This is a genomic window from Mycobacterium sp. URHD0025 (assembly GCF_000426065.1).
Lineage (GTDB): Bacteria > Actinomycetota > Actinomycetes > Mycobacteriales > Mycobacteriaceae > Mycobacterium.
The window spans coordinates 570,156-627,550 of record NZ_KE384491.1 but is presented as its reverse complement, the minus strand read 5'-3'; the positions used below and the strand labels follow the sequence as shown (position 1 = coordinate 627,550).

The following is a 57,395-nucleotide window of genomic DNA, read 5'->3' as shown; positions in this document are numbered from 1 at the left end:
TTCTGGAGCGGTTCCCGGTCCCGGTGCTGGCGATCGCCGAAGACGGAGCGATCCTCTTCGCCAACACCGCATTCGGCGAGATGGTGGGTCGCGGTACCGATGCGGTCAAGAACATGCAATTTGCCGAGATGTTCCACTCGCTGCCGGCCGACGGGTCGGCGGTCTCGGTGATGCGGGCCAACGCGGGCTTGCTGGTGGAACTCGTTCACCACGACGGTTCGATCGTGAGGGCTCGCATGAGCAAGTCGGCGCTGCTGCGCGGCGACGATCCGGTGGCGCTGGCGATATTCCAGGACCTCACCGAGCGGCTGTGGGCCGAGGAGCTGTAGGGCCGGCTGGTCAGCCGGCGGCCTGCGCCCGGCGCAACGATTCGCGGGCCAGGAACTCGCGGAAGTAGTCCAGCGATTCCGCGCTGGCGATCGCGGGGAGCAGTAGATCCCACGTACGGGCCACCCGTTCGCGTAGGTCTGTTCCGTTCGCGTTCGCGCGCGAGAGGGCCTCGGCGCCCAGCATGGACCCCAGGATCACCTCGGCGGTGCCTGCGACGTCCAGCTTTTCTCCCAGATCGCCTTCATCGGCCGCCTGGATCAACTGCTCGGTGAGCTCGTCGAGCCAGCTCGCATACACCCTCGTGGCGGCGGCATTGATACCGCTGAACGTCCGCAGCAGTTGCATACCGATCTGTGCGACCTTGTCCGAGCGGGTGAAGTCGGCCACCACGAACAATCCGTGGATGGTGTTTTCCAAAGCCGGTGCAGAGGATCCGGCGACGGTTCGGAACACGGTCAGCATCGCGGTACCACCATCGGCGATGATCGCCTCGGCCAGTGATTCCTTCGAATCGAAGTGGTAGTAGAGCGCGCCCTTGGTCATCTCGGCGCGCGCGATGATGTCGCCCAATCCGGTCGCGGGATAGCCGTGCTCGCTGAACAAGTCCACGGCGGCGGCGATGATCTTCTTCCGGGTCAACTCCGATCGGGCCTGGCGTGCCATCTCAGGTTCGCCCGGCCGCTGCGTCGTGCGCGCCGTCCGGGAAGTGGGGACGCAGGGCAACCACCTTCTTGACGCCCACCGCGGTGCGACGCCGGATGAACTGCGTGAGGTAACCGAGCCGCTCCGGTTGGACGAACCCGGGTAGCGCCAGCCGCCAGCTGTGCTCGAGGTCGGTGAGAAAGCGCGGAGGATCGTCGAGGTCACTCGTCTGGCGTACGCCGAGGTAGATCGACACCAGCAGCCGGGCGATCGCTTCCGGGTCGCTGTCGGCGGTGAAATCACCCTCGCCGATGGCGCGTTTGGCGATGCCGGCGAAGCCCTGCACCCATTGCGTGAGGACGCGAGGTCCGAGGTCATCGGTCCGGCCGATGGATTCGACCAGGTTAAGGCAGGCCCGGGCCATCGGGTCACCGATGTCTTCGGCGGCCACCAGGCATGAGAGGTCGATCAACGTCTCGGCGCCGGACAGGTTGCGGGCCAGAACGTCCTCGACGGCCTTGTCGGCCCGCGCCGTGCGGTGCTCGACGATCGAGACGGCCAGCGCGTGCTTGGACCGGAAATGGAAGTACAGCGCACCCTTCGTGACGGCGGTATCGGCCAGGATGTCGTCGAGGCTGACCAGGCTGTAGGGCGTGTGGGCGAACTGTCGCGCCGCCGCCTGCAGGATCTGGAGACGGGTCAGCTCTGCTCGTCGGTCGAGCTGCTCAGTCACCTCGGGGCCTTCCTGACTCTGAACGGCCGGCGTCGTGTCCTGATTTCGCAGTCACCACCAGCAGACTCAAAGTCTTCGCCGTACGTGCAGAACATTCTAAAGGTATGTATCGTGCTTAGCGTGATAACTCTTGGTTCGTCGCGGGTTGCCCGCCCGGCGGTCCGCGCCGCCGTGGGCGCGGGCACTGTGGCGAGCGCCACCATTTCTCGGTCGGTGGTTGCCAAGCGCTATCGTGGAAACGTTGCCATGGCCTGCACCGGCAATCCCCCTCGAATCCCGGTGCGGGCCGTGGCAACCCAAAATTTTCTTTGCCACCAAGTTGATTCGATCTTGATGAGGAACCCGTCGGTGCACCCGGAGTGTCGCTAGCCGATGTGGGATGACGAAGTCGACGTCGTTTGCTGTGGCTCGGGCTTCGGGTCGCTTGCCGCGGCTGTCGCGGCAGCGGATGCCGGGCTCGACGTGCACATCGCCCGCCCGGGCACTGCGACCACCGGCTCAGTGACTCCCGGCCCGGAGACACCATGGTTGGGCAGCGGTATCTCCGATCCCGACACCCGCGACTACCTCGACGCCTTGTCGGCCGACCTGGAACCGGTCGCTGACGCCGAACATGACAGCGTTCTGGCGGTCCGGCCGGTCAGTGACTGGACCCCGGTTTCCGGACGCGGCCGGATCGCCCCGTTCTACGGCGCCCGGCTTCAAGAGTGGGCGCAGCACTGCCTGACCTCTCCCTACGGCGTGCTCTACACCCGCTTGGCGGACCGGGGCACGACCCCGATGAAGACCCGGGCCGGCGAGGAGATCCAGGTCAAGGTGCTCGGAACGCTGGATACGAAAGGCGCGGCCGACACCGTATCGGTGGTCGGTGACTGGCTGTCGGCTCAGGTACTCGACCGGCAGATCCAGACCGTCGACAACAGCACGCTGCAGCGCATCGTGTTCGAGGAGGGCGAGGTACTCGGGGTGGTGCTCGACACCGCCGACGGTCCGCTGGCCCTGCGGGCCCGTCACGGCGTGGCTCTCTCGACCGAACCCCGGGGCGCCGCCCCGGCGGCGGACGGTCAGCCCATCGAGCCCGGTAAGCCCTTACAGGTAGGCCTGGTCGGCTATAGCGCCAGCAGGTTCGGGCGCCTCGAGCTGCTGGACCACCAGCCGGACACCGGACGATCGGATTACTGCCGAGCCGGGGGAGTGCACGACGCGCCGCGTGAGTCGTATCGATCACGTGCGCGGCGCGGCTGAGAAATGCACGGGCACCCGCCCTTTGGCCAGTAGCGCGGCCATCTCGTGGCCGAGGATCGGCTTCGACAACAAGAATCCCTGTGCGCGGTAGCAGCCGTGTCGCAGCAGCGTCAGTGCGGCGCGTTCGGTCTCCACCCCTTCGGCCACCAGTTGCAGACCGAAGGCGCCGGCCAGGGCGATCACCGCGCGCACGATCGGCAGGTCACCAGGGTCTGATCCGAGTCCGGCGACGAAGCTGCGGTCGATCTTGAGGGTGTCCACCGGAAGCGATTTCAGCAGCGACAGCGCGCTGTAGCCGGTGCCGAAGTCGTCGATGGCCACCTGCACGCCCACCTTGTGTAATCCGGTCAAGGTCGAGCGGGTGGTTTCGATGTCCTGCACGACGATGCTCTCGGTGATCTCCAGGCACACCGATCCGCGCGGCAGGCGGAATTCCTTCATGATGCCGGCCACCGACGCGACGAATCCGTCGGTCACCAGCTGTACCGGGGACACGTTGATCCTCAGCACGATGTTCCGGCCGACGCCGTTGGACCGCCATCGGGCGAACTCGGCGCACGCGGTCCGCAGCACCCAGCGGCCCAACTCGCCTGCCAGGTTTATGGATTCGGCCACGCCGATGAACGAGTCGGGAGACAACAGGCCTCGGGTCGGATGCTGCCACCGCACCAGCGCCTCGGCAGCCAGCACCTCGCCGGTCCGCATGTCGATCTCGGGCAGGTAGTGCAGCACCAGCGCGCCGCTCTCGATCACACTCTGCAGGTGCAGCTCGATGTCGTTGCGGAAATCGATGTCCATCGCCATCGCATCGGAGAACACCGTGACCCGGTTGCCCCCGGAGTTCTTCGCGGTCAGCACGGCATGGTCGGCCCGGTTGAGCAGATCGGAGGTGGAGTCGCGGCCCGGAATGCCTTGGGCCAGACCGATGCTGACGGTGCGGGTGAGCATCTCGCCATCGATCGTCACCCGTTCGCGCAGAACCGACTGGAGCCGGTAGGCCAGCGCCGTGGCTGCCTCGGCCGTCATCGGCGCCGCGGGAACCACGACGAACTCGTCGCCACCGAGACGCGCGATGAGCTTGGGTTGGTCGTCACCGCGCTGCAAACGTTCGGCCAGGATGCTGATGAAGGCGTCTCCGGCGGTATGTCCCAGATAGTCGTTGATCGCCTTGAGCCGATCCAGATCGAAGAACATCACCACGACCGGGCCGGGCTGGCCGGGAGCAAGCCGGGCTTGCAGATGGGCCATCAGTGCCCTGCGATTGTGCAGCCCGGTGAGGTGGTCGTGATCTGCGAGGTACCGCAATCGGTCCTCGGCCTCGATCCGCGCCTGCACCTGGGCGAACAACGAGGCAATCGCCTTGAGGGCGTTGAGCTCTGCAGGTAGCCACTCGCGGTCGCCGAACTTGACGAAGCCCAGGACGCCGGTGGTGACGTCTCCTGAGAGCAACGGCACGCAGGCCATCGAGGTGCTGGCGATGTGCCGTCCGGCCTCGATGGTGCGCTGGTAGTCGTCGGTCGCCGGCTCCGGGCGGAACACCGCGGGTTCCTTGAGGTGCTCGGCCATCGCGAACACCGGGTCGGCGTCGGCGAAGTGGATGACCGCGATCGGGTCGGTCTGGGTGTCCGGTGGGCGCGGCGGCCACTCGGCCACCAGCCGGGTCGCATGTGCCTCGTGATCGTTGTGACGCAGGAAGCTCACGTCCACATCGAAGAACGAGATCAACTCGGCCAGCACCTGCTGACTCACCGCGACCGACGTCGCGGCGTCCACCGCCATCAGTTGTGTGGCAACCGATGTAACGAGCAGTTCAAGGCTGCCTGGCACCAGATACCTCCGCCCATACCTCAGCAACGTGACTCAGCCGTACTGCGGCGTCGACCCCGTTCGGGGTCGGCGCCGGCTGCGTACGGCCGGACGCGGCGCGTAGGACAACCGGAGCACCAGCGCCTGTGATTCGTCGCGCTCGGTGGTGGTCAACCTGCGAAAAGCGTACTGCAGGTCGCGCAGCGCGTGGGCGTGACCGGGCGAGAGTTCGTCACGGTCCCGGTCATCGTGGGCGTAGAGGAACGCAGGCGACACAGGTTGGACGGCGAGACCGCGACGCTGGGCCTCGACCCAGACGGCCTCGACCGCCGATCCGGCCAGGGCGTAGTCGGTGAGCCGACGGCCCCGGATCGAGACGACCGCCAGGGCCGAGCTCGAGGTGACCCGTTCGTAGGTGTCCTCACCGAGTGCCGTGCCCGCGTCCCAGTCCGCCAGCTTGGCCATCACCTCGGGCCGGCGCAGGATGTCGAGTACCACCATGTCCGCCGGATCCAGCCCGAGCGTCGTCACGTCGATGCCGGTGTCGGGTTCCGGATCGCCGGGCCACCGCAGTTCCGACATCATCTCCCGGTGCAGGGTCGCGGTCAGATACCGGATCCGGTCCGCCTCGGCGAGGATGCCTGCGGCGGTTTCGATCTCGGCCCGATCGCGAAGGATCGTCAGTTCGGCGCCTTCGCTGTGAGCGGCGGCCCGCAGACCGTCGAGTACGTCGGTGGCGATCGGAGCCGACGTGCCGCGGAGTCGGTTGGTCTCCCGGGCCAGCATCGGTTCGTAGAGCTCGGCCAATTCCGGTGCGCTTCCGGTGGAGAATTCGGCGATTCCGTACAGCGGTGTTCCCTCATCTCCTCGGGACCACCGAACGTGGCCGGTGAGGCCGTGTGCGGCCGCGGCCACCCGTGCGTTGAACGCCGCAGCCCCCAGCGCCACCGCGCTGCCGCGGTACCCGACGTCCATCGCCGTGGTGTATTTCGTGGCCAACCGGAGGGTGATCCGATCGTCGCTCGCCTCGATATGCCACGGCTGGACGTTGCCGCCCGAGGGTGCGCGAGTGGCTGCGTCGGCCAGGATGTCTGCCATCCCGGCCGGTTCGGCCTGGATGTCCGCCGGGGCCGGTGCGGGTGCCGGTGCGGATGCGATGACGAGCGGATCGCCGATGCGGTCCAACGCGTCGGCGACATCGACCCGGATCCGCCCCGACGGCATCGGCTCACCCAGGCCGATGCGCCGTACGGCGTTGGCGACAACCGTCGCGCCGAGTACGACCTCGGAGGCGAGTTGGGGCCAGGTGCTCAGCGTTTTTCCGACTTCGACCAGCGACGCTGCCATCCGGGGTGAGAGCTGGTTCGCGTCGAGAATGCGCAGGACGTGTGGCACCTTGTCCTTGCTGCTGAGCCCGGCCAGTTCGCGCGCGCTGATGTCGCCGAGCAGACCGTGCAGGAGCGGCCGGGTGGGTTCCAGGTCGAACCGCTCGACGTCGAGCAGTCCACGGTCGCCGGTGGTCATCAACACCGGCAGCCGGCGGGCTCGGGCCGCCTCGCGGACAAGAACTTTCGCGTCCAGCGAGTCGCACTCCTCGACGACGACGTCGAGCCCGTGCAGGAACGACTCGATGGACTCGGGTGCCGCACCGTTGCGATCGATGTGAACCGTCATGTACGGGTCGATCTCGGCGATCCGGCGTGCGGCGACCACCGTCTTGTTCAGCCCGAGGTCGAACACCGTGCCGGGGACCCGGTTGAGGTTCGCCAATTCGAGTTCGTCGAAATCCGTGAGGCGGATCTCGCCGCACAGACCTTCGGTGGCGAGGTTGTGGGCGATGGCGTGTCCGACGCTGAGCCCGACGACACCGACCCGCAGCCGCGACAGTCGTCGCTGCTCGTCGGCGCTCACGAGGTTGCGGTTGCGATCCAGGCGTAACCGGTTGAATGCCGCCGGCCCGAGAATATGGACCAGGCACCGACGCCATGGGTAGTAAGCCCACCGGGTCGGCTCGTCGAGCATTTCCTCGCCGACGGCAGGAACCAGCGTGCGCAGTGCGGACTGCTGCTCGCGACATTCGTCGATGACACTGATGCGCGGGTCCCGGCGGAGCTCGGCGAGGGTGAATTCGTCTTCGATGAAGATGGCGCGATGCTGATCGGGGTCGTCGAGCTCTTTCAATTCGCAATTCTCGATGCTGGCATGGGTGCTTTTGTCGCTCATCGTGCCGCCGCGATCCCGGTGCCGACGTCGAAGCCGGGCACGGCCGGGTGCGGGCCGATGCGCTGCGCCTCGGCGAAGTAGCGCGACAGCTGACCCGGATCGGCGTGGTTGGCGAATGTTGTGCTATCCCACCACATCATCTTCGTCTGGTACCGCTCGTCCGGATAGGGCGTGGCCGGGATCTTCGCGGCGAGGACGCCGCCCGACGACAGCCAACGTTTGAGCACATAGGCCGCCGCCGTGGCCATGGCAAACTGAATGTTCAACAGTGTCATCGCATGTAGCGGCATGCGCGCCAGCGTATCGGTGAGTGCGCGGCTCTGTTCCGGGTCGTCGCACACCCACGCGGTCTTCATCTCGACCACTCCGAACGGTAGGCGGTCGGCGATCATCTTGCGTACCGAGTCGAGTCCGGCCTGCCCGCTCCATTCCACCAGCGCGTGGCTGTCCTCGACTCTCTGATGGGGACCCTTGGCCCGAAGTCCGCCGACGACGCGGCCGGCACTGTTGACACCGACGGTGAACAGCGCCGTATCCTCGCCTGTTCGTAAGGTATTGGGGTCCAGCGCGCACTCCACTCCGTGTTTGCGGTAGTTGGACTGGGCACCTCGGACGTATTCGTTCCACAGCTCACGCTCTGCGGCCGGTTTGGCCACGACGATCGTGCACTCGCTGTCGGGGTCCCACCAGCTAGGGCTTTGGTCCAATGTCACGGAGCGGCGGCCAGTGTCATCGAGTTGGGGAGCGGTCATCTGAATCCATTTCGTCGGTCAGCCGTGCCTTCCGACCGGACGGCTGATTTTGGGTGCGTAACACGGTTGTGCGAATACGTCTGATGAGTATTGCGCCGCGTCGCAGTGGAATTCCAGCGAGGAGAGAAATCTTGTCCAGCGGGGTGGTGAATTGCGCCGGGGCTGCCCCGATTTACTCACGGGTACATGCAATTTTGGCAAATTCGGCAAATGCTATTTATGCGTGTATATGCGCATGCTGGTCCAGCATGGCAAAAATTTTGAATTGACGACGATGTCGAATAGGTGGCTGCAACGATGCGGGGGAACCTTTTGCTGCGACAGCGCTCAGCCAGCCCACCGGAGATAGCACGCCGCAGTGAATGGCCATCGACTTCACACGGGCCCGGCGCTTTCGGGCGGGTGATGCATTGGCGGGTTGCGACTCGGCTGCGCCGCCAGGATGAGATTCTTGTGGTGATGACTCAGGAGTATCCGAAAGCAGCGGCCCTGCCGGTCCAGGATATGGGCCGGCTGCTGCTCCGCTGTGCGGACCGGCCGGGCCTGGTGGCCGCGATCAGCGGGTTCCTCACCCGGGCGGGTGCCAACATCGTCTCGCTCGATCAGCACTCCACGGAGCAGTCCGGCGGCACCTTCATCCAGCGCACGATCTTCCACCTGCCGGGCTTGGCCGCCGTCCGCGACGATCTGGAGCGCGATTTCGGGCAGCAAGTGGCCGGGCCGTTCGAGATCGACTTCCGCCTCACCGAAGCCGCCAAACCCAAGCGCGTGGCGTTGATGGCCTCCCGGGAGGACCATTGCCTGCTGGATCTGTTGTGGCGCAACCGGCGCGGTGAGCTCGACATGTCGGTGGTCATGGTCATCTCGAACCATCCCGACCTTGCCGATCAGGTGCGCGCGTTCGGCGTGCCGTTCCTCTACGTTCCCGCCACCGCCGAGAACCGGGCCGAGGCCGAGCAACGGCTGCTGGAGTTGTTGCGCGGCAACGTCGATCTGGTGGTGCTGGCCCGGTACATGCAGATTCTCACCCCCGAATTCCTCGATGCCGTGGGCTGTCCGCTGATCAACATCCATCATTCGTTCCTGCCGGCGTTCATCGGGGCGGCGCCGTACCGCAGGGCGAAGGAGCGCGGGGTCAAGTTGGTCGGTGCGACAGCGCATTACGTGACCGGAGATCTCGACGAGGGGCCGATCATCGAGCAGGACGTGGTGCGAGTGGACCACCGGCACTCGGTCGGTGATCTGGCCCGGCTGGGCGCGGACGTGGAGCGGCTGGTTTTGTCGCGCGCGGTGCTGTGGCACTGTGAGGACCGCGTAATCCGGTTCGGGAATCAGACCGTAGTCTTCTGACTACGGTTCGAGAGGAGTGAGCGTGAAAGTCTTCAACGGTCTTGACGAGTTCGTCGCGGCAAAGGGCAGCGAGCTGGGCCCGACCGAATGGATGGAGATCACCCAGGACCGGGTGAACCTGTTCGCTGATGCCACCGACGACCACCAGTGGATTCACGTCGACCCCGAGAAGGCGGCCGGCGGCCCGTTCGGCGGCACCATCGCGCACGGTCTGCTGACCCTGTCGCTTTTGCCGCATTTCACCCATCAGCTCTATCGGGTCGACAACATCGCGATGGCGATCAATTACGGCTACAACAAGGTTCGGTTCATCACCCCGGTGCGGGTCGGTTCCAAGGTGCGCGCGCGTGCGGCGATTGCCGATGTCGCCCAACTCGACGGCGCGGTGCAGGCGACCATGACGGTGACCGTCGAGATCGAAGGCTCCGACAAGCCCGCCGCTGTGGCCGAATCGATCGTCCGCTTCATCGCCTGACTTTTCCCGCCGAGCAGACACAAAACTGCCCTTCAATATCGATTTCAAGGCAGTTTTGTGTCTGCTCGCGGCATTTCTGACAGTTGTCAGAATTCATTGACGTCCGTCAAACGCCGCTGTTAGTGTTCTGCATCACAACGTGAGGGAGCACTGGATTGCAGCATTCACTGCCGCGGACCGCCATCATCGGCGCGGGCATCAGCGGGCTCACGGCGGGCAAGATGCTCAAGGACTACCGGGTGCCGTACACGACGTTCGAGACGTCGGACCGCATCGGCGGGAACTGGGCCTTCGGCAATCCGAACGGGCACAGCAGCGCCTATCGCTCCTTGCACATCGACACCAGCAAGCATCGGTTGTCGTTCAAGGACTTTCCGGTGCCCGAACACTTTCCGTCGTTCCCGCACCACTCCGATATCAAGGCCTACCTCGACGCCTATGCGAATGCCTTCGGGCTGCTGGACAACATCGAGTTCAACAACGGCGTCGTGCGTGCCGCCCGGGTCGACGGCGGCGGTTGGGAAATCGAGGATCAGGCCGGTGTCCGCCGTGAGTTCGATCTGCTCGTCGTCGCCAACGGACATCACTGGGACCCGCGGCTGCCCGATTTCCCCGGGACGTTCACCGGTGAGGAGATCCATTCGCACCACTACATCGACCCCACGGAACCGCTGGAGCTGACCGGCAAGCGGATTCTGGTGGTGGGCATCGGCAACAGCGCCGCCGACATCACCGTGGAGTTGTCGTCCAAGGCGCTGCAGAACCGAGTGACGTTGTCCACCCGCTCGAGCGCTTGGATCGTACCGAAATACATTGCGGGACAACCAGGTGACAAGTACTTCCGCACCAGCCCGTATCTGCCGCTGTCGTGGCAGCGCAAGATGGTCCAACTGATCGGGCCCATGCTCGGTACCGATCCGACGATGTACGGGCTGCCCGCACCGAATCACAAGCTCTTCGAAGCGCATCCGACGCAGTCGGTGGAGTTGCCGTTGCGGCTGGGGTCGGGCGATGTCGTCCCGAAGCCCAACGTGGCCCGCCTGGATGGTGACACCGTGCATTTCGAGGACAGAACCAGCGACGTCTTCGATGTGATCGTCTATGCCACGGGCTACAACATCACCTTCCCGTTCTTCGATCGTGATCTCGTCAGTGCCCCGGGCAACCACATCAGGCTCTACAAGCGGATGTTCAAGCCCGGGATGGACGATCTGGTGTTCATGGGTTTCGCACAGGCGATTCCGACGTTGTTCCCGTTCGTGGAATGTCAGTCGCGGTTGCTGGCGGCCTATGCGGTCGGACGCTACGCCCTGCCACCGGCGGGGGAGATGGATCGGGTGATCGATGCCGACCAGGAGCTGCACGGCGGACATTGCACGGACCGGCCCCGGCACACCCAGCAGGTGGACTACTTCTATTACGAGCACGACATCCGCACGCGGGAGCTGCCGGCCGGGGCCAGGCGGGCCGCGGAGCAGGCCGGCGTGACAGCCGGGGCGTCGGCATGACGTACACCGAACTAACGTTCTATTCGGCCGGCGACCGGTGCAGCGCTTGGCATTTCGGCGCCGTTGGTGACCAGTTCACCGGGGCGGCGGGGCGACCGGTGGTCGTGATGGCGCACGGGTTCGGCGGCACCAAGGACTCGGGCCTGCAGCCTTTCGCGGAGCGGTTCAGTGCGGCCGGCCTGGACGTGCTGGCCTTCGACTACCGGGGCTTCGGAGCTTCTGAAGGTCAACCGCGGCAGAGTGTTTCGGTCGAGCGTCAGATGGCCGATTACAGTGCGGCCATCGCGGCCGCCCAAAAACTGCCGGGGGTGGACCGCGGCCGGGTGGTGTTGTGGGGGTCGTCGTTCTCCGGTAGCCATGTCCTGCGCGTGGCCGCGCAGTGCGCCGATGTGGCGGCGGTGATCGGCATGACCCCGCTGACCAGCGGGCTGGCCGCCAGTCGCGCGGCCGTGGCGCACCGCGACGTCGCATCGGCTCTGCGCTGGACTCTGGCGGGCGTGAAGAGTCGCGTGGCGGTGGCGGCGGGTCGTGCGCCGACGTTGATGCCGCTCGCGGCCAAACCGGGGGAGGCCGGTGCGCTGGCGCTCGACGGCGCCTACGACAGTTACCGGGCCATCGCCGGGCCGACGTGGCGCAACGAAGTCGATTCGGCCATCGGGATGGAACTCGTGCAGATCCGGACAGCCGCCGCGGCCAAGGCGCTGAAATGCCCTGTCTTGATTCAGGTTGCCGACTTCGACCGGTTCGTGCCGGCGCACTCGGTGATGAAGACGGCGGTACAGGCCAGGGCTCAGGTCCATCACTATCCGTGCGATCACTTCGACGTGTGGCCGGGCCACGACCGGTTCGACACCGCCGTACAGGACCAGATGAAGTTCCTGATCCGGATGTTGGGCGCGACGGACAGCTGAGCGCCGCACGCGCCCTGTTGGGTGCGCGACATCGTGGGGCTATGCCCAGGCGATCGATTGCTCTACGATCGTACAGCATTCGTAAGTATCGCCTGACCCCAAGGAGTTTCATGCCCAGCCGATTCGCACTCGATGGCCGGGTGGCCGTCATCACAGGTGGAGGAACCGGAATCGGCCGCGGTACGGCGCTGGTCCTGGCGCAGCACGGTGCTGACGTGGTGCTGGCTGGACGTCGTCCCGATCCGCTGGAGGCGACGGCCGAAGAAGTCGCCGATCTCGGTAGACACGCGCTTGTGGTCTCGACCGATGTCACCACCTCCGATGCTTGTGATGCTTTGATCGACAAGGCGGTTGACGAGTTCGGGCGAGTCGACATTCTCATCAACTGTGCGGGCGGCGCACAGACAAGATCGATCATGAAATTCGACGAGGACGAATTCGACAAGGTTCTGGCCCTCAACTTCAAGGCCGTTTGGCACTTGTCCAAGGCTGCCGCACGCCCGATGATCGCCCAGGGCAAAGGATCGATCGTCAACATATCCTCGGGCGCAAGCCTGTTGGCGATGCCTCAGGCCGCACCTTATGGCGCCGCAAAGGCTGCGGTGAACAACCTGACCGGCTCGATGGCTGCGGCATGGGCCAAGAAGGGGCTGCGGGTCAACGCGATCGCTGTCGGTGCGGTACGGGCAGCCACTTTGACCGATGACGCGGCACGGTACGGCCTGGATCCGGAAGCGATTGCGTTGACCAACGGCTTGGGCCGGCTCGGAGAGCCTGACGAAATCGGTTATGGCGCCTTGTTCTTCGCTTCGGATGCGTCGAGCTTCTGCTCCGGTCAGACGCTCTACATGCACGGTGCGCCGGGGCCTGCCGGGATCTGAGCGCAGTGAGCGCGCTTTCTGAGTTCGCTCACGTGTCGGGGGCGTCGGGGCACTTCTGACCGAGACGATCGCCGGTGTCCGCGAACCCGTCGATCGTCTCGGTCATATCAGGAGACGACCGCCGGCATGCTGTCCCAGCCGCGTACTGTCGACGTGCGCGAACGTCGCGCTCTCGACATGTCGATGTCCCACTCGGGCCATCGTTTGAGCACCTCTTCGAGAGCGACTCGGCCTTCGAGACGGGCAAGGGGAGACCCGACGCAGAAGTGCGGGCCGCGCCCGAATGTCAGATGACCTCCGGGCTTACGGTGGATGTCGAACCTGTCCGGGTCATCGAAATGTCGTTCATCGCGGTTGGCGGAGGCCAGCATCAGGAGCAAGGGCTTGCCCCCGGGCACGGTCTGCCCCTGGAAAACGACATCATCGGTGGTGATGTACCGCGTGACATGCGGGCCGGGCGGCTCGTAGCGAAGCAGCTCTTCGATCGCCATCGGAATGAGCGCGGGGTCTTCGGCCAATTCCTTCCTCTGGTCAGGATGTTCGGCCAGTACCTTGCCCATCCAGCCGAACAGGCGGCCCGTGGTCTCCACTCCTGCTCCGGCGATGACGGCAAGGAACACGATGAGTTCCTGCTTGGCCAGTTTTCGGGTCACCCCGCTCTCATCGACGAACTCCACACTGAGCAACTCGGTGATCAAATCGTCGGAGGGGTTCTTCTCGCGCCATTCGACGTACTCGCCGAACATCTCGCCGGTGAAGTACCGGTCCTTCTGGATGGCCATCGGCTTGCCCGGCTCGTTGCGCAACACCTGGTTGGCATGTTCACGCACGGCGGGCTGCTCGGCATCCGGGATGCCGGCGAGCATGCCGATGGTGCGCATCGGGAGCTCGGCGCCCAGATCCTCCACGAAGTCGAACCGTTCAGCCCCTACCAGCGGGTCCAGGCAGGCGACGCAGAAAGCGCGAATCTTGTCTTCGATGGCACGCATCTTCTTCGGTGTGAAGGCGCGGGACACGATGGCGCGGTGGATCGTGTGCAGCGGTGGATCTTCATTGATGAAAATCCCCGGCGGCATCACCGGATCCGTCATCACGACTTCGAGAATGTCGCCTTTGGCTGAACTGAGCCGGGTGGTGTCTTTGAGGGCGGCATCCACGTCGGCGTAGCGGCTGATTCCCCAGAAGTCGTGTTTTTCGTTGTAGTAGACGGGGCATTCGTCGCGCAGCTGTCGGTAGGTGGGGTATGGATCGAGGTCGATGTCGAAGTCCCATGGGTCGTAATACAAATCGGTCAACATCAGCTCCTCGGCAAGGGTCTTCTCCCGCGTACGCCACGCGTATGCTGTACGAATGTATAGGATGTCGTGATCGTCCGGCAACCGTTACGCGAAACGGCTGTTGTGCGACCGTGGCACATGCGCTATACATATGTACAGCACGGGGTGCCGGTAAACCACAGACGAGGAGTCGTGCGAGTTGAGTCGAACAGCAGTAGTGACCGGTGGTGGGTCCGGTTTGGGTCGGGCGATCAGCCTCCAACTCGCGGCCGACGGGCATCGGGTCGTGGTGATGGATGTCAACGCGGAAGCGGCCGAGAAGGCCGCTGCCGAGATACAGGCGGGAGGCGGGACAGCCGCGGCTGTGGCCGTCGACGTATCGGATGAGGCGTCGGTGGTCGACGGATTCAACGTTGTCCGTGACAGTTTCGGCCCGGTCGAGGTTCTTGTGACCAGTGCCGCCATCGCGGGTTTCACCAGGTTCGACAAGATCACGCTCGAAGAGTGGAACCGCTATCTGGCGGTCAACCTGACCGGCACATTCCTCTGTGCCCGCGCTGCTCTACCGGGCATGGTCGCCGCCGGTTGGGGCCGCATCGTGACCATCTCCTCGGCGGCCGGTCAGCAGGGCGCACCCAGGCAGGGCCACTACTCGGCCACCAAGGGCGGCGTCATCGCCATGACCAAAACCATCGCGCTCGATTATGCGCGAAAAGGCATCACGGCCAACACTGTTCCGCCGTACGTCGTCGACTCGCCGATGTTGCGGCAACAGCAGCGGGAGGGCAGGTTGCCCCCTACCGATCGTCTCACCCAGACCATCCCGGCCGGGCGCCTCGGGGCCGGAGCCGATGTGGCCGCGGTGTGTTCCTTCTTGTGCTCAGAGGGCTCCGGTTACGTGAACGGACAAGTGATCGGCGTCAACGGCGCCGCTGTCGTGTGATGGCGAGGTATCCGTACAAAATGACCAACACCGCACCAGTCGCCGTCGTCACGGGCGCAAGTCGAGGAGCCGGCGCAGGGATAGCGCACGCGCTGGGCAGTCACGGCTGCACCGTGTATGTCACGGGCCGCACCCGTGACGGTTCTGGCGATCGACGGCCGGGGACCATCGACGAGACCTCTGCCCGGGTTACATCTGCGGGTGGCACAGGTATCGCGGTGGCGGTAGACCACGGTGACGACGATCAGGTCAAGGCGCTGTTCGAGCGGATCGCACATGAGCACGGCCGCGTCGACATCCTGGTGAACAACGCCGCGATCATTCGCGACGAGATGATGGGCCGCACCAAATTCTGGGAGGAGCCTGTCAACGTCATCGACACCTTGGACGTGGGATTGCGCAGCAGCTACGTCGCCACGGTCTTCGCTGTTCCGCTCATGATCCCGCAACGCAAAGGGCTGGTGACCTTTTCGTCGTCATCAGGCGCCGTTCACTACGCCTTCGGGCCAGCGTATGGCGTGCCGAAAGCCGCGACCGACAAGATGGCCGCAGACATGGCTTTCGATCTGCGCGAGTTCGGCGTCGCCGCGGTCTCGATCTGGATGGGTTCACTGCTGACCGACCGGGTTCGCAACATCATCGCCGCCAACCCTGAAAAGTTCGGACACATACTCGAATCCGCCGAAACTCCCGAGTTGACGGGGCATGTCATCTGGGCGCTGTACAACGATCCAGACCTGATGGAGATGAGTGGCCACACGCTGATCGGTGCGGAACTGGCGGCCAGGTACGGCATCGCCGACGAAGATGGCCGCCGACCGCCCTCCTACCGCGACATGTTCGGTGTGCACCCGCACACGCAGTACGCGCACACGATGCGTTGAGGGACCGGCGTGCGCATCGGTCCGTCACATGAGCCGGTTGTGCGCGATGTGCTCGGACTCTCCTGTGAGCGTATTGCCGAGAACACCGAAGAATACCCACGGATTGTCGCCGCACTGCCACGCGAAGAGGACGTGGACTTCACGGGAGAACACTGGTCGCTGTACAGTCGCGGCCGGGGTGGCCCATGCTGAGCATCGAGCGCCCGTTCTGGCCGCCGCCGAGGCGATCCAAACCCACCGTGACCGGACAGGGCTTGTTGCGATGAAACTCCCCTCGCTGCTCGTGGTGGTCGGCCTGTGCCTGGCGGCGTGCACGACCACACCGGCAGCGCCGACCGAATGTCGGACACCAGAAGGGACCGCCGCCATGCACATCGGCCCAGACTGCGTCGACCCTCAGTTCGCGACTGCGATCATCGACGCAGAGGAAGACCTTGATGAGCCCATCGCCCATCACCGGGTGAGTGGACACTTCGAGGGCAGCCAGGTCCGGTTCGCGGTCTATCTGCCGTCCCGCGAGCACTGGCAGGGCCGTTTCTTCCAGAATGTCTATCCGCTGGACGACGAACACATCACCGAGCGCAATCTGCGATTTGCCGCTGCCAGCGGTGGTTACGCGGTGCAGACCAACTCCAGTGCCGGATACCGTGGGGATGCGGCGGCAGCCAAGTTCTCCCGCACCATCGCCGGCAACTATTACCGGACCGATGCCCCGATCCATGGCTACATCTGGGGTGGCAGTGGTGGTTCTTACCAGACAATCGCCGCGATGGAGAACACAGAGGGCGTGTGGTCCGGAGGTGTGCCGTTCATCATCGGGACTCCGACCTCGATCCCGAACAACTTCTTCATTCGTTCCTACGCTCGGATCATGCTGCGGGACAAGGCAGAGCAGATTGCCGATGCCGTCGCACCGGGCGGCGAGGGGGATCCCTACCGCGGTCTCGATGACGTCGAACGCGCGGTGCTGCACGAGGCGACCACTCTCGGTGTGCCGCTGCGCGCATGGGAGGACAGCCGCTACGTTCTCGGCCAGGACACGTCGGACGGCCTGCTCGGCTTTGCGGCCATGATCAGACAAATGGATCCCGGGTTCAGCAACGACTTTTGGACTCAGCCCGGATACCTTGGCACGGAGGCCTCCGCGCTCGGGCAGCGGATCCGCGACGCGCGCATCGATCAGTCGGTCACGATCACCGCGGTAGAGCCCAGCGCGGACGGGACGCGCGTTTCGGTGACAGGTTTTGCCGACCACGGATATCAAGGCAGCGTCGATGTTTCGCCGGAGGGGGCTCCGGAGGAAGATGCCGTGATGGCCCAGTGGGACCCGGTTGCCCTGCGGTTCACCTTCGGCCAGAACCTCCCGGAAAGCGCGCGTGCGGCGTTGCATGTCGGAGCGCGGTTGCATCTGGACAACAGTTGGTACGTGGCGCTGGCAAGTTATTCGCGCCATCAACTGCCTGCGGCCGACGCCGGATTCGCCGCCTACGAGCAGTACCGTAATGCCGACGGCACCCCGAGATACCCGCAGCGCCCAATGTTGGCCGGGGCGAGGATCTCCCAGCAGGTCAGTGAGGGAGGCACCCACACCGGCAAGATCCACGGCAAGGTGATCGCCGTGAGCAATCTGCTGGATACCGACGCGTTTCCCTGGCACGGCGACTGGTATGCCGGTCAGGTCCGCGCTGCTCTCGGCGACCGGTACGACGAAAACTTCCGGTTGTGGTACAACGACGACGCGGACCACATCGCCCCGGCGCGCACACCGCGTTTGATCGACTACACCGGGATCCTGGAACGCGCGCTCCGCGACGTCGCGGCATGGGCCGAAGACGGCGTGACGCCTCCGGACTCGACGCGATACGTGGTGAGCGGCGGGCAAGTGCAGGTGTCCTCCGCAGCTGATCGTCGAGGCGTGCAGCCGGTGGTCGATGTCACCGTCGACGGCCGCCGACGGGTGGATGTCAAAGTCGGTGACGAGATTCGTCTCGACGGCGTTGTGATCAGCCCACCGGGTTCCGGCGCGATCACCGAGGCAACCTGGGACGTCACCGGCAGCGGGGAGTTCACCGTTGCCGATGTGCCGATCGGCGATCGAGGCATCTCCCGTCTCGCCACCTACAACCGGCCAGGGACGTACTTCCCGGCGCTGCGGATTGCGGCCCGGCGTCCGGGCGACGCGGAGTCCGACTTCGCGCTGGTTTCCGCGCTGGGGCGCATGAGAGTGGTCGTGCATCCCTAGCGACGTAGGGGCGATAGGCGAGAAGGTCTCGATCGGCCGGCCCTCGGACTGCCGCGCAGTGCGACCGCCGGCGCTCTAGCGTGCGGTCTGGGTCTTGCGGCGCCGCGGCGCAGCCTTCTTCTTCGTGGGCGACGTGCGCGGCTCCACAAGGTCGAGGTACTTTTCGAAAGCCTCGGTGACTTCGGCATGAGCCGACTTGACCCCGATACCTTCCTCGAGGTTGAGGAACTTCGGCAGGCCGGACATGAGGATCTGCAGTGCGGGCAGTGACAGGTCACCGATCGGGCTGGCGTCTTTCCCGAATTTGGCGGTCAGCGCGTCGAGTTGCATCTTGCGGACGGTCTCGGTCACCTTGGCGATCTCGGTGCGGATCGACTTCCGATGATTTCCCAGCGCCATGAATTCGGTGATCAGCGCACCGGTGGCCTCATCCCAGCTGTACTCCCATACGGCCCGCAATGGATCGTCGGTGCGGGTGGCGAGGAGTTCGGTGAGGTAGGTGATGCCACGGTCCGAGTACCGCCGAATCGCGGCGATGAAGATGTCGTCGAGGGTCGGGAAGTAATACTGCACGAGACTGGGGGTGACCTCGGCTTTCGTGGCCAGAGCCCGGTAGGTGACGCTCGCGTAGCCCTCGTTGAGCATCATCTGCTCGACGCAATCGAGCAGGGTGTCTCTGGTCTTGGACGTTTCGGCGCCCACCCGTCGCGACGATGCTGCCATGGTCTCCTCGCTCGATCGGTACAAGCATTTTGACACTCGATTACTGCTATACGATCGTATAGTGTCATTGGGAGCGCCTACGCACGTGAGGTCGTGTCGGCGGCGCGAGTTCTTTCCACCGACGAGCAGGAGTCCGATGACTGTCGACACCACCCTCACCACGCTGCAGCGCGACGTCCGGTATCTACTCGACAGGACCGAGATTCTGGACTGCATCGCCCGGCATGCGCGTGGATGCGACCGGCATGACATCGATCTGATCGCGTCGGCATATCACTCCGATGGCGTCGACGAGCACGGGCGTGCGGTCAATGCGGGCCCTGATTACGGTGAGTGGGCCAACAAGACCCATGCCGAGACGTCTCGAGTCCACACCCACAACCTCACCACGCATACCTGTGAGATCGACGGCGAAACCGCTCATGCGGAGAGCTACGTGATCGTCGTCCTGATCGGAATCGATGGCAAAAGCGCCCAATTCATCACGGGACGTTACATCGATCGGCTGGAACGCCGAGATGGTCAGTGGCGCATCGTTGTTCGCAGGTCAACTGTGGAAGGGATGTTCCTCGCGGATGCCAGAGTGCTGCAGTCGCCCTTCTTCGCCGAGCAGGGCTATCTCGTCGGTACCCGCGATCGTACCGATCTCTCCTACGACCGCCCGCTGTCGCTGGACACACCGGCACCCTCCCGCTGGTAGTCGCTACGGGTCGTACAGCGCCGCGACATCGCCCGGCCGCACCTTGAGGGCGGCGTTGCGAGGGAGCGCATCGACGACGGCGACCGCGACCGGCACGTGATGGCTCGGAAGTGCTTCGCGCACCAGGTCTTTCAATTCGTTCTCGGTAGGCGCGACGGCATCCCGGCGTAGCTCGACCGCGGCGAACGGAACCGCGCCGAGGCGAGCGTCGGGCACGCCGACGACACAGGCGTCGAGCACGCTGGGATGTGAGATCAGCACGCGCCGCACGGTTTCCGGGAGAATTTTGAAGCCGCCGCGGTTGATCGCGCCGTCGCCGCGCCCGTGCAGTGTGACGAACCCGTCCTCGTCGATGGAGGCCAGGTCGGTGGTGCGCACCCAATCCGGTCCGATGACCTCCACGCTGGCCTCGAGCAGTCCGATCGTGCCGGTGGGAACTGCGGCGTCCGTGTCGGGATCGATGATGCGGACCCGTACGCCGGGCAGGGGCCGTCCCACGCTGTCAGGCTTGTCCGCGCCGAACCGGCGGTGCAGCTCGGGAGTCCAGCTGCACACCGATCCCGCGAATTCGGTTGCCCCATATGCCCACAACAGCGGTATGCCGTAGTGATCCTCGAACTCGGCCCGCAACTCGGGCTCCAAAGGCCCGGAGCCGCCGGACAGACCTTCCAGCGACGCCAGGTCCTCGGGAGGGACGTCGGCCTGCAACAGCATCCGCAGGATCGCGGGTTGCACGCCTGCCCGGGTGATGCGGTAGGTCTTGATCGCCTGGACCCACTCGTCGACGCTGAATTTTTCGAGCAGCACCATGCGCTTGCCCGAGCACGGCGCGGCCAGCAGTTGGCAGACACCGATGCTTCCGAACGGCCAGTACACGAGCGCAGGCGGCGTGCCGGGACCCACCGCCTCGGTGCCCGCGCCGATCGTCATGCTCAGCACCGTGTGGGCAAGCACGTTGGTTGCCACCGGGATTCGCTTGGGCGGTCCCGTGGTCCCGCTGGTCAGTATGTGCAGGCCGGACTGTCCCAGCGTCGGGTCGTGTCGGCTACCGGGTCGTCGCGTCTCTGTCACGCCGACGCCCGCCAGATCTCGGGCCAGGGAGATGCCGGCCGATCCTGCCGAGACCACCGCGCCACGTAGCTCGGGTGTCCAGTCATCGGTGTCGGCGACAATTGCCGGCAACGCGAGGTTCTCGGCGTCCCGGGCGATCGCGCCGGCGGATTGGTACGAGTAGATCATCACCACCGGGCGTCGTGTCGCGATGAACCCGAGGATCGTCGCGGCATGGGCCACCCGGTTGCGTACCACGATGCCGACCGGCTCGTCAGGTTCGACGCCGGCGTCGGTCAGCGCTCCCGAGACCCGCTCGATGAACTGCGTGATCTCATTGCCCGTGTACCAGTTTCGGGCGAACTCGATGAACGGACGGTCGCCATACGCCTTCAGTCCGGCTGCCAGATCCTCGGCGAAATCCGTGCCGTTTGGGCTGGACATACCGGCCTAGAACTGGGTGGAACCCAGATCGACGGCGACTCGGCTGGCCGTGACGTACCGTGACTCGTCGCTGGCCAGCCAGATCGCCGCGTCGGCGATGTCCTCGGGTTCGGCGACGTAGTCAGGCAGGAACGGCGTCACCATCTGCATCAGGCCGGGATTGGTGTCGTTGGCCCGGGTGAGCGCGGCCAGCATGTCACCGGTGCCCATCGGCGTGTTGACCGCGCCCGGATGCAGGCTGTTGACGCGGATCTTGTGCTTGCCGAGTTCGGCCGCGAACGCCCGGGCCATACCGGCGACGGCGTGCTTGCTGGCCGTGTAGTGCACCATGAACGGCTGCATCTTGATACCGGCTGCCGAGCTGATCAGGATGATCGATCCGCCGCGGCCGCCGTCGATGATGTGCTGGGCACCTGCCATCACCGTGTTCCAGGTGCCGGTGACGTTGATGTCCATGACGTCGCGAAACGATTCGGGAGTGGTCTCGTTCCACGGTTCGGGCACCGTGATTCCCGCGTTGGCGACGATCACGTCGAGCCGGCCGAACTCGGCGACTCCCTTGCTGACGATGGTCCGCAGCGCGTCGTGATCGCGGGTGTCGGCAGCGGTGGCGATGATGCGCTTGCCGGTGGCCTCCACCAAGCGGACGGTCTCGGCCAGATCCTCGGGGGTGGCCGAGTCATAGGGAACGCTCGGCGGCAGCGGCGCGGCGATGTCGACCGCGATGATGTCGGCGCCTTCGTTGGCCATCCGGAGCGCGTGCGCGCGTCCCTGACCACGGGCAGCTCCGGTGATGAAGGCGACCTTTCCGGCGAGCCTCTGCGACATGGATTCTCCTTGGTATGTGTTGGTTGGGTGGCTTCAGAGTTGACGCTGGGCGGCCTTGACCAGCCCGCCGCCGATGATGAGTCGCTGAATCTCGCTCGTGCCTTCGTAGAGGCGTAGCAGCCGGACCTCCCGGTAGATGCGCTCGACCGGAACCTCACGCATGTATCCGGTGCCGCCATGGATCTGTACCGCGAGATCGGCGACGTTGCCGGCCATTTCGGTGCAGAACAGCTTGGCCGCGGACGGAGCGATGCGCCGGTCCTCGCCGGACACCCATTTGGCCGCCGCATCGCGAACCAGCGCCCGCCCGGCGAGCACGCCGGTCTGCTGATCGGCGATCATGGCCTGCACCAGCTGGAAGCTGCCGATCGGCTGGCCACCCTGGGTGGCAGAGGCGGCGTAGGCGACCGACTCGTCGAGCGCGCGTTGTGCGGATCCCACTGCGAGCGCAGCGATATGGACCCGGCCGCGCGCAAGGGACGTCATGGCGGCCCGGTAGCCGACGTCCTCGCTGCCGCCGACCAGTGCACTGTCGGGGACCCGCACGTCGTCGAAGGAGACATCGGCGGTCCAGGCGCCTTCCTGGCCCATCTTGGCGTCCTTCACGCCGACTTGCACACCCGCGGCATCGGCCGGCACGAGGAAAACCGCGATCCCCGGACCGGCCTCGTCCGCGGGCCGCGTGCGGGCGAACACGACGAACAGGTTCGCGGTGGGTGCGTTGGTGATGAACCGTTTCTGGCCGGAGATGATCCAGTCATCTCCATCGGGAACCGCCTTGGTGCGCAAGCCGGCCGGGTTGGATCCGGCCCCGGGCTCGGTCAGCGCGAACGAGGCGACGACATCGCCGGAGGCAATGCCCTCCAGCCACCGGGTCTTCTGCTCGTCGGTACCGAACGCCACCAGCACCTGTCCGGCGATGCCGTTGTTGGTACCGAACATCGACCGCAGGGCCAGGGACGTGTACCCGAATTCCATTGCCAGTTCGACATCTTGGGCCAGGTTCAGCCCGAGGCCGCCCCACTGCTGGGGTATCGCGTAACCGAACAGCCCCATGTCCTTGGCTTGCTGGCGCAGGTCGTCGGGCACCTGGTCGGTGGCCAGGATCTCGTTCTCGCGGGGGACCACGGCGGTGCGGATGAAGCTGCGGGTCTGCGCGAGGATCTCCGCGAAGTCCTCGTCGCTGACTTCGGTGATGGCCGCGGTGGTGGACACAGGGCAGCTCCGTTTCTTCGCATGAGATCCGTGGGGATGGCCCGCGGGAGACCCGTTGGGGCGACTGCTCGGCAATATCGTATATGAAATATGATTTGGGCCAGACAGAGCCCTCACGATCGAAAGTTAGGTGATCAGGTGTCGTTGCTGAGCGGTCGGACTGCAGTGGTGACGGGCGGTGCCCAAGGTCTCGGCCTGGCCATCGCCAGGCGCTTCATCGACGAGGGTGCCCGGGTGGTGCTCGGCGATGTCAACCTGGAGGCCACCGAGGCGGCCGCGCAGGAACTCGGCGGTCCCGAGGTTGCCGCCGCGGTCCGTTGCGATGTGACGTCGTCGGCTGAGGTCGAGGCGCTCGTGCAGGCCGCCGTCGAGCGCTTCGGTGGCCTGGACATCATGGTCAACAACGCGGGGATCACCCGTGACGCGACCCTGCGCAAGATGACCGAGGAGCAGTTCGATCAGGTCATCGCGGTGCACCTGAAGGGCACCTGGAACGGCACCAAGTCGGCCGCGGCCATCATGCGGGAGAACAAGCGCGGGGCCATCGTGAACATGTCCTCGATCTCGGGCAAGGTCGGCCTGGTCGGTCAGACCAACTACTCGGCGGCCAAAGCGGGGATCGTCGGCATGACCAAGGCGTCGGCCAAGGAACTCGCCCACCTCGGGGTGCGGGTCAACGCGATCCAGCCGGGGCTGATCCGCTCGGCGATGACAGAGGCGATGCCGCAACGCATTTGGGATGAGAAGCTGGCCGAGATCCCGATGGGCCGCGCGGGCGAGCCCGACGAGGTGGCCAAGGTGGCTCTGTTCCTGGCCAGCGACCTCTCGTCGTACATGACCGGCACGGTGCTCGAGGTGACGGGCGGTCGGCACGTATGACCCGCGATGCGGTCATCTGCGAACCGGTCCGCACCCCGATCGGCCGCTACGGCGGCATGTTCGCCTCACTGACGGCCGTCGAACTCGGCGTCGCCGCGCTCAAGGGTCTGTTGGAGCGCACCGGTGTGGCGCCGGAGCAGGTGCAGGATGTGATTCTGGGCCACTGCTACCCGAATAGTGAGGCTCCGGCCATCGGCCGGGTGGTGGCGCTCGACGCCGGTCTGCCGGTGACGGTCCCGGGCATGCAGGTCGACCGCCGGTGTGGTTCCGGGCTGCAGGCGGTGATCCAGGCCTGCCTGCAGGTGCGCAGCGGCGACAACGATCTCGTGGTCGCCGGCGGCGCCGAGAGCATGAGCAACGTCGCGTTCTACTCCACCGACATGCGGTGGGGCGGGGCCAGGGGCGGGGTGCAGATCCACGACGGGCTCGCGCGCGGACGCACGACGGCCGGGGGACAGTTCTACCCGGTCCCCGGCGGCATGCTGGAGACCGCGGAGAACCTGCGACGCGAGTACTGCATCACGCGTGCCGAGCAGGACGAGCTCGCGGTGCGGTCGCATCAAAGCGCCGTTGCCGCACAGCGATCCGGGGTCCTGGCCGAGGAGATCATTCCCGTCACCGTCACTTCTCGTAAGGGTGAGACGGTGATCGACACTGATGAACATCCGCGCGCCGACACCACGGTCGAGGCGCTGGCCAAGCTCAAACCCGTTCTCCTCAAGCAGGATCCGGACGCCACGGTGACCGCGGGCAATTCCAGCGGTCAGAATGACGCTGCCTCGATGTGCATCGTGACCACTGCCGAGAAGGCTGCCGAGTTGGGCCTGCGGCCACTGGTGCGGATGGTGTCGTGGGGCTCGGCGGGTGTCGCGCCCGACGTCATGGGTATCGGCCCGGTACCGGCCACTGAGGCGGCGCTGGCCAAGGCCGGCCTGCAACTCGGCGATATCGATCTGATCGAGCTCAACGAGGCGTTCGCCGCCCAGGCACTGGCCGTGATGAAGGAGTGGAAGTTCGGCGAGGCCGACTTCGAGCGCACCAACGTCCGGGGATCCGGTATCTCGCTGGGCCATCCCGTCGGTGCGACCGGCGGACGGATGCTCGCCACCCTCGCCCGGGAACTGGATCACCGTCAGGCCCGCTACGGGCTGGAAACCATGTGCATCGGGGGCGGTCAGGGGCTGGCCGCCGTGTTCGAAAGGGTGGCAGCGTGACCAGACTTGCGCAGACTCTGGGACTCAGCGAGTTCCAGACCGAAATCGTCTCGACCGTACGGCAATTCGTCGACAAGGAAGTCATCCCCACCGCTCAGGAACTGGAACACTCCGACACCTACCCGCAGGCCATCGTCGACCAGATGAAGGACATGGGCCTGTTCGGATTGATGATCCCCGAGGAGTACGGCGGCCTCGGAGAATCGCTGCTCACCTACGCGCTGTGTGTCGAGGAACTCGCCCGCGGCTGGATGAGCGTGTCCGGGGTGATCAACACCCACTTCATCGTGGCCTACATGATCCGTCAGCACGGAACCGACGCCCAGAAGCAGAAGTTCTTGCCGCGCATGGCCACCGGTGAAACTCGGGGCGCGTTCTCGATGTCCGAGCCCGAGCTGGGTTCGGACGTGGCGGCCATCCGGACCCGGGCCAAGAAGAACGACGACGGCACCTACACGATCGACGGCCAGAAGATGTGGCTCACCAACGGCGGCAGTTCAACCCTGGTGGCCGCGCTGGTCCGCACCGACGAGGGCGCCGACAAGCCGCACCGCAACCTGACGGCCTTCCTGGTCGAGAAGCCCACCGGCTTCGGTGAAGTCGTTCCCGGGCTGACGATCCCGGGCAAGCTGGACAAGCTCGGTTACAAGGGCATCGACACCACCGAGCTGATCTTCGACGGCTACCGCGCGAGCGCCGACGATGTCCTCGGCGGCGCCACCGGGCAGGGTTTCTTCCAGATGATGGACGGGGTGGAGGTCGGTCGCGTCAACGTCTCGGCCCGGGCCTGTGGAGTTGGGATCCGGGCCTTCGAGCTGGCGGTGCGTTACGCCCAGCAGCGGGAAACCTTCGGCAAGCCGATCGCCGAGCACCAGGCGGTGGCCTTCCAGTTGGCCGAGATGGCGACGAAAGTCGAGGCCGCTCACCTGATGATGGTCAACGCCGCCCGGCTCAAGGACTCCGGCGAACGCAACGACGTGGCAGCGGGCATGGCCAAATATCTGGCGAGCGAGTTCTGTTCGGAAGTCACCCAGCAGAGCTTCCGGATCCACGGCGGCTACGGCTATTCCAAGGAGTACGAGATCGAGCGGCTGATGCGCGACGCACCGTTCCTGCTGATCGGTGAGGGCACCAGCGAGATCCAGAAGAACATCATCAGCAAGCGGCTGCTGTCCGACTATCGGGTCTGAGCCGTGTCCATACCCGACTTCGCCGCACGGCCACAGCTGGCCGAGGATGTGGCGCGACTGATCCGCCGACGGATCTTCGACGGTACCTATCCGGCGGGCAAGTACATTCGGCTCGAACAGCTCGCGGCCGAACTGGGGATCAGCGTGACGCCGGTGCGGGAGGCGTTGTTCGGCTTGCGCGCAGAGGGCCTGCTGACCCAGCAACCCCGACGCGGTTTCCTGGTGCTGCCCGTCACCCGACGGGACATCGACGACGTCGCGGGTGTGCAGGCCCACATCGGCGGACAACTGGCCTCGCGGGCTGCCGGCCAGATCAGCGACGCTCAGCTCGATGAACTCGACCGGATCCAACGTGAGCTGGAAGAGGCGTACTCGCGCGACGATCATGAGGCCGCGGTCCGGCTCAACCACGCATTCCACCGGGGCGTCAACCGGGCGGCCGAATCGCCCAAGCTCGCCCAGCTCATGTCCCAGATCACCCGGTACGCACTGGAATCGGTCTACCCGACAGTCGAAGGCTGGCCCGAGCAGTCGACCCACGACCACCGCCGCGTTCTGGCCGCGCTCAGGGCGCGTGACGGGGATTCGGCGCGCGATGCCATGGCCGAACACCTGTGTGCGGCGTCCAAGCCGTTGACCGATCACCTCGAGCGTCTCGGCGTGCTCGAGTAGGAGCTGACTTTGACCCGCGAGCAGACGCAAACTCGCACATTTCGGCGTAAGAATGTGCGAGTTTGCGTCTGCTCGCCGAGAGAAAAGGTGGGGCAATGCCAGGAGTTCTCGACGGAATCCGGGTGCTCGACTACGGACGCTTCATCGCCGCGCCGTGGTGCAGCGCGATCCTGGCCGACATGGGCGCGGACGTGCTGCGGGTGGAGAAACGTGAAGGCGGGGAAGACCGTTGGGTGCAGGCCGTCACCGAGGGCGGTGAGGGCGGCACGTTTCTGCAGTGCAATCGGAACAAACGTTCGCTGACGCTGGACTCCACCACGGTGGAGGGCGCCGAGATCACGCGCCGACTGGTGGCGGGTGCCGACATCGTGATCGCCAACATGCCCGCGGCCGGAATGCGGTCCAGTGGGCTGGATTACGAGACGCTGAAGGCGGTCAAGCCGGACATCATCCTGGCCAGTGCCACCGCCTACGGAGAGGGCGGACCGTACAGCGACAAGATCGGTTTCGACGGGGCTGGGCAGGTGATGTCGGGGGCGGTCTATCGGCAGGGCCTGCCGGACCAACCCATCCGAACCGTGGTGCCCTATGCGGATTTCGGGACGGCGCTCACGCTGGCGATCGGTGTCATGATGGCGCTGTATCACCGCGACAAGACGGGGCAGGGCCAGCACGTCGAGGGTGCTCTGCTGCCCACCGCGCTGATGCTGTCGAACGCCTTTCTGATCGAGCGGGAACTACTGCAGACCGACAAGCCCAGGATGGGCAACAAAGGGGCCTCGGTGGCGCCGTGCGACCTCTACCGCACCGCTGACGACCAGTGGGTCCTGCTGCAGGTCGCCGGACAGCCCATGTTCAAGCGCTGGTGCCGGCTGGTGGGTCGCGAAGAACTGTTCGACGATCCACGTTTCGCCAACGACGACATCCGCTGGGTCAACGGCGACATCCTCAACGACATCATGGCCGAGTGGTGCGCAGATAAGTCCAAGGCCCAAGTGCTGGAACTGTTGGAGAAGGCGAGAATGCCCGCCGCGCCGCTACATTCCCCGCAGGACGTGCTCGACGATCCGCACGTACAGGCCATGGGCTACTTGCAGCGGGTGCCCTTTCCCGGCGCATCGCGCGACGTACCGATCATCGAGACGCCGTTCCGAATGTCCGCGACACCCGGCACGATCCGCCGGCGAGCTCCGCTGCTCGGCGAGCACACCGACGAGGTGCTCGCCGAGATCGGTTATGACGCAGGTCAGATCGCCGATCTGCGGGCACACGAGATCGTGTGATTCAGCCTTCCTCGCCGATCGACTGCAGCGCCGCGAGCTGATCACAGAAGTGCTCGGCGCTGCGGGCCTGCACGGAGCAGTTGGCGATCGTGGCACCGACGTCGCGCAACCGCCCCAGCCGTGTGCGTGCGGCATCCGGGTCGCCCAGCGGATCGAGCGCCACACCGGGGGACAGGACGATGTCGAAACCCGCGGGCAGCTGATACGACCCGAGGAACTCGGCGATGGTGTCGGGTGACAGGCCGAAAGGCATCCAGCCCGTGCCGAGTTCGACGGCACGGCGCAGCGAGCGTTTGGTGCGCCCACCGACCCAGACCGCGAGATCCGTCCTGGGTGCGTGCGGTTCGATGGCGAAGCCGTCGACCACCGGCTGCCCCCACGCGGCCCGCAGTGTGGCGATGTCGCTGTCGGCCGCGGCGCCGCGATCGGACCATTGAGCGCCGAGCAGTTCGAATTCCTCGGTGAGTGACCCCACGCCGACGCCGAGAATGACGCGTCCACCGCTGAGCCGGTCCAGGGTCCCGTAGCTCTTGGCCAGCGCCACCGGATGGTGGTAGGGGAGCACCACCACGGCGGTGGTCAACCGGATGCGTCGAGTCCGCGCGGCCAGGAAGGACAAGGTGGCCAGCGGATCCCAATAGACCGTCCCGCGGACCCCGGCGGCCGAGGCCGGTATTCCCGTGTGCTCGGCACACGTCAGATGGTGAAAGCCCAGGCTGTCTGCGGCCTCGGCGATCGACGCCAGCTCATCGGGCCCGGCGTCGGTCTCCCACGGTGAGAACTCGCCGGGGTGTTGCATCACGATGGGTGTGGATAGCCCGAGTTTCATGGCGCTGCCTCCTTGATGTGGATCCTCGCAAACCCGACGGCGGCGACGACGGCCAGGTGGTTGTCCGGCACGGCGTCATTGTCGGACGCCTTCCGCCAACATGGCTCGCAGCGCGGCGGTGTCGACTTTTCCGGTACCTCCGCGGGGGATGGCATCCTCATCGTCGAGGAGCAGCCACAGCGTGGGCACTTTGTACGAGCTGATGGCTGCCCGAGTCGCCGAGCGCAGCGCCTCCACCGAGAGTCCGTCGCTCACCACGGCCGCACCGACCCGATTGACCTGGCCGTCAGGAACATTGGCCACATGCGCAGCGCGGACCCCCGGAATGGAACTCACCGCTCGCGCCACTTCACTCGGATAGACCGTGGCTCCGCGAACCTTGAACATGTCGTCGGATCTGCCGCGGTAGAAGAGGAATCCGTCGTCGTCGAGGTAGCCCAGATCGCCGGTGGGGTAGTAGCCGTCGACGGTGAACACCTGCTCGCGGCTGCGCCGGCAGATTCCTCGCATCACGTGCGGGCCGCGAATCTCGATCGTCCCGATTTCGCCACGGGGTAGCCGAGCGCCGGTGCCGGTGTCGACGATGCGGACGTCCATGCCGTCGAACGGCTTTCCGCAGCTGCCCCACGCCGATGCGGGCATGTCGGTATCGGCCCGGTATCCGCAGTAGGGGCCGAACGATTCGGTCATCCCCAGCAGCGATGCCCGTGCCCCAGGCCGTGACCGCATGGCATCGGGCAACAGCGCCTCCAGGCTTCCCGGTTGCAATGAGCTCAAATCGGCGGTCCCGGCGTGACGGGCCAGTGCCTCGGCCTGCTCGGGCCAGCCGCGGAACAGTGTCACCTGTTCGCGCTGAAGCAGTTCCAACGTCGAGTCAGGGTTGGGTAGCGGTTCGGTCACCAGGGTCGCACCGGCGATCAGGGCCGACAGGATGCCCGCGCCGAAACCGCCCACCCAGAAGAACGGCATCGGCAGGTATAGCCGAGTGTCGGCGGAGATGCGGCGGGCGTCGAGCCCGGAGCGTACGGCGCCCAGAGCATTTCGGTGCGAGTGGACCGTTCCCTTTGGCGGACCGCTGCTGCCCGAGGTGAACATGATCACCATCGGGTCGCTCTCCCGCACCTGCGCGGACAGCGCATCCGCCACACCGCGAGGCCCGGCGAATCCCAGTGCCTGCTCGGCGGTCCACACGGTACGCAGGGCGGGCAATCGATCGGGCTCCACCGGATAACGATGTCCGCGGAACTCTTCGACCGCGACGAGGAACTGCACCGAGGCCATCCGTAGCTGCGCCGCCAGTTCGGCCGGACGCAGCAAGGTGCTCAACGGCACCAGCACAGCGCCGATCCGCATCAGCGCGAGGGCGATGCGCACCCAGTCCACCCCGTTGGGCATGACGACGCCGACACGGGAACCCTTGGTGACGCCGAAGGCGATGAAACCGGCTGCCAGCTCGGCGGTACCGCGTTCAAGTTCGGAATAGGAGACGTGGGTCAGCGGGTCGATAACCGCGGGCTTCGCGGACGACGAGTGAGCGCGCAGCAGTGCGTCGATGGTGTCAGGCTGCGGATCAGGCACAGAACAACCTCGCCAGAGCGGGCATGTCGACTTTGCCGCTGGAGAGTGTCGGCACCTCGGCGGGGCGGCACACCGCGAAGGCCCGGGGAATCTTGTAGGCGGACAGGGTGGTGCGCAGTTCGGTCCGGACCGCTTCGATGTCTACCCGGCCATCGGTGACGATGACCACGGCAACAATCTGTCCGCGCTCATCGTCGGGTAATCCCAGCGCATGCGCGGTGAATCCCAGTGCTGCCAGGGCCTTCTCGACCTCACCGGGGGTGACGTTGGCACCGGCCGTTTTGATCATCGCGCCCGCCCGGCCGAGAAAGTAGAAGTAACCGTCGTCGTCGACGCGCACGAGATCACCGGTGTGAAACCAGCCGTCGGCATCGAAGCAGTCCTCACGGTTGCGTCCGTAGTAGCCCTGCATCAGATATGGGCCGCGGACACACAATTCGCCTGACGCCGTCACTTTGGTCTCGAAGCCGGGTGCGGGCCTGCCGTAGCTGCCGCGCCGGTGCTCTGGTTGATCGCCTTCGTCGGCGTCGATCAACACCACGCTGCCGGCTTCCGTCATCCCGAGCATGTTGTGGCGAAGTTCTGGGTCGGCAGGGCGGGCGTCGGGAGCCATGATGGGGTAGAGGTTGCCCCGTCGCGCCGAGAAATGCCGGCCCGGATAGCTGGGGTGACGGGTCAGGTGGGCGATGCCGGAGACGAATCCATTGGTGACGGTGGGTTTCTCGGCCTCGATGAGGTCGAGTGTGACGCCGGCGTCGGCCGCGTTCGAACAGATCAGGGTCGCTCCGGCCGTCATCGTGGCCAGCAGCCCGAACGCGAAGCCGCCGATCCAGAAGAACGGCGAGTTGCAGAACAGCCGATCAGCGCCGCTGAGGCCGCGGATCTCGTTGAGATCGCGCTGATGCCCGATCAGCGACCCGTGAGTGTGCACGACACCTTTGGGCGAGCCGGTAGATCCTGAGGTGTAGACGATGGCCAGTGGATCGCACTCGTCCACATCGTCTTCGGCGTCGGCCAGAGTCGGGATGCCTGCTTGCGGCATGTCGAACAACACATGCTGGAGGCAGGGTGTGTCGATGTCCGCGAGGCGTTGCACGTAGTCGTGATTGCGGTAGCTGCGCGCCGACAACAGGATCGCGGTATCGCTGTCGCGAAGTTGAGTGTGCAGCTCGCCGGCGGTGAGGAAGGTGGAATACGGCACCACGACCGCACCGATGCGCGCGGCGGCCAACATGCCCACCACGAATTCGACGCCATTGGGATAGAGCAGTCCGACGTGCGTGCCCTTGCCGGCGCCCAGCGCAATCAGACCGCCCGCCACCTCGGCGGAGCGACGCTGCGCCTCCGCGTAGCTGATCCGCCCGTCATCGCAGATCAGCAGTGGGCGGTCGGTCGGCCCACGCAGCAACTCGGCAACGGTGTCAGACACGAGAGGCGAAATGATCCCGTACCGCGCCCAGATCGGCTTTCCCGGAAGGTGTTCGGGGAATCGTCTCGACGATGGCGATGTCGGTGGGGATCTCGTAGCGCGCCAGACGGTCGCCCAGGTATTCGAGCAGGGCGTCGACGGTTGTTGTGCCGTGCAGTTCCACCATGGCCACCGGCGTCTCGCCCAGTCGGTCATCGGGCAGGCCGATCACGGCCGCCCCGCGGACGGCGGTGTGGCTCTCCAGCGCGGTGCGGACATCGTCGGGCATCACCTTGAATCCGCCTCGGATGATGGCCTGGTCGGCCCGGCCGAGGATCCAGACGAATCCGTCGGCGTCGATGCGGGCCAGGTCGGTCGTTCGCAACCAATCGGCATCGGCGTCGAACTGTGCTGGTTTGACCTCAAGCAGGCCTGTCTGGTCGGGCTCCAGCGGAGTGCCGTTCTCATCGACCACCCGCAACCGGGCACCGGGGTTGGCTCGTCCGACACTGCCACGCTTGGCTTTCCAGTACTTCTGGTGATCGGCGAGCGTCCAGCCGGCAACGCCACCGCCGAACTCGGTGGCGGCGTACGACGTCAACACCGGGATACCGAACTTCTCGGTGAATGCGTCGGCATCATCGGCGGACAGGGGTGCGGTACCCGAGGTGACGGCGCGAACTCCGGCGAGGTCGTCGCGGGTGAGGTCAGAGTGCAGCACCATGCGCAGCGCAGCCGGCACCAGCGACACCGCCCTGGGCCGATGCTCGCGCACGGCAGCGGCCCAGCGCGCGAGGTCGAACTTGGGCAGCAAGACGAAAGGTCGAGCTTCGGCGATGCACAACAGCACCCGGAACACACCGCCGACATGTACCAGCGGTGAGTTGACGATCGCCACACCACGCCGCAGTTCAGTTGGTGGCGGCGCGGTTTCGGGCTCGCGGCCGATGACACTGCGGGCCAGCATGTCGTAGGTGAGGTCGACTCGTTTGGGTGGGCCGGTGGTGCCGCTGGTCAGCATCCACACCGCGACGCCGGGTCTTCCAACGTCCTGGGAACCTCGGGTGGCGGGGCTGATCTCAGGCTCGGTGTCGAGATCGTGGATCGTCACCGTCGTCGTGGTGGCGGACGGACTCGCCAGGGCGGCGATATCCTCGGCCAGGCCGACGAGTACCGGCAGGCCGAGCGCGTCGACATCGGCGCGGGTGCGCTGGTCACCGCGGGACGGATTGATCACGACGACGGTGCCGCCCGCGGCCAGTACACCCAGCAGTGCCGCCACATGCGCGGGCTGATTGCGCAGCATGATGCCGACTCGAACATCTGCCGACAGCGCGCCGATGCGCCGTGCGACCGTCGCGACCTGTGCCCAGGTCACCCACTGGTCATCGAACTCGATCGCGCGCGCAGCCGGATCCAGGTCGAGCACGTCGAGGATGCGCTGTGAAAGGGGATGAGCCATCAGCGGATCCGGGGCGCTGTCGACGGCACAGGACGCCGGGCCAGTTCGGCCTTCGCGATGGGATTACCCAGCCGGGTGTAGATGAGGCCCTGATCCATGGCGGCACGATAGGGCTTGTCCAGGGACTCCCAGATCGCCTTCACGGTTCCCTGCGTGGCAGTCGGGGGTTTCGCGGCGATGGCGGTGGCGATCTCTTGCGCGCGGTCCCACAGCTGATCCCTGGCGACCACCTCGGTCACCAGGCCGATCCGCAGGGCGGTTTCGGCGCTGACACGTTCGTCGTTGCCCATCAACGCCATTCGCAACGTATCGCCGAGCCCTATCCGGCGCATCAGGCCGACCGGCTCCAACGCCGACACCAGACCGGCGCTGACGTGAGAATCGAAGAACGTGGCGTCGGCCGAGCAGATCACCACATCGGCTTCGTTGACGAAATACAGCGCGCCGGCTGTGCACATGCCTTGCACGGCACACACCACGGGCTTCCACATCTTCTGCCACTTCGGGCTGAGCAGTTCGCCGGGATCCTCGTGGTTCCAGACGATCTCGGGCTGGCCGTAACTCGACTTCACGTCCAGGCCGGCGCTGAAGGCCCGATCGCCGGCCGCTCGTAGCACGACGGCGTTGATGCCCTCGTCGGCCTTGATCGTGTGCCACGTGTCGCGCATCTCATTGCACATCGCGCGGTTGAACGAGTTGAGCGCTTCGGGGCGGTTCAACGTGACCGTGGCGACTCGTGACTCGTGGTCGAGCTCGAGGAGCAGCGTATCCATCAGGGCCGCCTGTTCTTCGCGCAAGCGCTCATCACCGGCCGCTTGTTCTTCGCGCAAGCGCTCATTACCGCGCCCGCCAGTTGGGCTTGCGCTTCTCCACGAACGCCCGCGGCCCTTCGAGGGCATCCTCGGTGCGCACCACGCGCTCCCGGAATGTCTCGGCCAGGATCTCGGCCTCGTGCAGCGGCAGGTCCAGGGTCTTGTGGATCGCCAGCCGAGTTCCCCGGACCGCCAGCGGCGCGTTGAGACATACCGTGTCGGCGATCTCGTGTGCGCGTTCCAGCAGGCGAGAGTGTTCGACGATCTCGGTGATCAAGCCCAGCTCATAGGCGCGTTCGACGGTCATGCGTTCGTGCTTGCCCATCAACGCCATTCGCAGCGCCACCGAGCGGGGGAGGGCACGGGCCAGGCGCACCATCTCGCGGGCGGCCACCAAGCCGATGCTCACGTGGGGGTCGAAGAACGTTGCCTTGTCCGAGGCGATCACGATGTCGCCGGTGGTGACCCAGTCCAAGCCGGCGCCGCAGCAGATGCCGTTGATCGCCACCACGACAGGCTTGGCCATGGTGCGGAACGGCGGGGTGCCTTCCTGCGGTGCCTCCCATTGCTCGTAGGTGGACAGGTAGGGCCTCTCGTTGACGACCTTTCCGTCGCCGGGAATCTCCTTGACATCGGCGCCCGTACAGAACGCGCGGCCGGTGGCGGTGACGATCATCAGCCAGACGTTGTCGTCGTTCTCGGCCTCGGCGTAGGCAGCCCGCAACTCGGTGATCATGTGTGGTGACAGCGCATTGAGCGCGTCGGGCCGATTCAAGGTGATGGTGGCCTTGTGGCCGTCCACCTCGTATTTGATGGTGTCGTACGTGGCAAATGCGGTCATCTGTTCCTCGTGTTATCGGCCCTGGAAGTCCGGATCGCGCCGTTCCCGGAACGCGGCCAGGCCCTCTTTGAAATCGGCGGTCCGGCAGGAGAGTTCAAGGCTGGCCAGCTCTTGATCGAGTGCCTGCGACAGGGTGGCGTGCTGGCCGTGTGCGATGGACTGTTTCGCCAGGCCGATCGCAACGGTCGGCCCGGTGGCCAGCCTGGCCACCAGCGTGTCGACCGCCGCGTCCACTTCATCGGCGGCAACTGCATCGTGGATCAATCCCCAGTCAGCGGCTTGGGCGCCGGTGACCTTCTCGCCGAGCAGCAGCATGCGCTTGGCCCGGGCCACTCCGGCCAACCGGGGCAGCAGCCAGCTCGCCCCGGAATCGGGGGTGAAGCCCCGGCTCAAGAACGGTTCCCAGAATGTCGCTCCGGTATCGGCGACGGTGAAGTCCGCCGCCAGCGCCAGATTGCAGCCCAAGCCCACCGCCCAACCCCGCACTGCGCAGACCACCGGCAGTTGGATGGTGGCGACCAGTTCGATGACGCGGTGGGCGGTGTGCGGAATCCGCCGGACCAGATCGCCGGTGCGCGGCCGCCGGTCCGAGTCGTTGGTGGCGACCCAATCGGCTCCGGTACAGAAGTCGTCCCCGGACCCGGTGATCGCGATGGCGCGCAGCGAATCGTCGTAGGCGGCGGCGGTCAGGATGTCGACCAGATCGTCGATCATCTGATGGCTCAACGAGTTACGGCGCGACGGACGGTCGAGGCCGATGCGCAGGACGGAGTCCGCGCGGGACGTGGTCACCGAACCGTCACTCACCTGGAACCCAGCCTTTCCCAATCTATACAGTTGCCCATACAGTAGGCGATGCGGTTACTATCCTGTACAAGTTAGCAAGGAAAGGTCGTCGATGGAAGGACGCGTACGGCGTATCCGGCAGCCCCGGGTTGCCGAGATCGTCGCGTCCAAACTGCGCGACGACATCCTGTCCGGCCGGTTGCGCGAGGGCGACATCCTGCCCACCCAGGAGAGCCTGTTCCAGGAGTTCGGGGTCAGTCCGCCCGCACTGCGCGAGGCCATCCACCTGCTGGAGACCGACGGACTGATCTCCGTGCGCCGCGGAAACGTGGGCGGTGCGGTGGTGCAGATGCCTTCGGCCGAGCGCACTGCCCACATGATCGGCATGGTGCTGCAGACCCGCGCCGCCACCCCTGCCGATGTCAGTGAGGCGCTACTGCGCCTGGAGCCGATCTGTGCGGGGATGTGCGCTGCCCGCGAAGACCGGGCCACCGAGGTGGTACCGCACCTTCAGGCCGAGATCGACCTGCAGGCAGCGCAGTTCGACGACACCTCGCAGTACGTACCGAACGCCAGAAGGTTCCACGAAGCCCTGGTGTCTCGATGTGGCAATGAGCCGATGATCCTGCTGATCGGCTCGCTGGAGTTGATCTGGTCCACACACGAGTCCGGGGTGTGGACCGGGGAAGGCGAGGCGGGCATGTCGGCCAAGACCATGCGGGCGGCACTTCGCGATCACCAGCGGCTGCTGGATGCGATCGCAGACGGCAACGCGGCGCGGGCGGCCAAGCTCGCGGCCGACCATCTCACCACCGCGCGGCGCACGACGTTGGCTGCCGGCAACGACAAAACCATTGAAGCGAGGTTGATTTCGCATGACCGATGATCGGGTGCTGTTCGAGGTCGATGCGGATCACCGCATCGCCACCATCACGCTGAACAATCCCAAGCAGCGCAACTCTTACGACGCGGCGATGCGCGACGAGATCGCCCGTTGTCTCGACGTCGTGGCCGATGACGACGATCTGACCGTGGTGTTACTGCGTGGCGCCGAGGGCGTGTTCAGCACGGGCGCCGACATGAACAACGCCTACGGCTGGTATGGCGATGAGCGCTCGCCCGAAGAGCGCTCGCGCGACGCCGCACCCAAGAAGTCCCGACCCAGCCAGCGTCGCCGACTCACCGTGGACCGCAAGTCTTTTGGCTTCTATCACAACTTCATGGGGTTCCCGAAGGTCACCGTCGGCGAGATCAGCGGTTATGCGCTGGGCGGCGGATTCGAGATGGCATTGATGACCGACATCTCGGTGATCGCCCGCGACGCCATGATCGGGATGCCGGCCACCCGGTTCCTCGGACCGGCGCTGGGCAGCCTGCACATGTTCTTCCACCGGCTCGGCCCCGTGCTGGCCCGGCGGATGCTGCTCACCGGCGACATCATCGAGGCCGGTTCCATCGAGCACCTCGGCATCTTCACCGACACCTGTGATGCCGATCAGGTGGCCGCCCGGGCGCAGTACTGGGCGGCCAAGGCGGCCAAGATGCCGGCCGACGGCGTGGTGATCGCCAAGGAGGCGTTCCGGCTCGTCGAGCAGAGCCAGGCCTACCAGGGCGAGGAGGTGGCCAGCTACATCTTCCACGCCTACGGCACCAACCTGCAGTTCTCGCCTGGTGAGTTCAACTTCGTCAAGACCCGCGCGCAGCACGGCACGAAGGAAGCGTTCCGGCTCCGCGACGAACATTTCCACGTCCCAGAACCGCAGTAGAAGTTCGTCCTGATACCGTTACAGAAACACGATATAGCGTAAAGGTGAAACCATGCCAACACCCGTCATCGTGGGCGCTGCCCGCACTGCGATCGGCCGCTCCTTCAAGGGGACGCTGGTCAACACCCCGCCGGAAACTCTGATCACCACGGTCCTGCCCGAGGTCGTGCGTCGTGCCGGTATCAATCCGGAATCCATCGACGACCTGATCTTCGCCGAATCCAACTACGGCGGCGGAGATATCGCGCGCTACGCGGCCGATGCGCTGGGCTGGGCGTCGGTGCCCGGTCAGGCCGTCAACCGGCACTGCGCGGGGTCGCTCACCGCGATCGGCAACGCGTCCGCGCAGATCGGCTCCGGCATGGAGCGGGTGCTGGTGGCCGGCGGCGTGCAGTCGCTGTCCTCGTCGCCGCTGATGAAGTGGCGCGTCCCTGGATTCGGTCCCGAGATCGAGTTCATCGAGCCGTGGATGACTCCGACGCACGTCGAGACGCCGGATGCGCCGATGCGCGACATGTCGATCACGGTCGGCTGGAACACCGCTCAGGCCGCGGGTATCACCCGTGAGGACATGGACGCCTGGGCCGCGCGGTCGCACCAGCGCGCCATCGCCGCCATCGATGCGGGCAAGTTCCTCGACGAGATCGTGCCGTTGAAGGTGAACCAGCCCGACGGCTCGGTCATCGAGTTCAGTGTCGACGAGCACCCGCGGCGCGGCACCACCGCCGAGAAGCTCGCCGAGCTCAAGGTCCTGCACCCGGAGATCGAAGGATTCTCCATCACCGCGGGCAACAGCAGCGGCACCAACGACGCTGCCGCTGCTGTCGCGCTGGTCGGCGACGACTATGCGGCCGCGGAAAACCTCAGCGTGATGGCCAAGGTCAGGGCGTGGGGTGCGGTCGGTGTCGCCGCCCGCGACACCGGCCTGGGCGGCGTCGAGGTGATCGGCAAGGTTCTGGATCGCGCCGGCCTCAAGCCGTCCGACGTGGCGCTGTGGGAGATCAACGAGGCGTTCGCCTCGGTGCCGATCGCCGCGGTGCGCAAGTACGGCATCGACGAGGAACTGGTGAACTTCTCCGGCAGCGGCTGCAGCCTCGGTCACCCGATCTCGGCCTCCGGTGCGCGCATGGTCACCACGCTGATCTATGAACTGCAGCGTCGCGGTGGCGGTATCGGTGTCGCGGCGATGTGCGCCGGTGGCGGTCAGGGCGGCGGGCTGGTCATCGAGGTCTAGTTCCGAGGGGCCGAACGTTGGCTTGCGTTCGAGAATTCAGAGGTTTTCGACAACAAGCCAACGTTCTGGCTCAGCTGGCCGCGGCCTTGCGCCGGGCAGGCGTCTTCTTGGCCTTGCCCGCGCTGGTCTCGATCCGCGCCGCGGCATGGTCGAGGATGCACTCAAGGCCGTACTCGAAGTTCTTCTCGTCGGCCGCGCCGATGCGGTGCCCCTCGTTGGTGACCTGTGCCAGCAGCGGCGTGACCTCGGGGTCGATGACCATGGTCTCTTCGTAGTCGCCGGGCGCGTTGTCGTTGGCCCGGTTCTTCTCGTAGAGACGGTGCAGCACCACCGACCCGCGGACGTGCACGGACACCGCGGAATAAGTGTCGAAGGCATCCTCGACCGACAGCCCTGCCTCGACCAGCCCCGAGATGGCGGTCTCCATCTCCTGCACACCTAGGCGGGCGGCGCGCGGGCTCAGTGCCGACCGGATGAGGATGAGATCACACAGAATCGGGTTGCCCATGAAGGCTTTTCGCATGGTTCTGGCGTGGTTGGCCAGCGACTCGCGCCAATCCTTGGCCTCGACGTAGGGGGTGGCGACGACGAACTCGCGCAGCGCGCGGTCGGTCATGGCGTTGAGCAGATCGTCCTTCTTGCGGAAGTACCAGTAGATGCTGGTGACGCCCACGCCCAGATGTTTGCCCAGCAGCGGCATGCTCAGGTTGTCGATCGACACCTGCTCGGCGAGTTCGAAAGCGCCCTTGATGATGTCCTCGGGATTGATGGACCCGCGTTCGCGCCGTTGCCGTTTCTCAGCCGTCGGTTGCTTTGCCACTGCGGGCACCTCCATCGAAGTCGATACTCTTCAAGCCGTCCCTGCGCCGCGGTTCAATCGCAGGTGAATTTACCGTCGGCTGCCACCTGAACTGCGCCTATGCGCGCGTGTCGCGGGGTCTTGTCGCTGTCAACCTTACCGGTAGCCCTTCCGTGGGTGCCGTCCACCGAGCGCGTCGATGCGTCGCTCGGGCCCTGCAGGCGGGGTGCCGGCTCTGTACTGTAATCCCTATAGTAGGCTTTTCCGGGTTATCGGGCTTCGCGAGCGAAGGGGCATTTTGGTGTCGGAAGTAGTTCTGCGGGAGCGTCGGGGTCGGACGCTCGTCATCACGATCAATCGTCCGGAAGCGCGTAACGCGTTCAACCTTGCGGTGGTGCAGGGGCTCGCCGACGCCATGGACGAACTCGACGACACCCCCGAGCTGTCGGTGGCGGTCCTCACCGGCGCGGGTGGAAACTTCTGTGCCGGCATGGACCTCAAGGCATTCGCTTCCGGAGAGATTCCCTATGTTCCCGGGCGCGGTGCCGGTTTCACCGAGCGCCCGCCCCGCAAGCCGTTGATCGCCGCGGTCGAGGGGTTCGCGCTGGCCGGCGGTACCGAACTGGTGCTGGCGACCGACCTGGTGGTCGCCTCCAAGGTCGCCAAGTTCGGCATCCCCGAGGTCAAGCGGGGTCTTGTCGCCGGTGGTGGCGGCCTGTTGCGACTGCATCAGCGGATCCCGTACCAGAAGGCGATGGAACTCGCGCTCACCGGCGACAGTTTCACCGCCGAGGAAGCTGCCGCGTGGGGCTTCGTCAACAAGCTGACCGAGCCCGGTGACGCGCTCGACGGTGCGCTCGAACTTGCCGACCGGATCACGGCCAACGGTCCGCTGGCCGTGGCGGTGACCAAGGAGATCATCGCCTCGTCCTCGGAGTGGTCGGCCGACGAGATGTGGAAGAAGCAGGGCGAATTGCTCGGGCCGGTGTTCTCCTCGAACGACGCCAAGGAAGGGGCCATCGCCTTCGCCGAGAAGCGCGCCCCCAATTGGACCGGTTCCTGATGCCCGCGGGCAGAAGCGAAGCGACCGGGGAGTAGTCCGCGCGATGGATCTCGGATTCGCGGGTGCGGCCGTTGTCGTCGTGGGCGGTGGCCGCGGGATGGGCTTTGCGACGGCGCAATGTCTGGCCGAGGACGGGGCGCGGATCGCGATCGTCGGGCGGTCGCGCGATGTACTCGACGCGGCGGCAACGGAGCTGTCCCGCCTCGGATCGCCGGAGGCGGTGCCCATCGTCGCCGACACCTCTGACGTTGCCCAGGTCGAACACGCCTTCGCCGAGGTGGCCGAGCGCTGGGGTGAGCTCAACGCCTTGATCAACACGGTGGGCCCGGGTGCCGCGGGCAACTTCGAGGAGTTGACCGACGATCAGTGGCAGGAGGCGTTCGACGCCGGCCTGATGGGTATGGTGCGGTGTGTGCGTGCGGCATTGCCGTTGTTGCGCAACGCAGAATGGGCGCGCATCGTCAACTTCTCGGCCCACTCCACCCAGCGGCAGAGCACGCGGCTACCGGCCTACACCGCGGCCAAAGCGGCGGTGAACAGTGTGTCCAAGAACCTGTCGCTGTTGCTGGCCAAGGACGAGATCATGGTCAATGTCGTTTCCCCGGGCAGCATCTCGTCGGAGACGCTGCGGGGCTGGGCTGCCACCGTGGGCGTGGACGGGGATGACCCGTACGCGTTGATGGCTGCCATCGACGAGCACTTCGGGCATCCAGCCCATCTGCCGCGTGCCGGTCTGCCCAGCGAAATCGGGCCAGTTGCAGCGTTTCTGGCCTCCAGGCGCAACTCGTACATGACGGGGGCGAACATCAACGTCGACGGTGGTAGCGACTACATCTGAGGGAGTGCATCATGGCGACGGCAGGCGAAGCTCGGGACTGGGCCCGTGGTGCCCTGCGCGGAATCGGCGACTCGCTCTACACCCCGTTTTGCGGGACCGATGGCGACGATATCGACTGGGATGCCTACCGGTACCTGGTGCGCTACTGTGTCGGCGATCTCGGTCACCAGATGCTCTGGTGCACAAGTGGTTTGGCTGAGTTCTGGGCGCTGACCCTCGCCGAGCGCAAACAACTCCTCGAGGTGGCGATCGAGGAGGGACGTCGGGCCAACCCCGACGTCGTGGTTCAGGCGTGCACCGCGGCCACATCGGCCAAGGACTGTCTGGAGCTCACACTGCACGCGCAGCAGGCGGGCGCCGACATCGTCTACATCCAGACGCCGATGATGGAGGCACACGGGGGCGAAGGGGTGTTGCGGTTCTTCACCTACATCGCCGAACGCACCGACATCGCCCTGGGAATGTTCAACTCACCGTCGTCGGGCTACGTGCTGACGCCCGACGAAAGCGCCCGGATCGCCGAGGCGATCCCGGCCGTGTGCGCCACGAAGGAGGGCGCGTTCCGGCCCGCGGCGAGCCGGCGACTGCATGAACTGGCGCCATACCTTGCGGTCTGGGAGTGCGACACCACGGTGTACCGGGCCGGCTGGCTGCGGGACGGGATCGTATGCCCGGCCCAATTGGGCACTGCCGGATATCTCTACGAAACCCCGCAACGTCGCATTTTCACCGAATACTGGGATCTGGTGTGTGCCGACCGGCTCATCGAGGCCATGGACTTCGGCCGCGACTCCGGACTCGACCAGTTCAGCTTCGAGATCGGGCCGTGGTTCACCTGTTACCCGGGCCGGGCCGACTATTTCACCCACTGGGCCGGCGCCTTCAAACACGCGGCGTCCGTACTGGGCCTGCCCATCGGCGACTACCCGCACTCCCGCCCGCCCCAGGTCGTACTTCCCGAGGTCGCGAAGACCCAGATCGAGACCGCATACAGGAAGCTCGGTTTGATCGACTCCTGAGTCGTCTTTGTGCAGGTAGCGACGGTATTACCGGGCTTGCGGAATGCGCTACCGATAGGTATACAGTATGTATGTCTGAACGAGTCGTGCGGCAATGGGGAGGTGTCGGCGTATGACGCTCGCCGACGAGGTGGGAACTGAGGCGGTTCTCTACGAAACGACGGATGCCGGCGTCGCAGTCATCACGCTGAACCGTCCGGACAGGCTGAACTCGTGGGGCGCCGACATCTCGTCCGGGGTATATGCCGCCTTCGACCGCGCCGAGGCGGATCCGGCGGTACGTGCGATGGTGCTGACGGGTAACGGCCGTGGCTTCTGCGCCGGCGCCTACATGGGAGATATGGCCTCGCTCGGCAACTCCATCAGTGGGGACACCGATGTCAGCAAACTGGTCGGGGAGCGTCACCCGTACTTCCTGACCGAACTTCGCAAGCCGGTCATCGCGGCTGTCAACGGCGCGTGCGTGGGCATCGGGCTGACCCACGCGTTGATGTGTGACGTCCGGTTCGCCGCTGCCGGAGCGAAATTCGCCACGGCCTTCCCGCGCCGGGGATTGATCGGCGAGTACGGCATCACCTGGATCCTGCCCCGGCTGGCCGGCTGGGGAGCCTCGGCTGATCTGCTGCTCAGCGGGCGGACCTTCCTCGCGGAGGAGGCATTGCAGCTCGGCCTGGTGAAAGAGGTTGTGGCACCGGAGGATCTGCTGACCCGTGCTGTCGAATATGCCGAGGATCTGGCCCGCAACTGTTCGCCGGCGTCGATGGCGGTGATCAAACGTCAGCTGTACGGCGATGCCCACGACGATGTGCGTGCCGTGAGCGCCCGCGCCGAGGCCCTCATGCACGAATCCATGGTGCGTCCCGATCTGATCGAGGGCATCACCGCTTTCTTCGAGAAACGGCCCCCGAATTTCCCGTCCCTGAAAGAAGGTTGATGACATGACCGGAGCTCCCGAACGGCTTCCGTACCTCGCCGTCGACGTCGACAACCACTACTACGAACCAGTGGATGCCTTCACCCGGCACCTACCCAAGGAATTCCGCAGCCGCGGTGTCCAGATGGTGCAGGACGGGAAGCGCACTCTGGCGCTGTTCGGCGGCACGGTCAACCACTTCATCCCCAACCCGACCTTCGACCCGATCATCGAGCCGGGCTGCCTGGACCTGCTGTTCCGCGGCGAGATTCCCGAAGGGGTGGACCCGGCCTCCCTGATGAAGGTCGATCGGCTCTCCGATCACCCCGAATATCAGAATCGCGATGCCCGGGTGAAGGTGCTCGACCGCCAGCGCCTCGAAACCGTGTTCATGCTGCCGACATTCGCGTGTGGCGTGGAGGAGGGGCTCAAGCACGACATCGAGGCGACCATGGTCTCGGTCCACGCCTTCAACCTGTGGCTGGACGAGGATTGGGGCTTTGACCGTCCCGACGGCCGCTTTGTGTCGGCGCCGATCATCTCCCTGGCCGATCCCGAAAAGGCGGTCGACGAGGTCGAATTCGTCCTCAGCCGGGGCGCAAAGCTGGTCTGCGTGCGTCCGGCCCCGGTGCCGGGCGAGGTCAGACCGCGGTCCCTGGGCGACCCGCTGCACGATCCGGTATGGGCGCGGCTGGCTGAGGCCGGAGTCGGCGTGGTCTTCCATCTGTCGGATTCCGGGTACATGGCGGTCCCGGCGCTGTGGGGCGGCAGCGGCGTGTTCAAGGGATTCGGCAAGCGTGATCCGCTCGACATGGTGATCATGGACGACCGGGCCATTCACGACACCATGGCCTCGATGATCGTGCACCAGGTGTTCACCCGGCATCCCAAGCTCAAGGTCGTCAGCATCGAGAACGGCTCGTACTTCGTCTACCGGTTGATCAAGCGATTGAAGAAGGCGGCCAACAACGCGCCGTACCACTTCAAGGAGGACCCGGTCGAGCAGCTGCGCAACAACGTCTGGATCGCGCCGTACTACGAGGACGATGTGAAACTGCTGGCCGACACCATCGGCGTCGACAAGATCCTGTTCGGCTCGGACTGGCCGCACGGCGAGGGCCTGGCCGACCCGACGACGTTCACCGCCGACATCCCACAGTTCCCCGAGTTCAGTCACGAGGACACCCGAAAGGTCATGCGCGACAACGCCCTCACCTTGCTGGGCAACCCGCAGCGCACCGCTCCCGGTGCCCAGCACCTCACGGTGTCGGTGTAGCCGCCCGCCATGGCCGAATGGACCATCGGGGCGGTCGTCGACGCGATCGCCGAGGCGGTGCCCGAACGCGAGATGACGGTGTGCGGGCACCGCCGCACCACCTTCGCCGAAGCTGCTGACCGCACCCGCCGGTTGGCGAACTTCCTTGCCTCTCATGGCTTGGGGGCCTTTCGGGAGCGCCGCGACCTGCATCGTTGGGAATGCGGTCAGGACGTGGTCGCGCTCGTCATGCACAACGACCAGTACCCCGAGATGGTGATCGGTTGCCTCAAGGCGCGCACCGTCCCGGTGAACGTCAACTACTACTACTCGCCGGGTGAAGTGGCCGACCTGCTGGCCTACCTGAAGCCCCGCGCGGTGATCTACCATCGCTCACTCGGGGCGAAGTTCGCAGATGTACTCGGAGTGGACACAGCTGAAGTGCTGATCTCGGTCGACGACGGTGAGGGCGCCGAGCTGCCGGGCGCGGTGCGGCTGGAAGATGCGCTCGCCCAAGGTGGTACGGACCGAGTGGACCCGGCGTCGCCCGATGACCTGCTGATGGTCTGCACCGGCGGTACGACCGGCCGTCCCAAAGGCGTGATGTGGCGCCAAGGCGACATCTACGTGTCGTCGATGAACGGCGCCGATCACGACCACGTGCGTGAAATCCACGACAAGGTGGTCAATGCCGGCCCGCCCTGGTTCGCGGTATCGCCGTTGATGCACGCCGCCGGAATGTGGACCGCGTTCTCCGGCCTGCTGTCCGGCCAGACTGTGGTGCTTCACGACACCAAGCCACGCTTCGATCCGCGCACGGTGCTCGAAACCGCGCAACGGGAGAAGATCGGGCTGATGACCATGGTGGGCGACGCCTACGCCGCACCCATCGTCGAGGAGCTGGGCAGGCGAACGTACGACCTGTCGTCGATGTTCGCGATCGGTACCGGCGGTGCGGCCACCAACCCGAAACACCAACGCGCACTACTGGAATACCTGCCGCAGATCACCATCATCAACGGGTTCGGTTCTTCGGAGACCGGCAACATGGGATTCGGCCACACTCAGCGCGAAACGCCCACCGCCGAAACCTTTCAGCTGCGGGCCGGTGGACTGGTATTGGCCGACGACTACTCCCGTTTCCTCGACCCCGGTGACGCCGAGGTGGGCTGGGCGGCACGCAATGGCCGCATACCGCTCGGCTACTTCAACGATGAGGCGGCGACGGCGAAGACGTTCCCCGAGGTGGCCGGCGAGCGCGTGGTGATTTCCGGTGACCGCGCCTCGCTCGATGCGGACGGCACCCTGCGCCTGCTGGGCCGGGATTCGTTGGTGGTCAACACCGGTGGGGAAAAGGTGTTCGTGGAGGAGATCGAGGAAGCCCTGCGGGCACACCCGCACGTGGTGGACGCGCTGGCCGTGGGTCGTCCCAGCGAGCGCTGGGGCCAGGAAGTCGTCGCGCTTGTGTCGATCCGCGGCGCGGTGGACGCGACCGCATTGCGCGAGCACTGTGCGACGCGGCTGGCGCGCTTCAAGCTGCCCAAGGATGTGCTGTTCGTCGACGAGGTCCGCAGACTCGGCAACGGCAAGGCCGATTACCGCTGGGCCAAGAGTGTGGCTACCCAGGAAGTGGAGATGCAGGCGTGACGGGCAGGGAAAACCGAGTCATCGATTGTCTGGCCAATGTGCATTTCGGCGAGACCGAGAACCAGCCCACCTTCATGAAGAAGGTGCGCGACGATTACTTCAAGGGCCCGACGTCGATGTACGAGCCCATCGACCTGTCCGAGATGCTCGACGAGATGGATCGCCATGGCGTGCAGCGGGCCATCCTGATGGACAACGTGACCAAGCCGTCGGTGACGGCCCGCAAGTTCGTGGAGGCCCACCCTGACCGGTTCGCGCTGGCGATGGGTGGAATCAATCTGTTGCGCCCCATCCCGTCGTTGCGCGAGCTCACGGCGGTGGCTTCGGATCTGCCGGTCGTGTATGCCGTTGTCGGACCGAGCTTCTGGGGAGATGGGCAGTACCCGCCGAGCGACGCGGTGTACTACCCGCTGTACACCAAATGCGCCGAGATGGAACTGCCGTTGTGCGTCAACACCGGCCTTCCCGGCCCGCCGATTCCGGGGGAGGTGCAGAACCCCATCCATCTCGACCGGGTGTGTGTGCGTTTTCCGGAGTTGAAACTCTGCATGATCCACGGTGCGGATCCGTGGTGGGACATCGCGATCCGGATGCTGATCAAGTATCAGAACCTGCGGCTCATGACCTCGGCGTGGTCGCCGAAGCGGCTCCCCGAGTCTCTGCTGCATTTCATGCGCACGCGGGGCAAGAACAAGATCATCTTCGCCTCCGATTTCCCGGTGCTGCGCATGCAGCGGGTGGTGCCCGAGGCGCTGGCGCTCGATCTGCCGGCCGACGTGCTGGACAACTACCTCTACAACAATGCCGCGGAGTTCTTCTTCGGCGAGGGCTCGGACGAAAAGGGAAAATGATGGACCGCTACGAACTCCGCAGGCTGGACTACAGCCTCACCGAGGACCACGTCGACCTCCAGACCGCGTACCGGCAGTTCTTCAAAACGCACTCCGACATCGAGACCGTGCGCGCGGCCGAGCCCTCGGGCTTCGACAAGAGCCTGTGGGAGAGGTTGTGCGCCATGGGCGCCACCACCATGGCCCTGCCCGAATCGGTCGGGGGTGACGGGGCGACGCTCGTCGACCTCACGCTGGTGGCCGAGGAACTCGGACGCTTCCTCGCCCCCGTTCCGTGGATCGATCACGTGGTGGCGGCGCGGTTACTCGCGCGACTCGGTGCACTCGAGTCGGAGGATGTCGTCAACGGCACCCAGCTGGTGGCGATCGATCCGCAGCACAACGCACCGACCGGCTCGCGGCTCATCCCGGCAGGCTCGATCGCGGACCACATCATCGTTCGCGACGGAGACGATCTGGTGCAGTTGGAGTTCTCCACGCGCCCGGCCCGCGTCGACAACATCGGTAAGCTGCCGATGGCCTGGGTGGATCCAGCTGCCGCCGACTCACGGGTGGTGCTGGCCGGCGGCCCTGATGCCCTGGCGGAATATCAACGGGCGCTGGATGAATGGCGGCTGCTGACCGCCTCGGCACTGGTCGGCCTGGTCGAGGAGACCATGACCATCGCTGCGGAGTTCGCCAAGTCCCGGTACACCCTCGGCGTGCCGATCGGAACACTGCAGGGCATCTCACATCCGCTGGCCAATATCGCGATCACCGTTCAGAGCGGGCGTGGTCTGGCCCGTCGAGCGGCGTGGTTCCTCGACAACGAGCCGGACGAGCGGCCGGAACTCGCGCCGTCGGCGTTCGTGTTCATGGCGGAGGAAGCCGCCAAGGCCGCCACCATGGCGGTACATGTTCAAGGTGGGCTCGGGGTGTCCGCGGAGGCGGCGGCCACCGCGTACCTGGTGCGGGCCCGCGGCTGGGCGCTGGCCGGCGGCGACCCGGGGGCCACCGCTGTGCACATCGCCGGAATCGTTGCCGCTCGCGAAAGCAGGGTCTAGATATGGATTTCTCAGTAGTCGAACTGTCCGCGGAGGACGAGGCGTTCCGCACCGAGGTGCGCGAGTTCCTGTCCAGTGTCGTGACCGAGGACGTCATCCGGCGCGACCGTGAGACCGGCGACAACTTCGATGAAGGTGTGCACCTCGCCCTGGGCGCCGCGGGGTATCTGGAGAAGGAATGGAAGAGCGAGGCCGACGGCGGCTTCTCCCGAGTGCGCAGGCGCATCTGGGAATTGGAGAAGCGCCGAGCCGAAGTGCCATGGGTGACATGGGGGACCACCGCGATGGTGGCCCGCTCCGTCGCGAAGTTCGCGTCCCCGGAGATCCGCGATGACGTGCTGCGCGGGGTGTTCGACGGGACCGTGCGGTTGTGCCTCGGCTATACCGAACCCGACGGCGGTTCCGACGTCGCCACCTGCAAGACCCGCGCCGTCCGTGACGGCGATCAGTGGATTATCAACGGGTCCAAGATGTTCACCACCGGCGCCCACAACTGCCAGTACGTCTTCCTGATCACCAACACTGACCCCGAGGCGCCGAAACACAAGAGCCTCACCATGTTCCTGGTACCGCTGGACTCCGACGGCATCGAAATCCAGGGCATCCGCACCGTCGACGGCGACCGCACGAACATCGTCTACTACTCCGATGTGCGGGTCGACGACAAGTACCGGCTCGGTGACGTCAACGGGGGCTGGACGGTGGTGCGCGAGCCGCTCGATGCCGAACACGGTGCTGTCGCGGCCGCGGACGACGGTCTGGCCGACGTCGCGATCATGATGCATCAGGCCGGGTTCATGGCCGAGGCTGCCGACAACGTCGCCGCATTGGTAGGTAGGTCCGGTGCCGTCGACGACGGGTCGGTGGCATATCGGTTGGGGCGCAGCGTCGCTCGAATGGAAGCCTCGCTGTCCTCGCCGAGCATCTTCGGGCGGGTGGCATTGGCGCAGACCATGCGCGATATCGCCCCGGATCTCATGGATATCGCGGGATCCGTGGCGGCACTGCCCATCGGGGCCGACGGGGGTGCCGATGACCGTAGTGAATACGTGTACCGCTTCGCACCGCTGGTCGGCATCTACGGCGGCACGCTGGAGGTGTTCCGCAACATGATCGCCCAGCACGTGCTGGGACTGGGCAAGCCGAACTATTCAGCGCCCAAGGCGAAGGCCTCCTGAGGTAACAACCGCCGAAACGATATTCCGGCAGGGAAAGTGCGAGTAGCGGCCTGCTGGAATACCGTTTCGGCGGGATGGATGGTCAGACTTCGGCCAGCTGCTTGTTGAGCTGATCGCCCTCGATGTCGAGGTTGGGCAGAACCCGTTCCAGCCGCTTGGGCAGCCACCACGCCTTCTCGCCCAGCATCGACATCACGGCCGGCACGATCGCCATCCGCACCACGAAGGCGTCGATCAGCACACCGAAGGCCAGCGCGAAACCGATCTGCTTGATCATCGGATCGCCGTTGAACACGAACCCGGCGAACACCGACATCATGATCACGGCGGCCGCCACCACGACCCGGCTGGCCTGGGTGAAGCCATGGGTTACGGCGTCGTCGCCGCGGTATCCGTGAACGTGGGCTTCCTTCATCGACGACACCAGGAACACCTGATAGTCCATCGCGAGCCCGTACAGCACGCCGATCACGATGATCGGCAGCAGGCTCAGGATGGGTCCCGTCGCGGTCAGGCCGAACAACTGCTGGAACCAACCCCATTGGAACAGGGCGGTGGTGGCGCCGAATGTGGCCAACACACTGAGCAGGAATCCGACGGTGGCCTTGACCGGTACCGCGATCGACCGGAACACCACCAGTAGCACCAGCAGTGACAGGCCGACGACGACGCCGATATAGAGCGGCACGGCATCGGCGAGGCGGTCGGTGGTGTCGACGCCCATCGCCGTGATGCCGGTGACACCCAGATCGACATTGTGCAACTCGGCCAGCGGACCGGTGTGGGCGCGGATGTCGCGAACCAGTTGTGCGGTCGCATCATCGGTGGGGCCGGTGCTGGGCACGACGGAGAACAAGGCGAATTCTTCGTTGTCACTGACCTTTTGCAGGCTCACCGATTCGACGCCGGCCATCCGTCGCAGATCGTCGTTGGTGTCGACCAGGTCGGCCGTGGTGAGCTTGGCGTTGCCCGCCGCCGGTTCGGCGACGACCACGAGCGGCCCGTTGTAGCCCACGCCGTAATGGCTGGAGACCACGTCGTAGCTCTCGCGCTGCGGCGTGCCCTGGTTGTAGCTGGCGCCCGCGGGTAGTCCCATCGACATGTTGAGGGCGGGCAGCGCGAGCAGCGCGGCGATCACCACGCCGCCGATGGCGACCGGAATCCGGTGGCGCAGCACCGCACCGACCCACGCGGTCGCGAAGCGGTGGTTCGCACCGTTTTCAGCCGATTGCGTGCGCCGCGTCTTGTCGGAGCAGATGCGCTCGCCGACCAGACCGAGCAGGGCCGGCAGCAGCGTGAGGGCGGCGAGCACCGCGACGACCACTGTGGCCGCGGCCGCCAGCGCCATCGGAGTCAGCAGCGAGATGCCGACCACGGTCAGCGCGACGAGCGCGATCACCACAGTGGTGCCGGCGAAAATCACTGCACTACCGGCAGTCCCGAGCGCCCGTCCGGCAGCCTCGGAGGCGCTCAGCCCCTGGTCGATGATCAGCCGACGCTGACGGTTCACGATGAACATCGCGTAGTCGATACCGACCGCCAGGCCCAGCATCAACGCCAGCACCGCGGTCATCGACTGCATGTTCACGAGATGTGAGAACAGGAACGTTCCGCCGACGCCTACTGCGACCGAGCTCAGTGCGGTGGCCAGGGGCAGTCCCGCTGCCACGAGTGAGCCGAGCGTGACAACCAGAACCAGCGCGGCGACAGCGAGACCGACGGCCTCACCGACGCCGACGATCTCGGGCATCTCGACCATGCTCGCCGACGGCAGCACGTCGATCCCGGTGGTGGACACCGCGTCGCGTGCGGCGTCCACCGCCTTCTCGACTGTGCCCGAGGGCAGCTCGGCCGTCTGCTTGTCGAACTGGAACTGGTAGAGCGCGGCCGCGCCGTCACCGGAGATCAGTACACCGGGGACCGGCTGGCCGTTCACCGCCAACGGTTGCGGTGAATCAGGATTGGCCGGCGCGGGCACCTGGGAGCGGCCGATGGCAGCTGACGCGTTCAGCGTCGGACTGGCCGGCCCCTTGGCCATTTCGGTCTGGGCGAGGGCGCGGGGGTCGAGCACATGGTCGGAATGTGACACCGAATCGACGGCACGCAGTAGCGCCGCGCGGTTGTCTCCCTCGTCCATGCGCTGGCCGCCCGGTGCGGCGAAGGCGATCAGCCCCTGCCCACCCGAAGATTCGGGCATGCGCTGCGCGAGGTCGTCGATCACCTCCTGCGCCGGCGTGCCGTTGATGCGCATCTCGTTCGAGATCTTGGGCGGGTTCGTCACGAGCAGTCCCGCAACGACCGCGATCAGCGCCAGCCAGCCACTGATCACAAGCCACGGACGACTGAAGGCGAAGCGTCCCAGTCGATACAGATAGGTGGACATATAAGTGAGAGTAGGCTCTCAATATGGGAGTAAGCTATCGTTTGTTGCCAAGCCCATCCCCGGTGCACCAACATGACGTGCGCCACGTCCCCCGGATCGGAAATGCCTGCACGCCCCAACCGTCGTCGGACCGACGCCTACGCCAATGAAAGCCGCATCGTCGCAGCTGCCCGCGAGGTCTTCGCCGCACGTGGCGCCGCTGCGACGTTGAACCAGATCGCCGCGCATGCCGGTGTCGGCAACGCGACGCTGTATCGCCACTTCCCGAACCGGCAGGCACTGGCGGCGGCCGTATACGAGGACGCGTTCGCGACCGAGGTCGAGCCCGTGATCCTGGCGCTGATCGACAGCGATGCCCCGCGTGAGGCATTCATCGATGTGATCGAGCGGCTGGCCGAGCTCATGTATCTGCAGCGTCCGCTGTTACCGTCGCTGGATCACCTCACCGAGCTGACGGCCCGGCTGTTCAGTCGCAAGCGTGACCTACTTGCGGCAGTGGTGAGACAGGGCCAGGCGGCCGGGGACCTGCGTGCAGATCTCACCGTCGACGACGTGCCGACCTTCGTCGCGATGGTCACGGCCGCGTCCGTGGCGCTCGATCAACCGCCGCTACTGCGTCGCCGGTACCTGAGCTTGATGCTCGATGCCCTCAATCCCGCGGACGCCCAGCCGCTTCCGCCGTTGCCGGACCACTCCGTCTAGGCTCCGGTCAATGCCGGCGGCCGGACGGCTTCGGGATCCGGGTTCGCGATCGGCAGACCCATGAAGCGCCGGGCGTTGTCGCCCATGAAGTCGTAGGTGCGGCGGATGTCCATGCCCTCGGCGTACTTCCAGAAACCTCTCGGCTCGGCCAGGCCTTCAGGGTGGGGGTAGTCCGAGCCGAACAGGACCTTGTCCCAGCCGACCGTTTCGACGACGTCGGAAACGCAGCCCTCCCAGAACGGGCTGACCCAGATGTTGCGCCGGAATACGTCATGCGGATGCTCGGGAAAGTTCTGCGGCATCTTCTTGTACAGGTCGGCGAAGTCGTGGAACAGCGGGAAGATCCAGCTGCTGCCGTTCTCGACGCTGGCGATGCGCAGCTTGGGGAAGCGCGTCAGGGTGCCGTGGCAGATCAGCGCCGTCAGCATGTCGGCGATCTCGCGGTGACCCAGCACCATCCAGCGGAAGGCGCTCTGCGCCATGAAGTTCTGGGTGTAGGGCGGTTCCCACTTGTTGACGTAGTCGTCGAGTGGGGGATAGCTGGCATGCAGCACGATCGGCAGGCCGGCGGCCTCGACGTCACGCCAGAACGGGTCGAACTCCGGTAGAGCGGGGGACCGCCAGCCGTGCAGACCGTTGACCGGGCCGGGTTTGATCAACGCGACCTTGGCGCCGCGCTCGAGGATCCATGCCAGTTCACGCTGCGCTGCATCGACTTCGGAGAGGTTGATGATCGGTGTGGAGAAAACCCGGTTGGCGTGGTTGAAGCTCCAGTGTTCCAGGATCCATTCGTTGAGCGCGTGAACGATCGCCAGCGTCAGCTGCGGGTCGTCGGCGCTCGAGTGCTCGACCAGGCTGCCCAGGGTGGGATAGTTCAGCGCCTCGACCACACCCTGGCGGTCGAGTTCTTTGACGCGGTCCTCGGGGTTACGCGTGGCGGCGGGGGCCTCGATGGCCTTGCCCTGCATTTCCCGCAGAGTCTGACCCTCGGTGTTCTCCCCGGCGAAGAACTTCTCGTGCGCGCCTGGCGCCGCGACACGTTCGAAGGTTGGATTCGGGATGAAGTCGGTGACCCGGTTGTTGATGACGATGCGGGTTTGACGGCCGAACTGGGCGTACTGCACGGCGCGGCTGTACTGCTCGGGCAGGAACTTCGTCAGGGCGTCGCCCGTCTCGTACATATGCTGGTCGGCATCGAAAACCGGTGCGTCCCTGAACTGTTCAGTCATGTGGGTGGGTTCCCTTTCTCCCGCGAGCAGTCCCCCGCAAGCGGGGCACCCCCTCTGGGGGACTGCCCGGCAATCAAAGTGTGAGGACCGTGGCGGCGGCGGTGCCGGGGGCGCCGTAGAGCTGGGCGAAGCCGACGCGCGGGCTGCCCGGCACCTGCCGGTCGCCGGCCTCGCCGCGGAGTTGGCGTACCAGCTCGTGGATCTGGCGCAGACCCGAGGCGCCGATCGGCTCGCCGTTGGCGATCAGCCCGCCGTCGGTGTTGATCGGCAGCGATCCGCCGATCTCGGTGGCGCCGTCGGCCAGCAGCTTCTCCTGGTCACCGTCGGCGCAGAAGCCGCATTCGGCCATGTGGATGATCTCGGCGCCGGCATCGGTGTCCTGGAGCTGTACGACATCGACGTCAACGGGCGACACCCCGGCTTTTTCGAACGCCGCACGCGCGGCGTACACGGTCGGTGCGACGTCCTCTTCCACCGGTGCGCAGGTGGTGTTGACTTCATACGCGCCGTAACGCCGGGTCCGGACCTCGACTGCCTTGAGGTATACCGGCTTGTCGGTGTAGCGATGGGCGATGTCGGCCCGGCACATCACCACCGCGGCCGCACCCTCGTCGGGAGCGCAGAACATGTACTGGGTCAGCGGATAGTTGAGCATCGTCGAGTTGAGGATGTCGTCCTCGCTGATCGGCTTGCGCCGGAACGCGTTCGGGTTCAGTGCGCCGTTGCGGAAGTTCTTGTTGGCCACCTTCGCGAGCGTGCGCTGCGAGATGTTGTGCTCGTGCAGGTAGCGGTTGGCCTTCATGCCGAAGAACTGGGTGGTGAGGTACTGGCCGTTCTCCGCGTACCAGCTGGGCATCCCGACCAGCGCCGGGTCCTCGGTGAACGCGCCGCGCGGGTGCTTGTCCAAGCCGACGGCAATGCCGATGTCGTAGTCGCCGAGCCGAATTCCGTCAGCACACGCCTTGGTGGCGCTGGCCGCGGTGGCGCAGGCATTGAACACGTTGGTGAACGGGATACCGCTCAGCCCGACCATCCCGACGATGGCGTCCGGGTTGGCCACCGTCCAACTGCCTCCCGTTGCAGCTTGGATTTGGCGCCACTCCACCCCGGCATCGGCGACAGCGGCGAAGACCGCGTCCACCCCCATCTGCATCGCGGACTTGCCCTCGAACCGGCCGAACGGGTGCAGGCCGACGCCGATGATCGCTACGTCATTGGTCATGTTGCGCGGCCTTTCTAGATGGGCTGGAAGGCGAAGGTGACAACCTGGTTGCCTTCTTCGTCGGTGGTGAAGGGGATCATGGTGAGTTCGACGTCCATGCCGAATTGCAGTTTGGCTGGGTCGTTTTCGGTGAGGCGGCCCTCGACGCGCAGGACGGGGCCGGTGTCGTCGGTGAGTTCGACGAGGCCGACGCCGAAGGGGGTGAAGTCTTTTCCGGTGGGTCCCTTGTAGGGGGCTCCGGGTGGGAAGCCCTGGGTGGTCCAGGCGATGACGGTGCCGCGGCGGGGGAGCAGTGTTTCGGCGGTGTTGGCGCTGCTGCATCGCGGGCAGCGGGCCTGGGCGGGGAAGGTGGTGGCCGCGCAGTCGGTGCAGCGGCAGCCGATCAGTTGCGGGGCGGCGTCGGGCCAGGTCGAGATACCCGGCGCAAGGGCCTTCTGCATGCGTGCGATCCTCCGTGTTCGACCAAAAGGGTATAGCAACTGTAACTCTTACAGTAACCTAGTTCCGGTGATCGAGAGCAAGGCCGAGTCCAAGGTGACGTTCTGCCGGATCTGCGAGCCCCTGTGCGGCATGATCGCCACGGTCGAGGACGGCAGGCTCACCGCCCTGCGCCCGGACAAAGATCACCCGCTTTCGGCCGGATTCGCCTGCCAGAAAGGCATCGCGTTCACCGAGGTGGTCAACGATCCGGACCGGATCACCACGCCGCTGAAACGCGCTGGGGACGGTTTCGAACCGGTCAGCTGGGATACGGCGCTCGACGACATCGCTGCGCGGCTCACCGAGATCCACCGCCGCCACGGATCGGGTGCGCTCGCGTGGTACATGGGCAATCCGGCGGCCTTCAGCTATTCGCATCTGTTCGCCGCGATGGCATTCGCCAAGGGCATCGGCGGTGACAGTCACTTTTTCAGCTCGTCCACCCAGGACACCAGCAGCCGCCTGCTGGCCAACCAGTTTCTCTATGGTGCCCCGTTTCCCGTGCCGATCCCGGATGTGATGCGTACCGATCTATTGGTCATGCTCGGCGCGAATCCGGTGGTGTCCCACGGCAGTTTCCTCACCGCGCCGCGGATCAAGGACCGCATGCACGACATCGTCAGGCGCGGCGGGCGGGTAGTGGTCATCGATCCTCGGCGCAGTGAGACCGCTGCCCAGTTCGAATGGCTGGGGATCGTCCCGGATGCCGACGCTTACCTGCTGTTGTCCATCTTGCAGGTGTTGTTCGCCGAGGGGCTGGTCAGTTCGCGGGCGGCAACCCAGGCCGACGGGCTGGACTGGCTGCGCGCGCAATCCATGCGGTTCAGCCCGGAGGCCACGCAACGGCACACCGGCATCGACGCGGATACGGTGCGCACACTGGCTCGCGATCTCGCCGCCACAGAACGGGCCGCCGTCTACGGCCGGCTCGGCACCTGCGTCGGCCGTAACGGCACGCTGACGACGTACTTGCTCGACGCTGTCAATCTGGTGGCCGGCAATCTGGACACCCCGGGCGGCAGTGTTTTCAGCACACTCGGCATTCCCGGTCAGAAATGGGGATCGCTGGCGATGGGCGCTTCGCTGCGCCGCAGCTACCGGAACAAACGCACGCGGGTCGGCGGCCTGCCGTTGGTGATCGGAGCCGAGCCCGCCGCGTTCATGGCCAAGGAGATCACCACGCCGGGTCGCCGACAGGTCAGGGCCATGTTCATCGGTGCCGGCAATCCGGTGCTGTCTGTCCCCAACGGCCGAGAACTCGAAGACGCATTGGAGGCAACGGACCTCGCGGTCGGGCTGGATCTCTACGTCAACGAGACCACCGCGCACTGCGACTATGTGCTGCCCGTGACGACCATGTACGAGCGCGACGACTTCGCCGTTACGTTCCAGATGTTCCAGGCCACGCCGTTCCGTCAGGCCACCGATGCGGTGGTGCCGCCACGGGGGCAGGCCCGCACCGAATGGGACATCATCGTCGACCTGATTGGCCGCATGGGCGTGCGCACACCAGTTTTCACGGCGATTCGGCTGGCGGCCCGACGCGCTGCGCGGCGCGGCAAGCGTATGAGCCCGCGGCCGATGATCGACATGATGATCCGGATGGCCGACGGCGGTGACCGTTTCGGGTTGCGCCGCGGCGGGCTGACGTTCCGCC

General features: G+C 65.7%; 52 protein-coding genes (2 of these 52 cut by a window edge). 30 read left to right on the top strand and 22 right to left on the bottom strand.

The window, feature by feature from the left end:
• On the top strand, positions 1 to 329 hold the 3' portion of the coding sequence (locus H977_RS0131400) for a PAS domain S-box protein (RefSeq protein ID WP_029111583.1). It extends 34 nt beyond the left edge of the window; 329 of the gene's 363 nt are visible here — the last part of the coding sequence; its start codon lies beyond the left edge, outside the window; it ends in the stop codon at positions 327 to 329.
• 10 nt (positions 330 to 339) lie between these two features.
• On the opposite strand, the gene H977_RS0131395 is transcribed toward H977_RS0131400, so the two are convergent.
• The gene (locus tag H977_RS0131395; protein ID WP_029111582.1) at positions 340 to 993 is read right to left on the bottom strand and encodes a ScbR family autoregulator-binding transcription factor; all 654 of its coding nucleotides are present in this window, start codon (positions 991 to 993) and stop codon (positions 340 to 342) included.
• A gap of 1 nt (position 994) precedes the next feature.
• Positions 995 to 1,705 (bottom strand): TetR family transcriptional regulator, encoded by a 711-nt coding sequence (locus H977_RS0131390; RefSeq protein WP_029111581.1) that lies wholly within the window; start codon positions 1,703 to 1,705, stop codon positions 995 to 997.
• Positions 1,706 to 2,077: 372 nt separating this feature from the next.
• On the opposite strand from H977_RS0131390, the gene H977_RS0131385 reads away from it, so the two are divergent.
• The gene (locus H977_RS0131385; protein ID WP_029111580.1) at positions 2,078 to 2,950 is read left to right on the top strand and encodes an FAD-binding protein; all 873 of its coding nucleotides are present in this window, start codon (positions 2,078 to 2,080) and stop codon (positions 2,948 to 2,950) included.
• On the opposite strand, the gene H977_RS0131380 is transcribed toward H977_RS0131385, so the two are convergent.
• The 3 genes from H977_RS0131380 to H977_RS34265 all read right to left on the bottom strand — a co-directional run bounded on the left by H977_RS0131380 (position 2,930) and on the right by H977_RS34265 (position 7,731).
• Positions 2,930 to 4,729 (bottom strand): EAL domain-containing protein, encoded by a 1,800-nt coding sequence (locus H977_RS0131380; protein ID WP_051289252.1) that lies wholly within the window; start codon positions 4,727 to 4,729, stop codon positions 2,930 to 2,932. The genes H977_RS0131385 and H977_RS0131380 overlap by 21 nt on opposite strands.
• Positions 4,730 to 4,810: 81 nt before the next feature.
• Entirely contained in the window at positions 4,811 to 6,979 is a 2,169-nt protein-coding gene (locus H977_RS0131375; RefSeq protein ID WP_029111578.1) for an Rv1355c family protein, read from the bottom strand.
• Entirely contained in the window at positions 6,976 to 7,731 is a 756-nt protein-coding gene (locus H977_RS34265) for a hypothetical protein (RefSeq protein WP_051289250.1), read from the bottom strand. Before H977_RS34265 ends, H977_RS0131375 begins: the two co-directional genes overlap by 4 nt.
• 459 nt (positions 7,732 to 8,190) lie before the next feature.
• On the opposite strand from H977_RS34265, the gene purU reads away from it, so the two are divergent.
• The 5 genes from purU to H977_RS0131345 all read left to right on the top strand — a co-directional run bounded on the left by purU (position 8,191) and on the right by H977_RS0131345 (position 12,856).
• Positions 8,191 to 9,081: a formyltetrahydrofolate deformylase gene (gene purU / locus H977_RS0131365; RefSeq protein ID WP_029111577.1), complete on the top strand. Its 891-nt coding sequence runs from the start codon at positions 8,191 to 8,193 to the stop codon at positions 9,079 to 9,081.
• Positions 9,082 to 9,103: 22 nt separating this feature from the next.
• On the top strand, positions 9,104 to 9,556 hold the full coding sequence (locus H977_RS0131360) for a MaoC family dehydratase (RefSeq protein WP_029111576.1): 453 nt from the start codon (positions 9,104 to 9,106) through the stop codon (positions 9,554 to 9,556).
• A 155-nt stretch (positions 9,557 to 9,711) separates the two neighbouring features.
• On the top strand, positions 9,712 to 11,064 hold the full coding sequence (locus tag H977_RS0131355; protein ID WP_029111575.1) for a flavin-containing monooxygenase: 1,353 nt from the start codon (positions 9,712 to 9,714) through the stop codon (positions 11,062 to 11,064).
• Positions 11,061 to 11,975 carry an alpha/beta hydrolase gene (locus tag H977_RS0131350; RefSeq protein WP_029111574.1) on the top strand — a complete coding sequence of 305 codons (915 nt, stop codon included), beginning with the start codon at positions 11,061 to 11,063 and terminating at the stop codon, positions 11,973 to 11,975. The genes H977_RS0131355 and H977_RS0131350 overlap by 4 nt, the downstream gene beginning before the upstream one ends.
• A gap of 110 nt (positions 11,976 to 12,085) precedes the next feature.
• Positions 12,086 to 12,856, top strand: a complete 771-nt coding sequence (locus H977_RS0131345) for an SDR family NAD(P)-dependent oxidoreductase (protein ID WP_029111573.1) — start codon at positions 12,086 to 12,088, stop codon at positions 12,854 to 12,856.
• Between the two features lie 107 nt (positions 12,857 to 12,963).
• On the opposite strand, the gene H977_RS0131340 is transcribed toward H977_RS0131345, so the two are convergent.
• Complete coding sequence (locus H977_RS0131340; RefSeq protein WP_029111572.1) at positions 12,964 to 14,151, bottom strand: cytochrome P450; 1,188 nt, start codon at positions 14,149 to 14,151, stop codon at positions 12,964 to 12,966.
• Positions 14,152 to 14,332: 181 nt separating this feature from the next.
• On the opposite strand from H977_RS0131340, the gene H977_RS0131335 reads away from it, so the two are divergent.
• The 3 genes from H977_RS0131335 (at position 14,333) to H977_RS0131320 (ending at position 18,202) form a co-directional block, all read left to right on the top strand.
• The gene (locus H977_RS0131335) at positions 14,333 to 15,076 is read left to right on the top strand and encodes an SDR family oxidoreductase (RefSeq protein ID WP_029111571.1); all 744 of its coding nucleotides are present in this window, start codon (positions 14,333 to 14,335) and stop codon (positions 15,074 to 15,076) included.
• Between the two features lie 20 nt (positions 15,077 to 15,096).
• Positions 15,097 to 15,960 (top strand): SDR family NAD(P)-dependent oxidoreductase, encoded by an 864-nt coding sequence (locus H977_RS0131330; RefSeq protein WP_029111570.1) that lies wholly within the window; start codon positions 15,097 to 15,099, stop codon positions 15,958 to 15,960.
• 262 nt (positions 15,961 to 16,222) lie between these two features.
• Positions 16,223 to 18,202: a Tat pathway signal sequence domain protein gene (locus tag H977_RS0131320; RefSeq protein ID WP_081681917.1), complete on the top strand. Its 1,980-nt coding sequence runs from the start codon at positions 16,223 to 16,225 to the stop codon at positions 18,200 to 18,202.
• A 75-nt stretch (positions 18,203 to 18,277) separates the two neighbouring features.
• Here H977_RS0131320 and H977_RS0131315 read toward each other — a convergent pair whose 3' ends face one another.
• The gene (locus H977_RS0131315) at positions 18,278 to 18,925 is read right to left on the bottom strand and encodes a TetR/AcrR family transcriptional regulator (RefSeq protein WP_029111568.1); all 648 of its coding nucleotides are present in this window, start codon (positions 18,923 to 18,925) and stop codon (positions 18,278 to 18,280) included.
• A 136-nt stretch (positions 18,926 to 19,061) separates the two neighbouring features.
• On the opposite strand from H977_RS0131315, the gene H977_RS0131310 reads away from it, so the two are divergent.
• Positions 19,062 to 19,625: a nuclear transport factor 2 family protein gene (locus tag H977_RS0131310; protein ID WP_029111567.1), complete on the top strand. Its 564-nt coding sequence runs from the start codon at positions 19,062 to 19,064 to the stop codon at positions 19,623 to 19,625.
• Positions 19,626 to 19,628: 3 nt separating this feature from the next.
• Here the strand turns inward: H977_RS0131310 and H977_RS0131305 are convergent, their stop codons facing one another.
• Genes H977_RS0131305 through H977_RS0131295 form a run of 3 tightly spaced genes read right to left on the bottom strand, consistent with a single transcriptional unit; the run spans position 19,629 to position 23,162 of the window.
• Positions 19,629 to 21,119 carry a class I adenylate-forming enzyme family protein gene (locus H977_RS0131305; RefSeq protein WP_029111566.1) on the bottom strand — a complete coding sequence of 497 codons (1,491 nt, stop codon included), beginning with the start codon at positions 21,117 to 21,119 and terminating at the stop codon, positions 19,629 to 19,631.
• Between the two features lie 6 nt (positions 21,120 to 21,125).
• Positions 21,126 to 21,947 carry a mycofactocin-coupled SDR family oxidoreductase gene (locus tag H977_RS0131300; RefSeq protein WP_029111565.1) on the bottom strand — a complete coding sequence of 274 codons (822 nt, stop codon included), beginning with the start codon at positions 21,945 to 21,947 and terminating at the stop codon, positions 21,126 to 21,128.
• A gap of 33 nt (positions 21,948 to 21,980) precedes the next feature.
• Positions 21,981 to 23,162, bottom strand: coding sequence for an acyl-CoA dehydrogenase family protein (locus H977_RS0131295; RefSeq protein WP_081681916.1), 1,182 nt, complete (start codon positions 23,160 to 23,162; stop codon positions 21,981 to 21,983).
• Positions 23,163 to 23,252: 90 nt separating this feature from the next.
• Here H977_RS0131295 and fabG point away from each other — a divergent pair, with 90 nt between their 5' ends.
• The 5 genes from fabG (at position 23,253) to H977_RS0131270 (ending at position 28,400) form a co-directional block, all read left to right on the top strand.
• On the top strand, positions 23,253 to 24,041 hold the full coding sequence (gene fabG / locus H977_RS0131290) for a 3-oxoacyl-ACP reductase FabG (RefSeq protein WP_051289248.1): 789 nt from the start codon (positions 23,253 to 23,255) through the stop codon (positions 24,039 to 24,041).
• The gene (locus H977_RS0131285) at positions 24,038 to 25,255 is read left to right on the top strand and encodes an acetyl-CoA C-acetyltransferase (protein WP_029111562.1); all 1,218 of its coding nucleotides are present in this window, start codon (positions 24,038 to 24,040) and stop codon (positions 25,253 to 25,255) included. The genes fabG and H977_RS0131285 overlap by 4 nt, the downstream gene beginning before the upstream one ends.
• Positions 25,252 to 26,445 (top strand): acyl-CoA dehydrogenase family protein, encoded by a 1,194-nt coding sequence (locus H977_RS0131280; protein WP_029111561.1) that lies wholly within the window; start codon positions 25,252 to 25,254, stop codon positions 26,443 to 26,445. The genes H977_RS0131285 and H977_RS0131280 overlap by 4 nt, the downstream gene beginning before the upstream one ends.
• A 3-nt stretch (positions 26,446 to 26,448) precedes the next feature.
• Positions 26,449 to 27,117, top strand: a complete 669-nt coding sequence (locus H977_RS0131275; RefSeq protein WP_029111560.1) for a GntR family transcriptional regulator — start codon at positions 26,449 to 26,451, stop codon at positions 27,115 to 27,117.
• 95 nt (positions 27,118 to 27,212) lie between these two features.
• On the top strand, positions 27,213 to 28,400 hold the full coding sequence (locus H977_RS0131270) for a CaiB/BaiF CoA transferase family protein (RefSeq protein WP_029111559.1): 1,188 nt from the start codon (positions 27,213 to 27,215) through the stop codon (positions 28,398 to 28,400).
• 1 nt (position 28,401) lies between these two features.
• Here the strand turns inward: H977_RS0131270 and H977_RS0131265 are convergent, their stop codons facing one another.
• The 7 genes from H977_RS0131265 to H977_RS0131235 form a co-directional block, all read right to left on the bottom strand.
• Positions 28,402 to 29,229 carry a TIGR03619 family F420-dependent LLM class oxidoreductase gene (locus tag H977_RS0131265; protein WP_029111558.1) on the bottom strand — a complete coding sequence of 276 codons (828 nt, stop codon included), beginning with the start codon at positions 29,227 to 29,229 and terminating at the stop codon, positions 28,402 to 28,404.
• 75 nt (positions 29,230 to 29,304) lie between these two features.
• Positions 29,305 to 30,807 carry a class I adenylate-forming enzyme family protein gene (locus H977_RS0131260; protein ID WP_029111557.1) on the bottom strand — a complete coding sequence of 501 codons (1,503 nt, stop codon included), beginning with the start codon at positions 30,805 to 30,807 and terminating at the stop codon, positions 29,305 to 29,307.
• Positions 30,800 to 32,236: a class I adenylate-forming enzyme family protein gene (locus H977_RS0131255; RefSeq protein WP_029111556.1), complete on the bottom strand. Its 1,437-nt coding sequence runs from the start codon at positions 32,234 to 32,236 to the stop codon at positions 30,800 to 30,802. The genes H977_RS0131260 and H977_RS0131255 overlap by 8 nt, the downstream gene beginning before the upstream one ends.
• Positions 32,229 to 33,677: a class I adenylate-forming enzyme family protein gene (locus H977_RS36000; RefSeq protein WP_029111555.1), complete on the bottom strand. Its 1,449-nt coding sequence runs from the start codon at positions 33,675 to 33,677 to the stop codon at positions 32,229 to 32,231. The genes H977_RS0131255 and H977_RS36000 overlap by 8 nt, the downstream gene beginning before the upstream one ends.
• Entirely contained in the window at positions 33,677 to 34,450 is a 774-nt protein-coding gene (locus H977_RS0131245; protein ID WP_029111554.1) for an enoyl-CoA hydratase/isomerase family protein, read from the bottom strand. Before H977_RS0131245 ends, H977_RS36000 begins: the two co-directional genes overlap by 1 nt.
• Before the next feature lie 64 nt (positions 34,451 to 34,514).
• Positions 34,515 to 35,330 carry an enoyl-CoA hydratase/isomerase family protein gene (locus H977_RS0131240; protein WP_029111553.1) on the bottom strand — a complete coding sequence of 272 codons (816 nt, stop codon included), beginning with the start codon at positions 35,328 to 35,330 and terminating at the stop codon, positions 34,515 to 34,517.
• A 12-nt stretch (positions 35,331 to 35,342) separates the two neighbouring features.
• On the bottom strand, positions 35,343 to 36,137 hold the full coding sequence (locus H977_RS0131235; protein ID WP_029111552.1) for an enoyl-CoA hydratase/isomerase family protein: 795 nt from the start codon (positions 36,135 to 36,137) through the stop codon (positions 35,343 to 35,345).
• A 91-nt stretch (positions 36,138 to 36,228) separates the two neighbouring features.
• On the opposite strand from H977_RS0131235, the gene H977_RS0131230 reads away from it, so the two are divergent.
• Genes H977_RS0131230 through H977_RS0131220 form a run of 3 tightly spaced genes read left to right on the top strand, consistent with a single transcriptional unit; the run spans position 36,229 to position 39,116 of the window.
• A complete protein-coding gene (locus H977_RS0131230) occupies positions 36,229 to 37,002 on the top strand; it encodes a FadR/GntR family transcriptional regulator (RefSeq protein ID WP_029111551.1) in 774 nt (257 codons plus the stop codon).
• Positions 36,992 to 37,882, top strand: a complete 891-nt coding sequence (locus tag H977_RS0131225; RefSeq protein ID WP_029111550.1) for an enoyl-CoA hydratase/isomerase family protein — start codon at positions 36,992 to 36,994, stop codon at positions 37,880 to 37,882. The genes H977_RS0131230 and H977_RS0131225 overlap by 11 nt, the downstream gene beginning before the upstream one ends.
• Before the next feature lie 52 nt (positions 37,883 to 37,934).
• Positions 37,935 to 39,116, top strand: a complete 1,182-nt coding sequence (locus H977_RS0131220; RefSeq protein ID WP_029111549.1) for a thiolase family protein — start codon at positions 37,935 to 37,937, stop codon at positions 39,114 to 39,116.
• Positions 39,117 to 39,186: 70 nt separating this feature from the next.
• On the opposite strand, the gene H977_RS0131215 is transcribed toward H977_RS0131220, so the two are convergent.
• Positions 39,187 to 39,951, bottom strand: a complete 765-nt coding sequence (locus tag H977_RS0131215; protein ID WP_029111548.1) for a TetR/AcrR family transcriptional regulator — start codon at positions 39,949 to 39,951, stop codon at positions 39,187 to 39,189.
• 265 nt (positions 39,952 to 40,216) lie between these two features.
• On the opposite strand from H977_RS0131215, the gene H977_RS0131210 reads away from it, so the two are divergent.
• From H977_RS0131210 to H977_RS0131170, 9 genes are all read left to right on the top strand, one after another.
• Positions 40,217 to 40,978, top strand: coding sequence for a crotonase/enoyl-CoA hydratase family protein (locus H977_RS0131210; protein ID WP_029111547.1), 762 nt, complete (start codon positions 40,217 to 40,219; stop codon positions 40,976 to 40,978).
• A gap of 43 nt (positions 40,979 to 41,021) precedes the next feature.
• On the top strand, positions 41,022 to 41,816 hold the full coding sequence (locus tag H977_RS0131205; protein WP_029111546.1) for an SDR family NAD(P)-dependent oxidoreductase: 795 nt from the start codon (positions 41,022 to 41,024) through the stop codon (positions 41,814 to 41,816).
• 11 nt (positions 41,817 to 41,827) lie between these two features.
• Positions 41,828 to 42,835: a dihydrodipicolinate synthase family protein gene (locus H977_RS0131200; protein WP_029111545.1), complete on the top strand. Its 1,008-nt coding sequence runs from the start codon at positions 41,828 to 41,830 to the stop codon at positions 42,833 to 42,835.
• 112 nt (positions 42,836 to 42,947) lie between these two features.
• Complete coding sequence (locus tag H977_RS0131195) at positions 42,948 to 43,769, top strand: enoyl-CoA hydratase (protein ID WP_029111544.1); 822 nt, start codon at positions 42,948 to 42,950, stop codon at positions 43,767 to 43,769.
• 4 nt (positions 43,770 to 43,773) lie between these two features.
• Positions 43,774 to 45,024, top strand: coding sequence for an amidohydrolase family protein (locus H977_RS0131190; RefSeq protein ID WP_029111543.1), 1,251 nt, complete (start codon positions 43,774 to 43,776; stop codon positions 45,022 to 45,024).
• A 9-nt stretch (positions 45,025 to 45,033) separates the two neighbouring features.
• On the top strand, positions 45,034 to 46,650 hold the full coding sequence (locus H977_RS0131185; RefSeq protein WP_029111542.1) for an acyl-CoA synthetase: 1,617 nt from the start codon (positions 45,034 to 45,036) through the stop codon (positions 46,648 to 46,650).
• Positions 46,647 to 47,501, top strand: coding sequence for an amidohydrolase family protein (locus tag H977_RS0131180; RefSeq protein WP_029111541.1), 855 nt, complete (start codon positions 46,647 to 46,649; stop codon positions 47,499 to 47,501). The genes H977_RS0131185 and H977_RS0131180 overlap by 4 nt, the downstream gene beginning before the upstream one ends.
• Complete coding sequence (locus H977_RS0131175; protein WP_029111540.1) at positions 47,501 to 48,544, top strand: acyl-CoA dehydrogenase family protein; 1,044 nt, start codon at positions 47,501 to 47,503, stop codon at positions 48,542 to 48,544. Before H977_RS0131180 ends, H977_RS0131175 begins: the two co-directional genes overlap by 1 nt.
• A 2-nt stretch (positions 48,545 to 48,546) precedes the next feature.
• Complete coding sequence (locus H977_RS0131170; RefSeq protein WP_029111539.1) at positions 48,547 to 49,722, top strand: acyl-CoA dehydrogenase family protein; 1,176 nt, start codon at positions 48,547 to 48,549, stop codon at positions 49,720 to 49,722.
• A gap of 82 nt (positions 49,723 to 49,804) precedes the next feature.
• On the opposite strand, the gene H977_RS0131165 is transcribed toward H977_RS0131170, so the two are convergent.
• Positions 49,805 to 52,105 (bottom strand): MMPL family transporter, encoded by a 2,301-nt coding sequence (locus tag H977_RS0131165; protein ID WP_029111538.1) that lies wholly within the window; start codon positions 52,103 to 52,105, stop codon positions 49,805 to 49,807.
• 102 nt (positions 52,106 to 52,207) lie between these two features.
• Between H977_RS0131165 and H977_RS0131160 the strand changes: the two genes are divergently transcribed.
• Positions 52,208 to 52,807, top strand: coding sequence for a TetR/AcrR family transcriptional regulator (locus H977_RS0131160; protein ID WP_029111537.1), 600 nt, complete (start codon positions 52,208 to 52,210; stop codon positions 52,805 to 52,807).
• Here H977_RS0131160 and H977_RS0131155 read toward each other — a convergent pair.
• The 3 genes from H977_RS0131155 to H977_RS0131145 form a co-directional block, all read right to left on the bottom strand.
• A complete protein-coding gene (locus H977_RS0131155) occupies positions 52,804 to 54,036 on the bottom strand; it encodes an amidohydrolase family protein (RefSeq protein WP_029111536.1) in 1,233 nt (410 codons plus the stop codon). The genes H977_RS0131160 and H977_RS0131155 overlap by 4 nt on opposite strands.
• A 73-nt stretch (positions 54,037 to 54,109) precedes the next feature.
• Positions 54,110 to 55,258 carry a thiolase family protein gene (locus H977_RS0131150; protein WP_029111535.1) on the bottom strand — a complete coding sequence of 383 codons (1,149 nt, stop codon included), beginning with the start codon at positions 55,256 to 55,258 and terminating at the stop codon, positions 54,110 to 54,112.
• Positions 55,259 to 55,272: 14 nt separating this feature from the next.
• Positions 55,273 to 55,698: a Zn-ribbon domain-containing OB-fold protein gene (locus H977_RS0131145; protein WP_036477791.1), complete on the bottom strand. Its 426-nt coding sequence runs from the start codon at positions 55,696 to 55,698 to the stop codon at positions 55,273 to 55,275.
• 130 nt (positions 55,699 to 55,828) lie between these two features.
• Between H977_RS0131145 and H977_RS0131140 the strand changes: the two genes are divergently transcribed.
• Positions 55,829 to 57,395: the 5' portion of a molybdopterin-dependent oxidoreductase gene (locus H977_RS0131140; protein ID WP_051289307.1), read on the top strand. It continues 554 nt past the right edge of the window; 1,567 of the gene's 2,121 nt are visible here — the first part of the coding sequence; its start codon is at positions 55,829 to 55,831; its stop codon lies beyond the right edge, outside the window.

Coding starts and splice junctions, on each gene's coding strand:
- H977_RS0131395 (WP_029111582.1), bottom strand. CDS start 993: ATGGCACGCCAGGCCCGATCGGAGTTGACCCGGAAGAAGATCATCGCC.
- H977_RS0131385 (WP_029111580.1), top strand. CDS start 2,078: ATGTGGGATGACGAAGTCGACGTCGTTTGCTGTGGCTCGGGCTTCGGG.
- H977_RS0131380 (WP_051289252.1), bottom strand. CDS start 4,729: ATGGCGGTGGACGCCGCGACGTCGGTCGCGGTGAGTCAGCAGGTGCTG.
- H977_RS0131375 (WP_029111578.1), bottom strand. CDS start 6,979: ATGAGCGACAAAAGCACCCATGCCAGCATCGAGAATTGCGAATTGAAA.
- H977_RS34265 (WP_051289250.1), bottom strand. CDS start 7,731: ATGACCGCTCCCCAACTCGATGACACTGGCCGCCGCTCCGTGACATTG.
- purU (WP_029111577.1), top strand. CDS start 8,191: ATGACTCAGGAGTATCCGAAAGCAGCGGCCCTGCCGGTCCAGGATATG.
- H977_RS0131350 (WP_029111574.1), top strand. CDS start 11,061: ATGACGTACACCGAACTAACGTTCTATTCGGCCGGCGACCGGTGCAGC.
- H977_RS0131345 (WP_029111573.1), top strand. CDS start 12,086: ATGCCCAGCCGATTCGCACTCGATGGCCGGGTGGCCGTCATCACAGGT.
- H977_RS0131330 (WP_029111570.1), top strand. CDS start 15,097: ATGACCAACACCGCACCAGTCGCCGTCGTCACGGGCGCAAGTCGAGGA.
- H977_RS0131320 (WP_081681917.1), top strand. CDS start 16,223: ATGAAACTCCCCTCGCTGCTCGTGGTGGTCGGCCTGTGCCTGGCGGCG.
- H977_RS0131315 (WP_029111568.1), bottom strand. CDS start 18,925: ATGGCAGCATCGTCGCGACGGGTGGGCGCCGAAACGTCCAAGACCAGA.
- H977_RS0131310 (WP_029111567.1), top strand. CDS start 19,062: ATGACTGTCGACACCACCCTCACCACGCTGCAGCGCGACGTCCGGTAT.
- H977_RS0131305 (WP_029111566.1), bottom strand. CDS start 21,119: ATGTCCAGCCCAAACGGCACGGATTTCGCCGAGGATCTGGCAGCCGGA.
- H977_RS0131300 (WP_029111565.1), bottom strand. CDS start 21,947: ATGTCGCAGAGGCTCGCCGGAAAGGTCGCCTTCATCACCGGAGCTGCC.
- fabG (WP_051289248.1), top strand. CDS start 23,253: ATGATTTGGGCCAGACAGAGCCCTCACGATCGAAAGTTAGGTGATCAG.
- H977_RS0131285 (WP_029111562.1), top strand. CDS start 24,038: ATGACCCGCGATGCGGTCATCTGCGAACCGGTCCGCACCCCGATCGGC.
- H977_RS0131270 (WP_029111559.1), top strand. CDS start 27,213: ATGCCAGGAGTTCTCGACGGAATCCGGGTGCTCGACTACGGACGCTTC.
- H977_RS0131265 (WP_029111558.1), bottom strand. CDS start 29,229: ATGAAACTCGGGCTATCCACACCCATCGTGATGCAACACCCCGGCGAG.
- H977_RS36000 (WP_029111555.1), bottom strand. CDS start 33,677: ATGGCTCATCCCCTTTCACAGCGCATCCTCGACGTGCTCGACCTGGAT.
- H977_RS0131245 (WP_029111554.1), bottom strand. CDS start 34,450: ATGGATACGCTGCTCCTCGAGCTCGACCACGAGTCACGAGTCGCCACG.
- H977_RS0131240 (WP_029111553.1), bottom strand. CDS start 35,330: ATGACCGCATTTGCCACGTACGACACCATCAAATACGAGGTGGACGGC.
- H977_RS0131230 (WP_029111551.1), top strand. CDS start 36,229: ATGGAAGGACGCGTACGGCGTATCCGGCAGCCCCGGGTTGCCGAGATC.
- H977_RS0131225 (WP_029111550.1), top strand. CDS start 36,992: ATGACCGATGATCGGGTGCTGTTCGAGGTCGATGCGGATCACCGCATC.
- H977_RS0131220 (WP_029111549.1), top strand. CDS start 37,935: ATGCCAACACCCGTCATCGTGGGCGCTGCCCGCACTGCGATCGGCCGC.
- H977_RS0131215 (WP_029111548.1), bottom strand. CDS start 39,951: ATGGAGGTGCCCGCAGTGGCAAAGCAACCGACGGCTGAGAAACGGCAA.
- H977_RS0131205 (WP_029111546.1), top strand. CDS start 41,022: ATGGATCTCGGATTCGCGGGTGCGGCCGTTGTCGTCGTGGGCGGTGGC.
- H977_RS0131200 (WP_029111545.1), top strand. CDS start 41,828: ATGGCGACGGCAGGCGAAGCTCGGGACTGGGCCCGTGGTGCCCTGCGC.
- H977_RS0131195 (WP_029111544.1), top strand. CDS start 42,948: ATGACGCTCGCCGACGAGGTGGGAACTGAGGCGGTTCTCTACGAAACG.
- H977_RS0131190 (WP_029111543.1), top strand. CDS start 43,774: ATGACCGGAGCTCCCGAACGGCTTCCGTACCTCGCCGTCGACGTCGAC.
- H977_RS0131185 (WP_029111542.1), top strand. CDS start 45,034: ATGGCCGAATGGACCATCGGGGCGGTCGTCGACGCGATCGCCGAGGCG.
- H977_RS0131175 (WP_029111540.1), top strand. CDS start 47,501: ATGGACCGCTACGAACTCCGCAGGCTGGACTACAGCCTCACCGAGGAC.
- H977_RS0131170 (WP_029111539.1), top strand. CDS start 48,547: ATGGATTTCTCAGTAGTCGAACTGTCCGCGGAGGACGAGGCGTTCCGC.
- H977_RS0131165 (WP_029111538.1), bottom strand. CDS start 52,105: ATGTCCACCTATCTGTATCGACTGGGACGCTTCGCCTTCAGTCGTCCG.
- H977_RS0131160 (WP_029111537.1), top strand. CDS start 52,208: ATGCCTGCACGCCCCAACCGTCGTCGGACCGACGCCTACGCCAATGAA.
- H977_RS0131155 (WP_029111536.1), bottom strand. CDS start 54,036: ATGACTGAACAGTTCAGGGACGCACCGGTTTTCGATGCCGACCAGCAT.
- H977_RS0131150 (WP_029111535.1), bottom strand. CDS start 55,258: ATGACCAATGACGTAGCGATCATCGGCGTCGGCCTGCACCCGTTCGGC.
- H977_RS0131145 (WP_036477791.1), bottom strand. CDS start 55,698: ATGCAGAAGGCCCTTGCGCCGGGTATCTCGACCTGGCCCGACGCCGCC.